Source organism: Micromonospora sp. WMMB235, assembly GCF_001855515.1.
Classification (GTDB): domain Bacteria; phylum Actinomycetota; class Actinomycetes; order Mycobacteriales; family Micromonosporaceae; genus Micromonospora; species Micromonospora aurantiaca.
Window position 1 is genome coordinate 2,776,496 of sequence record NZ_MDRX01000001.1, and the last position, 56,262, is coordinate 2,832,757.

General features: G+C 72.6%; 57 protein-coding genes (2 of these 57 only partly in view). 26 read left to right on the plus strand and 31 right to left on the minus strand.

All coding sequences use genetic code 11. The features are described 5' to 3' along the window. Positions 1–27, plus strand: partial view of a DUF3093 domain-containing protein gene (locus BFV98_RS11425; protein WP_013284792.1) — the end only. It extends 465 nt beyond the left edge of the window; 27 of the gene's 492 nt are visible here — the last part of the coding sequence; its start codon lies beyond the left edge, outside the window; the stop codon is at positions 25–27. Positions 28–86: 59 nt separating this feature from the next. Here BFV98_RS11425 and BFV98_RS11430 read toward each other — a convergent pair whose 3' ends face one another. Together BFV98_RS11430 and BFV98_RS11435 are read right to left on the minus strand one after the other, a co-directional pair. After that, complete coding sequence (locus BFV98_RS11430; protein ID WP_047893848.1) at positions 87–896, minus strand: hypothetical protein; 810 nt, start codon at positions 894–896, stop codon at positions 87–89. Positions 897–1,031: 135 nt separating this feature from the next. After that, positions 1,032–1,328 (minus strand): DUF4193 domain-containing protein, encoded by a 297-nt coding sequence (locus BFV98_RS11435; protein WP_013284790.1) that lies wholly within the window; start codon positions 1,326–1,328, stop codon positions 1,032–1,034. Positions 1,329–1,767: 439 nt separating this feature from the next. Here BFV98_RS11435 and BFV98_RS11440 point away from each other — a divergent pair, with 439 nt between their 5' ends. After that, positions 1,768–2,283 carry a LytR C-terminal domain-containing protein gene (locus BFV98_RS11440; RefSeq protein WP_030274563.1) on the plus strand — a complete coding sequence of 172 codons (516 nt, stop codon included), beginning with the start codon at positions 1,768–1,770 and terminating at the stop codon, positions 2,281–2,283. Between the two features lie 69 nt (positions 2,284–2,352). On the opposite strand, the gene BFV98_RS11445 is transcribed toward BFV98_RS11440, so the two are convergent. Next, positions 2,353–3,174 carry an inositol monophosphatase family protein gene (locus BFV98_RS11445; RefSeq protein ID WP_071096249.1) on the minus strand — a complete coding sequence of 274 codons (822 nt, stop codon included), beginning with the start codon at positions 3,172–3,174 and terminating at the stop codon, positions 2,353–2,355. 286 nt (positions 3,175–3,460) lie between these two features. Between BFV98_RS11445 and BFV98_RS11450 the strand changes: the two genes are divergently transcribed. Both BFV98_RS11450 and BFV98_RS11455 read left to right on the plus strand, forming a co-directional pair. Beyond that, a complete protein-coding gene (locus BFV98_RS11450) occupies positions 3,461–5,062 on the plus strand; it encodes an RNA polymerase sigma factor (protein ID WP_041784477.1) in 1,602 nt (533 codons plus the stop codon). 244 nt (positions 5,063–5,306) lie between these two features. After that, entirely contained in the window at positions 5,307–5,540 is a 234-nt protein-coding gene (locus tag BFV98_RS11455; RefSeq protein WP_013284786.1) for a hypothetical protein, read from the plus strand. A 150-nt stretch (positions 5,541–5,690) separates the two neighbouring features. Here the strand turns inward: BFV98_RS11455 and BFV98_RS11460 are convergent, their stop codons facing one another. The 3 genes from BFV98_RS11460 to BFV98_RS11470 all read right to left on the minus strand — a co-directional run bounded on the left by BFV98_RS11460 (position 5,691) and on the right by BFV98_RS11470 (position 8,512). Continuing rightward, entirely contained in the window at positions 5,691–7,412 is a 1,722-nt protein-coding gene (locus tag BFV98_RS11460) for a DEAD/DEAH box helicase (protein WP_030274567.1), read from the minus strand. Positions 7,413–7,602: 190 nt separating this feature from the next. Beyond that, a complete protein-coding gene (locus BFV98_RS11465) occupies positions 7,603–8,253 on the minus strand; it encodes a trimeric intracellular cation channel family protein (protein WP_013284784.1) in 651 nt (216 codons plus the stop codon). A 40-nt stretch (positions 8,254–8,293) separates the two neighbouring features. Continuing rightward, positions 8,294–8,512 (minus strand): DUF3039 domain-containing protein, encoded by a 219-nt coding sequence (locus tag BFV98_RS11470; RefSeq protein WP_013284783.1) that lies wholly within the window; start codon positions 8,510–8,512, stop codon positions 8,294–8,296. Positions 8,513–8,600: 88 nt separating this feature from the next. On the opposite strand from BFV98_RS11470, the gene BFV98_RS11475 reads away from it, so the two are divergent. Next, entirely contained in the window at positions 8,601–9,527 is a 927-nt protein-coding gene (locus BFV98_RS11475; protein WP_071096251.1) for a pseudouridine-5'-phosphate glycosidase, read from the plus strand. Continuing rightward, positions 9,524–10,420, plus strand: coding sequence for a carbohydrate kinase family protein (locus tag BFV98_RS11480; protein WP_071096253.1), 897 nt, complete (start codon positions 9,524–9,526; stop codon positions 10,418–10,420). The genes BFV98_RS11475 and BFV98_RS11480 overlap by 4 nt, the downstream gene beginning before the upstream one ends. A gap of 39 nt (positions 10,421–10,459) precedes the next feature. Here the strand turns inward: BFV98_RS11480 and BFV98_RS11485 are convergent, their stop codons facing one another. Next, entirely contained in the window at positions 10,460–10,816 is a 357-nt protein-coding gene (locus BFV98_RS11485; protein WP_013284780.1) for a DUF3099 domain-containing protein, read from the minus strand. Between the two features lie 106 nt (positions 10,817–10,922). On the opposite strand from BFV98_RS11485, the gene BFV98_RS11490 reads away from it, so the two are divergent. Next, positions 10,923–11,234 (plus strand): hypothetical protein, encoded by a 312-nt coding sequence (locus BFV98_RS11490; protein WP_236619385.1) that lies wholly within the window; start codon positions 10,923–10,925, stop codon positions 11,232–11,234. Continuing rightward, positions 11,224–11,535, plus strand: a complete 312-nt coding sequence (locus BFV98_RS11495; protein ID WP_013284778.1) for a hypothetical protein — start codon at positions 11,224–11,226, stop codon at positions 11,533–11,535. Before BFV98_RS11490 ends, BFV98_RS11495 begins: the two co-directional genes overlap by 11 nt. A 4-nt stretch (positions 11,536–11,539) precedes the next feature. Here the strand turns inward: BFV98_RS11495 and BFV98_RS11500 are convergent, their stop codons facing one another. The 3 genes from BFV98_RS11500 to BFV98_RS11510 form a co-directional block, all read right to left on the minus strand. Then, complete coding sequence (locus tag BFV98_RS11500; RefSeq protein WP_013474503.1) at positions 11,540–12,772, minus strand: low temperature requirement protein A; 1,233 nt, start codon at positions 12,770–12,772, stop codon at positions 11,540–11,542. Positions 12,773–12,844: 72 nt separating this feature from the next. After that, positions 12,845–13,429 (minus strand): HhH-GPD-type base excision DNA repair protein, encoded by a 585-nt coding sequence (locus tag BFV98_RS11505; RefSeq protein WP_071096255.1) that lies wholly within the window; start codon positions 13,427–13,429, stop codon positions 12,845–12,847. Positions 13,430–13,546: 117 nt separating this feature from the next. Then, on the minus strand, positions 13,547–14,767 hold the full coding sequence (locus BFV98_RS11510; RefSeq protein WP_013284775.1) for a S8 family peptidase: 1,221 nt from the start codon (positions 14,765–14,767) through the stop codon (positions 13,547–13,549). A 179-nt stretch (positions 14,768–14,946) separates the two neighbouring features. Here BFV98_RS11510 and BFV98_RS11515 point away from each other — a divergent pair, with 179 nt between their 5' ends. Both BFV98_RS11515 and dtd read left to right on the plus strand, forming a co-directional pair. After that, a complete protein-coding gene (locus BFV98_RS11515; RefSeq protein ID WP_071096257.1) occupies positions 14,947–16,431 on the plus strand; it encodes a methyltransferase in 1,485 nt (494 codons plus the stop codon). Beyond that, positions 16,431–16,853, plus strand: coding sequence for a D-aminoacyl-tRNA deacylase (gene dtd / locus BFV98_RS11520; protein ID WP_013474500.1), 423 nt, complete (start codon positions 16,431–16,433; stop codon positions 16,851–16,853). Before BFV98_RS11515 ends, dtd begins: the two co-directional genes overlap by 1 nt. 3 nt (positions 16,854–16,856) lie before the next feature. Here the strand turns inward: dtd and BFV98_RS11525 are convergent, their stop codons facing one another. Further along, the gene (locus tag BFV98_RS11525; protein WP_013284772.1) at positions 16,857–17,645 is read right to left on the minus strand and encodes a sporulation protein; all 789 of its coding nucleotides are present in this window, start codon (positions 17,643–17,645) and stop codon (positions 16,857–16,859) included. Positions 17,646–17,865: 220 nt separating this feature from the next. Here BFV98_RS11525 and sigB point away from each other — a divergent pair, with 220 nt between their 5' ends. From sigB to BFV98_RS11545, 4 genes are all read left to right on the plus strand, one after another. Beyond that, entirely contained in the window at positions 17,866–18,852 is a 987-nt protein-coding gene (gene sigB, locus BFV98_RS11530; RefSeq protein ID WP_013284771.1) for an RNA polymerase sigma factor SigB, read from the plus strand. Between the two features lie 103 nt (positions 18,853–18,955). Next, positions 18,956–19,297: a helix-turn-helix transcriptional regulator gene (locus BFV98_RS11535; RefSeq protein ID WP_198039690.1), complete on the plus strand. Its 342-nt coding sequence runs from the start codon at positions 18,956–18,958 to the stop codon at positions 19,295–19,297. Continuing rightward, positions 19,294–19,785, plus strand: coding sequence for an SRPBCC family protein (locus BFV98_RS11540; protein WP_013284769.1), 492 nt, complete (start codon positions 19,294–19,296; stop codon positions 19,783–19,785). The genes BFV98_RS11535 and BFV98_RS11540 overlap by 4 nt, the downstream gene beginning before the upstream one ends. Next, positions 19,782–20,189: a VOC family protein gene (locus BFV98_RS11545; protein WP_013284768.1), complete on the plus strand. Its 408-nt coding sequence runs from the start codon at positions 19,782–19,784 to the stop codon at positions 20,187–20,189. Before BFV98_RS11540 ends, BFV98_RS11545 begins: the two co-directional genes overlap by 4 nt. 55 nt (positions 20,190–20,244) lie before the next feature. On the opposite strand, the gene BFV98_RS11550 is transcribed toward BFV98_RS11545, so the two are convergent. Genes BFV98_RS11550 through BFV98_RS11560 form a run of 3 tightly spaced genes read right to left on the minus strand, consistent with a single transcriptional unit; the run spans position 20,245 to position 24,912 of the window. Then, the gene (locus BFV98_RS11550) at positions 20,245–22,800 is read right to left on the minus strand and encodes a bifunctional GNAT family N-acetyltransferase/acetate--CoA ligase family protein (protein WP_071096258.1); all 2,556 of its coding nucleotides are present in this window, start codon (positions 22,798–22,800) and stop codon (positions 20,245–20,247) included. Between the two features lie 25 nt (positions 22,801–22,825). Further along, complete coding sequence (locus BFV98_RS11555; protein ID WP_013284766.1) at positions 22,826–24,007, minus strand: acetoin utilization protein AcuC; 1,182 nt, start codon at positions 24,005–24,007, stop codon at positions 22,826–22,828. Between the two features lie 47 nt (positions 24,008–24,054). After that, entirely contained in the window at positions 24,055–24,912 is an 858-nt protein-coding gene (locus tag BFV98_RS11560) for a sulfurtransferase (RefSeq protein WP_071096260.1), read from the minus strand. A 97-nt stretch (positions 24,913–25,009) separates the two neighbouring features. Between BFV98_RS11560 and BFV98_RS11565 the strand changes: the two genes are divergently transcribed. Next, on the plus strand, positions 25,010–25,696 hold the full coding sequence (locus tag BFV98_RS11565; RefSeq protein ID WP_083395259.1) for a metal-dependent transcriptional regulator: 687 nt from the start codon (positions 25,010–25,012) through the stop codon (positions 25,694–25,696). Between the two features lie 26 nt (positions 25,697–25,722). Here the strand turns inward: BFV98_RS11565 and BFV98_RS11570 are convergent, their stop codons facing one another. The 6 genes from BFV98_RS11570 to BFV98_RS11600 form a co-directional block, all read right to left on the minus strand. Beyond that, the gene (locus BFV98_RS11570) at positions 25,723–26,271 is read right to left on the minus strand and encodes a hypothetical protein (RefSeq protein WP_013284763.1); all 549 of its coding nucleotides are present in this window, start codon (positions 26,269–26,271) and stop codon (positions 25,723–25,725) included. 87 nt (positions 26,272–26,358) lie between these two features. Continuing rightward, complete coding sequence (locus tag BFV98_RS11575) at positions 26,359–26,592, minus strand: DUF5522 domain-containing protein (RefSeq protein ID WP_071096262.1); 234 nt, start codon at positions 26,590–26,592, stop codon at positions 26,359–26,361. A gap of 29 nt (positions 26,593–26,621) precedes the next feature. Next, on the minus strand, positions 26,622–28,064 hold the full coding sequence (locus BFV98_RS11580) for an alpha/beta hydrolase (RefSeq protein WP_071096264.1): 1,443 nt from the start codon (positions 28,062–28,064) through the stop codon (positions 26,622–26,624). A gap of 192 nt (positions 28,065–28,256) precedes the next feature. Beyond that, positions 28,257–29,192 carry a DUF2332 domain-containing protein gene (locus BFV98_RS11585; RefSeq protein WP_071096266.1) on the minus strand — a complete coding sequence of 312 codons (936 nt, stop codon included), beginning with the start codon at positions 29,190–29,192 and terminating at the stop codon, positions 28,257–28,259. 439 nt (positions 29,193–29,631) lie between these two features. After that, positions 29,632–29,811, minus strand: a complete 180-nt coding sequence (locus BFV98_RS11595; RefSeq protein ID WP_013284757.1) for a hypothetical protein — start codon at positions 29,809–29,811, stop codon at positions 29,632–29,634. After that, positions 29,808–29,996: a hypothetical protein gene (locus tag BFV98_RS11600; RefSeq protein ID WP_071096268.1), complete on the minus strand. Its 189-nt coding sequence runs from the start codon at positions 29,994–29,996 to the stop codon at positions 29,808–29,810. The genes BFV98_RS11595 and BFV98_RS11600 overlap by 4 nt, the downstream gene beginning before the upstream one ends. 128 nt (positions 29,997–30,124) lie before the next feature. On the opposite strand from BFV98_RS11600, the gene BFV98_RS11605 reads away from it, so the two are divergent. Continuing rightward, complete coding sequence (locus BFV98_RS11605) at positions 30,125–30,967, plus strand: helix-turn-helix transcriptional regulator (protein ID WP_071098840.1); 843 nt, start codon at positions 30,125–30,127, stop codon at positions 30,965–30,967. A gap of 9 nt (positions 30,968–30,976) precedes the next feature. Continuing rightward, positions 30,977–31,144, plus strand: a complete 168-nt coding sequence (locus BFV98_RS31470) for a DUF397 domain-containing protein (protein WP_083395261.1) — start codon at positions 30,977–30,979, stop codon at positions 31,142–31,144. Between the two features lie 131 nt (positions 31,145–31,275). Here the strand turns inward: BFV98_RS31470 and BFV98_RS11610 are convergent, their stop codons facing one another. Both BFV98_RS11610 and nrdR read right to left on the minus strand, forming a co-directional pair. Beyond that, positions 31,276–34,170 carry a vitamin B12-dependent ribonucleotide reductase gene (locus BFV98_RS11610; RefSeq protein ID WP_013474489.1) on the minus strand — a complete coding sequence of 965 codons (2,895 nt, stop codon included), beginning with the start codon at positions 34,168–34,170 and terminating at the stop codon, positions 31,276–31,278. 38 nt (positions 34,171–34,208) lie between these two features. Then, entirely contained in the window at positions 34,209–34,709 is a 501-nt protein-coding gene (nrdR, locus tag BFV98_RS11615; RefSeq protein WP_013284751.1) for a transcriptional regulator NrdR, read from the minus strand. Between the two features lie 489 nt (positions 34,710–35,198). Here nrdR and lexA point away from each other — a divergent pair, with 489 nt between their 5' ends. Next, the gene (gene lexA, locus BFV98_RS11620) at positions 35,199–35,981 is read left to right on the plus strand and encodes a transcriptional repressor LexA (protein ID WP_013284750.1); all 783 of its coding nucleotides are present in this window, start codon (positions 35,199–35,201) and stop codon (positions 35,979–35,981) included. Between the two features lie 54 nt (positions 35,982–36,035). Here lexA and BFV98_RS11625 read toward each other — a convergent pair whose 3' ends face one another. Both BFV98_RS11625 and hflX read right to left on the minus strand, forming a co-directional pair. Beyond that, a complete protein-coding gene (locus BFV98_RS11625) occupies positions 36,036–37,790 on the minus strand; it encodes a hypothetical protein (RefSeq protein WP_030274591.1) in 1,755 nt (584 codons plus the stop codon). A 50-nt stretch (positions 37,791–37,840) separates the two neighbouring features. Beyond that, entirely contained in the window at positions 37,841–39,304 is a 1,464-nt protein-coding gene (gene hflX, locus BFV98_RS11630) for a GTPase HflX (protein WP_071096270.1), read from the minus strand. A 195-nt stretch (positions 39,305–39,499) separates the two neighbouring features. On the opposite strand from hflX, the gene BFV98_RS11635 reads away from it, so the two are divergent. Continuing rightward, a complete protein-coding gene (locus BFV98_RS11635; RefSeq protein ID WP_013284747.1) occupies positions 39,500–40,972 on the plus strand; it encodes an NAD-dependent malic enzyme in 1,473 nt (490 codons plus the stop codon). A gap of 570 nt (positions 40,973–41,542) precedes the next feature. On the opposite strand, the gene dapF is transcribed toward BFV98_RS11635, so the two are convergent. Genes dapF through BFV98_RS31890 form a run of 3 tightly spaced genes read right to left on the minus strand, consistent with a single transcriptional unit; the run spans position 41,543 to position 44,017 of the window. Beyond that, positions 41,543–42,388 carry a diaminopimelate epimerase gene (dapF, locus tag BFV98_RS11640; RefSeq protein ID WP_013284746.1) on the minus strand — a complete coding sequence of 282 codons (846 nt, stop codon included), beginning with the start codon at positions 42,386–42,388 and terminating at the stop codon, positions 41,543–41,545. A gap of 7 nt (positions 42,389–42,395) precedes the next feature. Continuing rightward, on the minus strand, positions 42,396–43,415 hold the full coding sequence (miaA, locus tag BFV98_RS11645) for a tRNA (adenosine(37)-N6)-dimethylallyltransferase MiaA (protein ID WP_083395262.1): 1,020 nt from the start codon (positions 43,413–43,415) through the stop codon (positions 42,396–42,398). Beyond that, positions 43,298–44,017, minus strand: coding sequence for a hypothetical protein (locus BFV98_RS31890; protein WP_071096274.1), 720 nt, complete (start codon positions 44,015–44,017; stop codon positions 43,298–43,300). Before BFV98_RS31890 ends, miaA begins: the two co-directional genes overlap by 118 nt. A gap of 204 nt (positions 44,018–44,221) precedes the next feature. Between BFV98_RS31890 and BFV98_RS11655 the strand changes: the two genes are divergently transcribed. Beyond that, complete coding sequence (locus BFV98_RS11655) at positions 44,222–45,430, plus strand: DUF349 domain-containing protein (RefSeq protein WP_013474481.1); 1,209 nt, start codon at positions 44,222–44,224, stop codon at positions 45,428–45,430. A 331-nt stretch (positions 45,431–45,761) separates the two neighbouring features. Continuing rightward, a complete protein-coding gene (locus BFV98_RS11660; RefSeq protein WP_071096276.1) occupies positions 45,762–47,384 on the plus strand; it encodes a cellulase family glycosylhydrolase in 1,623 nt (540 codons plus the stop codon). Between the two features lie 90 nt (positions 47,385–47,474). On the opposite strand, the gene miaB is transcribed toward BFV98_RS11660, so the two are convergent. Next, the gene (miaB, locus tag BFV98_RS11665) at positions 47,475–48,974 is read right to left on the minus strand and encodes a tRNA (N6-isopentenyl adenosine(37)-C2)-methylthiotransferase MiaB (RefSeq protein ID WP_013284741.1); all 1,500 of its coding nucleotides are present in this window, start codon (positions 48,972–48,974) and stop codon (positions 47,475–47,477) included. A 52-nt stretch (positions 48,975–49,026) separates the two neighbouring features. Between miaB and BFV98_RS11670 the strand changes: the two genes are divergently transcribed. Beyond that, complete coding sequence (locus BFV98_RS11670) at positions 49,027–49,254, plus strand: DUF2277 family protein (RefSeq protein WP_013284740.1); 228 nt, start codon at positions 49,027–49,029, stop codon at positions 49,252–49,254. Between the two features lie 78 nt (positions 49,255–49,332). On the opposite strand, the gene BFV98_RS11675 is transcribed toward BFV98_RS11670, so the two are convergent. Continuing rightward, on the minus strand, positions 49,333–49,812 hold the full coding sequence (locus BFV98_RS11675; RefSeq protein ID WP_013284739.1) for a hypothetical protein: 480 nt from the start codon (positions 49,810–49,812) through the stop codon (positions 49,333–49,335). 214 nt (positions 49,813–50,026) lie between these two features. Next, the gene (gene selD, locus BFV98_RS11680; RefSeq protein WP_071096278.1) at positions 50,027–51,016 is read right to left on the minus strand and encodes a selenide, water dikinase SelD; all 990 of its coding nucleotides are present in this window, start codon (positions 51,014–51,016) and stop codon (positions 50,027–50,029) included. 199 nt (positions 51,017–51,215) lie between these two features. Here selD and BFV98_RS11685 point away from each other — a divergent pair, with 199 nt between their 5' ends. From BFV98_RS11685 to BFV98_RS11700, 4 genes are all read left to right on the plus strand, one after another. Then, positions 51,216–51,971 (plus strand): amino acid ABC transporter ATP-binding protein, encoded by a 756-nt coding sequence (locus BFV98_RS11685; RefSeq protein ID WP_030269781.1) that lies wholly within the window; start codon positions 51,216–51,218, stop codon positions 51,969–51,971. Between the two features lie 50 nt (positions 51,972–52,021). Next, positions 52,022–52,957, plus strand: a complete 936-nt coding sequence (locus BFV98_RS11690; protein ID WP_013284736.1) for a glutamate ABC transporter substrate-binding protein — start codon at positions 52,022–52,024, stop codon at positions 52,955–52,957. A gap of 78 nt (positions 52,958–53,035) precedes the next feature. Then, positions 53,036–53,692, plus strand: coding sequence for an amino acid ABC transporter permease (locus BFV98_RS11695; protein WP_013284735.1), 657 nt, complete (start codon positions 53,036–53,038; stop codon positions 53,690–53,692). After that, positions 53,689–54,564, plus strand: a complete 876-nt coding sequence (locus BFV98_RS11700; protein ID WP_071098841.1) for an amino acid ABC transporter permease — start codon at positions 53,689–53,691, stop codon at positions 54,562–54,564. The genes BFV98_RS11695 and BFV98_RS11700 overlap by 4 nt, the downstream gene beginning before the upstream one ends. A 74-nt stretch (positions 54,565–54,638) precedes the next feature. Here BFV98_RS11700 and rny read toward each other — a convergent pair whose 3' ends face one another. Continuing rightward, positions 54,639–56,262, minus strand: partial view of a ribonuclease Y gene (gene rny / locus BFV98_RS11705; RefSeq protein WP_013284733.1) — the 3' portion only. 143 nt of this gene lie beyond the right edge of the window; the window shows 1,624 of its 1,767 coding nt (coding positions 144–1,767); its start codon lies off the right edge, out of view; it ends in the stop codon at positions 54,639–54,641.

Sequence of the window (56,262 nt, forward strand, 5' to 3'; positions counted from 1 at the left end):
CTGCTGGCCGCCCGCGACGCGGCCTGACGGTCCACCGCGACCCGGCTCGGCCCGCCGCGGCCCGGCCCGGCTCGGCCCGGGACCGGTCAGGACGGCGCCTCCGGCAGGGCACGCGCGGTACGCCGCAGGTCCTTGCGCAGTTGCTCGCCGAGCGCGCGGGTGGCCCGGCGGTTGAGGTAGCCGGCCACGGCGGCGCCGGTCAGGAACGGCCCGAGCGTGGTGAGGTTGCGCCCGAAGCGGCGCATCAGGCTGTCCCGCAGTTCCCGGCGGGCGGCGGTGCCGAGCACCGCGCTCACCCCGACGCCCGGCATCATCGGGTTGACCCCCCGCTGGGTGGCCCAGGACTGCACGAGCGCCACGGCACGGCCGGTGCCGCCGGGCGGCAGCGGCACCCGGTGGACCTCGTGCAGCTCCCCGATCAGTTTCAGCTCGATCGCCACCACGGCCACCGTCTCGGCGGCCAGCAGGACGGGAGCGGAGAGCAGGGTGGGCGTGACCGCCCATTCGACGGCGGCGACCCCGCCGCCCGCGGCGCCGACTCCGGCGGTGGCGCGGGACGCGTTGCGGACCAGCCGGTCGGCGAGCGCCTCGTCGTCCAGGCCGGGAAAGTGCCGCCGCAGCGTGGCGAGGTCGCGGATCGGCACGTGCGGGGCGACCTCGGCGACCGTGTCGGTCATCCAGCGCACCGCCGCGCGGGGCTTGAACAGGTCGGTGATCCCGCGGGCGCGGGCCTGCCCGACCAGCCGGGTCAGCAGTTGCCGCCGGCGGGCGGGCGCGATGTCGTCGGCGGTCAGGGCGGCGACGGTGGCGCCCAGCTCCGCGGTGTCCGGGCTGTCCGGGCCCGGTACGTCCGGGCCGGGCTTGTCCGGGCCGGCTTCTTCGCTGCGCTCGCTCACCCGTCCGCCCTCCTGCTCCGCGCGGCGTGGCAGCCGCCCGTACGAGTCAAGCAGCTCCCGGCCGAGCGCGCACGGCGGCGGCTCGAACAGCGGCGGCCCCGTCGAGGAGGCCGCCGCTGGTGTCCCCGGTCGGGATCAGACGCACTCGCGGCAGATCAGGTCGCCGTTGCGCTCGACCGCCAGCTGGCTGCGGTGGTGGACCAGGAAGCAGCGGGCGCACCGGAACTCGTCCTGCTGCATCGGGAGGACCTTGACCGTGAGCTCCTCGTCGGCCAGATCGGCGCCGGGCAGCTCGAAGCTCTCGGCCACCTCGGCCTCGTCGACGTCCACGGCACCCGACTGTGAGTCGACCCGCCGGGCCTTGAGCTCTTCCAGGCTGTCCTCGCCGAGGTCGACCTCGTCGCGACGCGGGGCGTCGTAGTCGGTGGCCATCGGTTTCACTCTCCAATATCGATATTGTCGCTGCCGGTTGTAACGCCGGACGACGCCGTTTCGGTTCCCCTGACCGGCCACCATCTCTGTCGGGCACCCGACCCGAAGAGCGGTGGGCCGGGCTCGCCGGTGCGAAATGCCCCCGGTGAGCGCGGAACCTTACCCCCCCTGTGGGCGAGGCATGTATACCGCCCTCGCGGGAGAGATGTACGCCTCTGCGCCCGAAGTTGTTCCCAATGTGACTCAGGCGACACGAAGATAGGGGTAGTCCTACCGGTTCACCGCGTGGCGCGCCGGTATGTCGGACTGTTTCCACGCCTGAGCCGGACAAGCGTTAACCTCAGCGGCGTACTGGACGGCCGACAGGTCGCGGCCCGACCGCGTCGCCCGCCACCACCCAATCACTGTCCGGGGAGCGCCCAGGATGAGTTTTGCGCGAGTGCGGGCACTCGTTGTCGTCGGACTGCTGGCGGTCGTCGCCCTGGTCTTCGTGGTCGTCGCCGTGCTGAAGGACAGTCAGGGCACAGCCGGTACGGCGGCCGCCTGCCCCGATGGCTGGCCGCTGGTCGACCTGCGCCTGCGGGAACAGAAGGACGTCAAGATCAACGTCTACAACGCGACCGACGAGGCCGGCCGGGCCGGCAGCGTCGCGGACGACTTCCGCAACCGCAAGTTCCAGGTCAAGAAGGTCGGCAACGAGACCAAGGCGTTCGACGGCGTGGCCGAGCTGCGGTTCGGGCCCAAGGCCGTGGGCTCGGCGCACCTGCTGCGCGCGTACTTCCTCAACGAGGCCAACCAGAAGTTCGACCCCAAGCGCAAGGACGACGTCGTCGACGTGGTGCTGGGCAACCAGTTCCAGCAGCTCGCCACCACCACCGAGGTCAACCAGTCGCTCGGCGACCTGGGCGCGCCGCAGGCGCCGACCGGCACCTGCCCGATGCCGATCGAGAAGTAGGCGACGGGCGCACCGACGGCACAGGGCGGTCTCCCCCGGGGAGGCCGCCCTGTCGCGTGTCCGGCGCCGTCACGGCCCGCCCGAGGCGTCCAGGTCGGCCAGCCGGTCGTGCAGCGGCCCGTGCAGCACCGGCGGCGCGGCGAGCACCAGGTCCGGGCCGGCCGGGAGGCCGGACAGGCCGGTCACCAGCAGCCCGGCCTCCCGGGCGACCAGCCCGCCCGCGGCCAGGTCCCAGTCGGCCAGACCCTTCTCGTAGTACGCGTCCACCCGCCCCTCGGCGGCCAGGCAGAGGTCGAGCGCGGCGGCGCCCATCCGGCGGATGTCCCGGATGTGCGGGATCAGCTCGGTCACCACCCGCGCCTGGTGGGCCCGGCGGTCGGCGTCGTAGCCGAACCCGGTGGCGACGAGCGCCTGCCCGAGGTCGGTGGCGGCGGAGCCGTGCAGCCGCTGCCCGTCGCGCCAGGCGCCGCCGCCGAGCGTCGCGGTCCACTCCTCGCCGGTGACGATGTTGCGGACCACACCGGCGACCACCTCACCGGCCACCTCGGCGGCCAGCGAGACGGCGCAGTACGGCAGCCCGTACAGGTAGTTCACGGTTCCGTCGATCGGGTCAAGGATCCAGCGCACGCCGTCGGGGCCGGCCGGGCCGGTCTCGCCCGCGCCGTACTCCTCGCCCAGCACGGCGTCGCCGGGCCGGCGCTGCCGCAGCGCGGCGACCACCTGCCGCTCCACCGCCCGGTCGGCGGCGGTGACCACGTCGGTCACCGTGCTCTTGGTCGCGGCCACCGAGACGCCCTCGACCCGCATCCGGTACGCGGTGGTGGCGGCCTCCCGGGCCACATCGACAGCGATCGTGAGCAACTCCCGCGCCGTGGGCGTCGAGATGATCATGTCTCTCCCCTTCCGGCACGATCGGGACCGGCCGTCTCGTGCGCGGGTATCATCCTTACAAAGTCCACATCTGCGCCGAATCTGCGGTCCCGGACCGCAGGTCCGCCGTGCGGCGCGGGATGATCGCGGCAGACGGCGTTACAATTCACCCTGCCCACGCGCCACGGACCGCCAGCGACCGGACGGCCCGGGACACGGGGGTCCTCAACGACTCGCCCGGCGCGGCCGTCCCATGCTGCGCCGGACGACCCGGCCGTGCTCGCTCTTTCGCCTCCGGAAGGTCTTCGTGACAGATCCCCGCCAGACCGGCGCCGACGTTCGCTCGCTCACCGACACCCTGATCGCCCACGCGCAGAGCGCCGGCGGCCAGCTCACGTCGGCCCAGCTCGCGCGCACCGTCGAGTCCGCTGAGGTGACCCCGGCCCAGGCCAAGAAGATCCTCCGCGCACTCTCCGAGGCGGGCGTGACGGTGGTGGTGGACGGCTCGGCGAGCACCCGCCGCCGCGTCGCCGCCGCCCGGTCCGCCACCCCGGCCTCCCGCGCGACCACGGCCAAGACCACCAAGAAGGCCGCCGCGCCCGCCCCCAAGCAGGCGCCCGCCGCCGAGGAGTCACCCGCCCCGGCCCCCCGGAAGGCGACCGCGCGCAAGGCCACCACCGCCGACGTGGCCAAGGCCGCGGCCCCGGCGAAGGCCACCAAGACGACCCGCGCCACCAAGGCCACCGTGGCGGCGAAGACCGCAGCGGCCAAGCCGGCCAAGGCCGGCGGCAAGGGCGAGGGCCCCGACGGCGAGATCGATCCGGAGGAGCTGGCCGCCGAGATCGAGGACGTGGTGGTCGAGGAGCCGGCCGAGCTGACCCAGGCCGCCGAGGCCGACGCGGCCAGCTCCGCCACCGACAACGACTTCGAGTGGGACGACGAGGAGTCCGAGGCGCTGAAGCAGGCGCGCCGGGACGCCGAGCTGACCGCCTCCGCCGACTCCGTGCGGGCGTACCTGAAGCAGATCGGCAAGGTGCCGCTGCTCAACGCCGAGCAGGAGGTCGAGCTGGCCAAGCGGATCGAGGCCGGCCTCTACGCCGCCGAGCGGCTGCGCGCCGCCGACGAGGGCGAGGAGAAGCTGGTCCGCGACCTCCAGCGCGACCTGATGTGGATCTCGCGGGACGGCGAGCGCGCCAAGAACCACCTGCTGGAGGCCAACCTGCGGCTCGTGGTCTCGCTGGCCAAGCGCTACACCGGCCGTGGCATGGCCTTCCTCGACCTCATCCAGGAGGGCAACCTCGGCCTGATCCGCGCGGTCGAGAAGTTCGACTACACCAAGGGCTACAAGTTCTCCACCTACGCCACCTGGTGGATCCGCCAGGCCATCACCCGCGCCATGGCCGACCAGGCCCGCACCATCCGCATCCCGGTGCACATGGTCGAGGTGATCAACAAGCTCGGCCGCATCCAGCGCGAGCTGCTCCAGGACCTGGGCCGTGAGCCCACCCCGGAGGAGCTGGCCAAGGAGATGGACATCACACCGGAGAAGGTGCTGGAGATCCAGCAGTACGCCCGGGAGCCCATCTCGCTCGACCAGACCATCGGCGACGAGGGTGACAGCCAGCTCGGCGACTTCATCGAGGACTCCGAAGCGGTCGTCGCGGTCGACGCGGTGTCGTTCTCGCTGCTGCAGGACCAGCTCCAGCAGGTCCTGCAGACGTTGTCCGAGCGTGAGGCGGGCGTGGTGCGCCTGCGTTTCGGCCTCACCGACGGCCAGCCGCGCACTCTGGACGAGATCGGCCAGGTGTACGGCGTGACCCGGGAACGCATCCGGCAGATCGAATCCAAGACCATGTCCAAGTTGCGGCACCCCTCGCGTTCCCAGGTGCTCCGCGACTACCTGGACTGACCGCGTACGTCAACAAATCGTGCCGGTTTGATCACCAGCCGTAGAACACTCTTTGGTGATCGTTCGGTTGCCTGTTTGTGATCGTTGACGTGGCACCCTTGGTGCACGGCACACTGTCCTCCACGCCAGGTGTGACCTCGGTCCCCCGCGGGCACACAGGGAAGGCAGGGCCCGAGATGGGTGTTGCACGATAGGTGAGCAACCGAAGAGAGTGTTCATCGGTGACGACCAGAGGAGGAAGGCGATGACCCCGACCCTCACGCCGCCGCCCGAGACGGTGAGCCCCCCGGCCGCCGATGAACGGTGCGACCGCTGCAATGCTGCCGGCAAGCTCCGCATCACTCTGGCGGGTGGGAGTGAGCTGGTGTTCTGTGGGCACCACGCGAACAAGTACGCGGAGGATCTCGTGAAGATCACCGTGCGGTACGCGTCGGACCCGGAGTTCAGCTGGCGAGGCGCCGATCTGATGGCGAACTGAGGTCCGACAAGAAGTCCACAACCCGACATGACCGGCCGGAGGCACCCGCAAGGGGAGCCTCCGGCCGGTTTTTCGTGCCGGTGCCACAGTGCGCGACGGTGTTAAGAAGGGGCCCCTGCTCTACCGGAGGCGTTAACAGGGGGCCCTTCCTTACAGGGTCTGCACGGTGGCGATGCGCTCCTCGAGCTGCTCGATCGTCGCCTGCGCGCTGGGCGGGCCGCCGCAGATCCGGCGCAGCTCGGCATGGATCTTGCCGTGCGGCTGGCCGGTGTGGTGGTGCCGGGCGGCCACCAGAGCGTTCAGCTGCCGCCGTAGCGCCACCCGGCGCTGGGCGGCACTCATCGGTGGGGGCGCCGCCGCCGGGGCCGCAGCGGCCGGCTCAGCGGTCCGCTGGGCGGCCCGGCGCTTCTGCGCGGCGAGCTGCTCGGCCTGCCGCTTGGTCAGCAGCAGCGAGACCTGGTCGGCGGTGAGCAGACCGGGCAGACCGAGGTATTCCTCCTCCTCGGGCGTGCCGGCCTGGGCGGCGGTGCCGAACGAGGCACCGTCGAAGATCACCTGGTCCAGCTCGGCGGTCGCGGAGAGCGCCGCGAAGCGCTTCTCCAGCTCCCCGCTGGCGCCGTCGTCGCGCTGGGCGCGCTCCAGCAGGTCGTCGTCGAAGCCCTCGCGGTCCTTCGGTTTGCCGAGCACGTGGTCCCGCTCGGCCTCCATCTCGCTGGCGAGCCCGAGCAGGTGCGGCACGCTGGGCAGGAACACCGACGCGGTCTCGCCGGAGCGGCGGGCCCGGACGAACCGGCCGATCGCCTGCGCGAAGTACAGCGGGGTGCTGGCACTCGTCGCATACACGCCGACGGCCAGGCGGGGGATGTCGACGCCCTCGGACACCATCCGCACCGCGACCAGCCACCGCTGCTGGGAGGCGGCGAACGTCGCGATCCGCGCGGACGCGCCCTGGTCGTCGGAGAGCACCACGGCGGCCTTCTCACCGGTCACCTGCTCCAGCAGCTTCGCGTACGAGCGGGCCACCTGCTGGTCGCTGGCGATGACCAGGCCGCCCGCGTCGGGCATGCCGTTGGCGCGCAGCACGGTCAGGCGGGCGTCGGCGGCGCGCAGCACCTGCGGCATCCAGTCGCCGGCCGGGTCCAGCGCGGTACGCCACGCCTGGGCGATCAGGTCCTGCGTCATCGGCTCACCGAGGCGGGCGGCCAGCTCCTCGCCGGCGTTGGTGCGCCAGCGGGTCTCCCCCGAGTACGCCAGGAACAGCACCGGCCGGACCACGCCCTCGCGCAGCGCGTCGGAGTAGCCGTAGACCGAGTCGGCGCGGGAGCGCAGCAGCCCGTCGCCGCCGCGCTCGTAGCTGACGAACGGGATCGGGTTGTCGTCGGAGCGGAACGGCGTACCGGTGAGCATCAGCCGGCGTACCGCGGGCTCGAACGCCGCCTTCACGCCGTCGCCCCAGGTACGCGAGTCGCCCGCGTGGTGGATCTCGTCGAGGATGACGAGCGTGCGCCGGGTCATGGTGCGCCGCCGGTGCACCTGCGGCGCCATGCCCACCTGGGCGTAGGTGACCACGGCGCCGTGGAAGTCGGCGGCGGAGTGCAGGTCGGCGTTGCGGAACGCGGCGTCGAGCTGGATGCCGACCCGGGCGGCGGCCTGCGCCCACTGGGTCTTCAGGTGCTCGGTCGGCGCGACCACGGTGACCGCCTCGACGGTGCCGTCGGCGAGCAGCTCGGCGGCGATCCGCAGCGCGAACGTGGTCTTACCGGCGCCGGGCGTGGCGACCGCTGTGAAGTCCTCGGTCCGGCGGCGCAGGTACTCCACCAGCGCCTTGCGTTGCCAGGCGCGCAGGGGCGGGAACGTGTCGAGCGCCGGCATCCGCGGTGGCACGCGTAGCTCCTCTCCGCCGCGGACGGCGGCGGGCCCGACCGGGGCCACGGGAGCCGCCGCCCATGAAAACGCCCTCGCGCATCCGTGCCGCGAAGGCCGGTTCAGCATAACCAGCGCGGGCCGTACGCCCCACTCGACGCCACGCCTGTCACATCCGCCCACCCCGGCGCGGATCGGGTCAGGGCAGTGGTCCCCGGGTGCCGGTGCGCGGCGGCCGCAGCGTCGCCACCGGGGCGGACCAGCGGCGGCGCAGCGCGATCAGGCGCAGCCCGAACACGAGCAGCGCGGCGCCGGTCAGCGGCACGGCGGTGGCCTGTCCGCACGCCGACAGCAGCGCCACCGCGATCGAGCCGGCGAGCGCCGCGAGCGCGTAGATCTCCCGGCGCAGCACCACCGGGATCTCGCCGGTGAGCAGGTCCCGGCCGAGCCCGCCGCCGATCGCGGTGAGCATGCCGATCATGCAGGCGCCGACCGCCGGCACGGCGGCGTCGAGGGCCTTGAGCGTGCCGGTGACGGTGAACAGGCCGAGACCCGCCGCGTCCAGCACCAGCACTGTGGTGCGCAGCCGGGCGAGCTGGGGGTGCAGCCAGAACACGGCCGCGGCGACGACTGCGGCGGTGGCGGCGTAGCGCCAGTCGGCGAACGCCAGCGGGGGCACCTCGTCGATGGCCAGGTCGCGGAAGATACCGCCGCCGAGCGCGGCGACCACGCCGACGAAGACCACCCCGAACAGGTCGAGCCGTTTCGCCACCGCCGCGGAGGCACCGGAGGCGGCGAAGACCGCCACGCCGGTGAGGTCGGCGAGGAGCAGGGCGGTGGAGGTGGTCACCGCCGCAGGTTACGTCGAGGGGCGGCGGAGCCGCCCGCTGTCACTCGGCGTACGAGTCGTAGATCTCCTTGCACTTCGGGCACACCGGCGAGCCCGGCTTGGCCGCCTTCGTGACCGGGAACGTCTCGCCGCAGAGCGCGACCACGTAGGTGCCCATGACGGCACTCTCGGCGATCTTCTCCTTGCGGACGTAGTGGAACATCTCCGGACCAGTGTCCGCGTCCTTCAGCTCGGGACGCTCGAGAACCTCTGTGCTCACGACTCCACCTCCGGCGTTCCAGTTTTGCAGGTCGGTCCGCCCCGGTCCACCTGGGCCCCGGCCGGAAGCGGCCCGTACGGTAACCGACGTGACCAACTTTCACATCAGTCTCGGTAGTGAGGTGGCCGACGCCCTGCGGGACGGCCGCCCGGTCGTGGCGTTGGAGAGCACGATCGTCTCGCACGGGCTGCCCCGCCCGGACAACCTGCGGGTGGCGCGCGAGATCGAGCAGGCGGTACGGGACGCGGGGGCGGTGCCGGCCACCATCGGCATGGTCGCCGGCGAGCTGCGGGTCGGGCTGGACGACGCCCAGCTCACCCGGCTCGCCACCGTCGACGGCGTGAGCAAGCTCTCGGTCCGCGACCTGGCCCCGGCGGCGGCGACAGGTGCGGACGGCGCGACCACCGTCGCGGCCACCAGCGCGGTCGCGGCGGCGGCCGGGATCGGCGTGTTCGCCACCGGCGGGCTCGGCGGCGTGCACCGGGAGGCGGCGCAGACGTTCGACGAGTCGGCCGACCTGGTCACGCTGGCCCGGACGCCGATCGCCGTGGTCTGCGCCGGGGTGAAGTCGATCCTCGACGTGGGTGCCACGCTGGAGCGCCTGGAGACGCTCGGGGTGGGCGTGGTCGGCTACCGCACCCGCCGCTTCCCCGGCTTCTACCTCACCGACGCGGGCTTCGACCTGGACTGGTCTGTCGATTCGCCGGAGCAGGTGGCGGACGTGCTGGCCGCCCGCGCGGCGCACGGCGTGCACCACGGCGGCCTGGTGGTGGCCAACCCGCTGCCCGCCGACGAGCAGCTCGACCCGGCACTGCACGACCGCACGCTCGCCGAGGGCCTGGCCGCGCTGGCCCGCGAGGGGATCACCGGCAAGGCGGTCACCCCGTTCCTGCTGTCGCACTTCCACTCCGCCACCGAGGGCGCCAGCCTGGCGGTGAACGTCCGGATCATCCTGCGCAACGCCGACCTCGCGGCCCGGATCGCGGTCGCCGCAGCGGCCCGCCGCACCCCGTGAGCGGGACGCCGCGCATCGTCGTCGTCGGCGACGTGATCACCGACGTGCTCGCGGTGCTGTCCGGGCCGCTCGCGACCGGCTCGGACACCGCGGCCGGCATCCGGTTCAGCGGCGGCGGGCAGGCGGCGAACACAGCGGCCTGGCTCGCCGGGCAGGGCGCCGCGGTGACGCTGGTCGCCGCCGTCGGCGACGACGAGACCGGCCGGGAGCGGGTGGCCGAGCTGAGCCGCATCGGTGTCGACTGCGCGGTGGAGCGGCACGAGGGCTACCCGACCGGCACCGTCATCGTGCTCACCCACGACGGGGAGCGCACGATGGTCAGCCAGCGCGGCGCGAACCTGCGGCTGACCGCCGGGCACGTGGACGCGGCACTGGCCGCCGCGCCCGACGCCGGGCATCTGCACCTGTCCGCGTACACCCTCTTGGACGTCGGGTCGCGCGGCGCCGGCCTGCGCGCGCTGGCCACCGCTCGCGAGCGCGGGCTGACAGTCAGCGTCGACGCGGCGTCCGCGGCGCCGCTGCGGCGCGTCGGCGGGGCGTTCCTGACCTGGGTACGCGACGTCGACCTGCTGCTGGTCAACACGGACGAGGCGACGGTGCTGGCCGGCGGGCTGGACCCGGCGGCGCAGGCGCGGGCGCTCACCGCGGTGGCGCACCGGGTGGTGGTCAAGCGCGGCGCGGCGGGTGCGGTGTGGGTGGAGCGCGGCGGTGTGGTGGAGTTCGCCCCCGCGCCCGGCGTGGACGTGGTGGACGTGACCGGTGCCGGGGACGCGTTCGCGGCCGGGCTGCTCACCGCGTGGCTGGCCGGGGCCGACCCGCGTGCGGCGCTGGGCCGCGCCGGTGACCTGGGCGCGCTCGCCGTGACGACAGTGGGCGCCCGCCCGGCTCCCTGACGCCTGCGGCCGGTCCGGGCGGTGCTCCGCCCGGGCCGGTCAGGGCTCGGCGTCGATGATCTTGTGCGGGTTCTCCTCGGCGGTCAGAGCCGTGGGCGCGGGCTCCTCGCGGCGCCGGTTCTGGAACCGGTTCGCCAGGCGGTGCTCCTCCTTCGGCGGCCGGTCGTTCGCCAGCAGCACCGCCAGCCAGGGCACGAGCACCATGCCGAGCGCGCACAGCGGCAGCCAGAGCCAGAGCAGCGGGGCCTTCGCGCCGACCAGGATCGCGCCGGCCACCAGACACGCGACCCGGATGGCCATCATCAGCACGTACCGCTTCTGCCGGCTGTTGAGCTGGTCGTCCTGGCTGCGCGGGGCGTCGGTGATCAGTATCGGCTGGTACGCCTGACGCTTCACCACGGACCTCCTACGAGGGGATAGGGCCCATCCTGTCACTCCGGACGGATGATCGGCGAAATTCGTGACAGCCGGGTGCGTGTTACGTGCGTGGTACGCTTCGCCCGTGGCCAACCGGTTCAGCTTCACCGACGAGGCGCTGGCGAACCTGCGGGTCTACGACGTCACACCCGGGGAAGTCTGGGAGGCCCTGCACAGCAAGCGCCGGGTCATCCGCCACCTCGGGGACGACGTGATGGTGGTCTACGCCACCGACCACCGGGGCCGGCGGCTCGCCGTGCTGCTGGCCGAGGCCGACGGCACCGACAACGACTGGGACATCCTCACCGCCCGCGAACTGAGCGACGTCGAGGCCAAGCGCTACGACGAGGCGGTGCGGAGATCACGCCGACGAGGAGGCGGTCACGATGCACCGTGACGAGGCGACCAAGCGGTTCCACGCCGGAGGCGACGCGTTCGCCGACCTGATCGACGACACGTCACCGGCGCAGCTGCCCACCCCCGACACCGACGTGCCGATGGTCAGCCGGTCGGTCCGGCTCCCGCTGGAGACGTACGAGCGGGTCCGCGCCGCCGCCGACGCGCGCGGCATCGGGGTGACCACACTGATGCGGCAGTGGATCGAGGCCGGCCTGGCCGACCTGGACGACTCGGCCACCGTCTCGCTGGCCGACGTACGCCGCGCGCTGGCGTCGCTGTCCCGCCCGACCGCCGCCTGACGGCTCACGCCTCCGGGCCGCCCTCGCCGAGCGCCTCCCGCCCGATCGGCGAGGCGGAGGACTCCGGCGGCCGGTGCCAGGCCCGGCGGGCGTCGGCGAACGCGACGAGCGCCAGCACGAGGGCCACCGCGCCGAGCGCGAACATCGCCGGCACGGTCGCCAGCGCGGGCAGGAGCAGCACCAGGGCCAGCAGCCCGGCCAGCCGGGGGCGGGACACCCGGCCGAAGATCTCGTACTCGAACCGGGAGCGAGCGGCCAGGAACAGCGCCGGGCCGCCCACCACGAAGACCAGCCAGTTCGGCCGGGCCGTGTCGTACGGGTGGGCGATCACCAGCTCGTAACCGACCGCGGCGCTGAGCACCCCGAGCACCATGAACAGGTGGGTCTGCGCCGCCGACTCGGCCAGCCGCCCCGGCGTGCCGGCCATCCGCAGCGCCTCCGCCAGCAGGTGACCGGCCCGGTAGAAGTAGATGCGCCAGAGCAACGCCGTGATCACGAACGAGATCGTGAACGCCACCGCCGCGTCGCCGGAGAACTCCTTCCCGCTGTACGTCACGCCGATCACCAGGATCGACTCGCCGAGCGCGATGAGGAAGATCTGCTGGTAGCGCTCTGCCAGGTGCTCCCCGGCGACGAGCCACTGCCGGATGCGCGACGCCCCGATCCACGGCAGCGGCCAGCCCAGGAACGTGCCGAGATGGTCCACCGCCAGCGCGACGACCCACAGCGCCAGGCGCGGACCGGGCATCAACGCGCCGGCGATCCACAGCGGGGCGCTGACCCCCGCCCAGACGGCGAGCCGCAGCGGGACCAGACGCCGCGGGTGGGCACGCAACGCCACCGCGATCAGCAGCGGCCGCCCGACCATCACCACCACGTACGCGAGCGCGAACGGCAACGCCCGCTCCTCCAGGGCGCGGGGCAGCGTCACGCCCAGCACCAGGCTGCCGAACATGGTGCCGACCACCACGACCTGGATGACGGCGCGCTCCGGCTCGTACCGGCTGGTGACCCAGGTGGTGATCGTCCAGACCTGCCAGAGCACCAGGAACAGCAGCAGGGTCCTGCCCACGTCGGCGGCCACCGCACCGGCGGAGCCGTCGACGCCGTTGATCAGCCGCTGGGAGACCCGGGTCAGCGCGAACACGAAGACCAGGTCGAAGAAGAGCTCCAGGAAGGTGGCCCGCCCGGGGCTGGACGCGGTACGCAGCAGCGCCCCGCCCCGCTGCTCGGTCATCGTCCGCCCCTGTCCCCCGTCCTGGCGACCAACGACAGGGACGGCGGGCCGGTTGCGGCGGCGTACGGCGGATCAGCCCTTCGCGGCCTTCGCCTCCGCCTTCATCCGCTGCTTGAACTCGCGTACCCGGCGCAGCGACTCGGGATCGGTCACGTCCGCCACCGAACGGTGGGCGTCCGCGTCGCCGTAGTCGCCGGCTGCCTCGCGCCAGCCGTCCGGGGTGGTCCCGAACCGCTTGCCGAGCAGCGCGACGAAGATCTGCGCCTTCTGCCGGCCGAACCCGGGCAGCTCACCCACCCGGCGCAGCAGCTCCCGGCCGTCGGTCACGTCGGACCAGAGCCGGGCCGGGTCGCCGTCGTAGCGCTCGACGAGCGCCCGGCACACCTCCTGCACCCGGGCCGCCATCGCCTTGGGGAAGCGGTGCAGCGCGGGCGGCCGGGCGAAGATCTCCACGAGGGCGTCCGGGTCGTACCCGGCCAGTTCCGCGGCGTCGGGCTCGTGGCCGAGGCGCTGCGCCAGCACGTACGGGGAGGAGAACGCCTTCTCCATCGGCACCTGCTGGTCCAGCACCATGCCGAGGAGCAGGGCCAGCGGGCTGCGTGCCAGCAGCTCGTTCGCCTGCGGGTCGATGGGCAGTGACAGCGTCATGGGGACCATAGTGCCGCGCCGGCCGCCGGTCGGGGGCGGCGACTCCCCGACGACGTGACGCGGCCCGGCGGACCCTGTGAGGTCCACCGGGCCGCGGCCCACGGAGTGGTCAGGTCACCCGTGTCGTCAGTTGACGACGAAGAGCAGCCGGTTCGGCGAACCCGAGCCCGGGCTGGTCACCTTGCCGGTGGTGGCGTTGCTGGTCAGGTAGCTGGCCACCTGAGCCGGGGTGTAGGAGGTGTTCGCGGACAGGACGAGCGCCGCCGCGCCGGCCACGTGCGGGGACGCCATCGAGGTGCCGCTGATCGTGTTGGTGGCGGTGTCGCTGGTACGCCACGCCGAGGTGATCGACGAACCCGGGGCGAAGATGTCCACGCAGGAGCCGTAGTTGGAGAAGGACGACCGCGCGTCGGTGCTGGTGGTCGAGCCGACGGTGATCGCCGAGGCGACGCGGGCCGGCGAGGAGTTGCACGCGTTGGCGCTGGAGTTGCCGGCCGCGAGCGCGTACGTGATGCCGGAGTTGATCGAGTTGGCCACCGCGTTGTCCAGCGTGGTGCTGGCGCCGCCGCCGAGGCTCATGTTGGCCACGGCCGGCTTCACCGCGTTCGAGGTGACCCAGTTGACGCCGCTGATCACGCCGGCGGTGGTGCCGCTGCCGGAGCAGTTGAGCACCTTGACGGCCACCAGGCGCACGCTCTTGGCCACGCCGTACCTGGTGCCGCCGACCGTGCCGGCGACGTGGGTGCCGTGGCCGTTGCAGTCGGTGTTGTTGGTGTCCACCGTGTTGGTGCCCCAGGTGGCCCGGCCGCCGAAGTCGCTGTGCGTGGTGCGGATGCCCGTGTCGATGATGTAGGCGCGCACGTTGCTGGCGGTGTTCGGGTAGGTGAAGGTGCTGTTCAGCGGCAGGTTGCGCTGGTCGATCCGGTCCAGGCCCCAGGTGGCGCCGGTCTGGGTGCCCTGGGTGGTCATCACGCGGTCCTGCTCGACGTACGCGACGGCCGGGTCGGCGGCCAGGCGACGCGCCTGGGCGGGGGTCATCTTCGCGCTGTAGCCGGTGAGAGCGGAGCTCCACACCGTGCCGACGTTGCCGCCGTAGCGCTTGGCCAGGCCGGCGGCCCGGTCCGGGACGGCGGTACGGGCGGCGAGGGTGTTCGCGGTGCCGACCGCGTCGCCCTTGAGCACGACCACGTAGCTGCCGCTGACGGCGTCCGCGGCGCCGGCGTACCGGATCTCCCCGGTGGGCGCGGCGAGAGCGGGCGTGGAGGCGGCGGCGGCGAAGGCCGCGGCGGCGGCCGTGACGGCGAGCGCACGCAGCGCGCGCCGCCGGGGAAGGGACACGTCGGGCATCGTCTGGCTCCCTACCGGGCGGCCCGGTTTGTGGCCGGATCGCCCCATCGACGGATGTTGGCAGGAATGCTAACCAGAGATCGATATACATGAAAGAGATAGTTGCCGATAGATACGGTCCACGTTATGGATCGGCGGGTGCGCGCCACGCCGGACCGCGCCCGAGGCAGGATGAGCACGTGGACCGTCACGACATGCTGCTCTCCCCCGCCGGGGTCGACGCGCTGCGCACCGCGCTCACGCTCGCCCGCTTCACCGCCAACGGGATCGCCGACCGCCTGGGCCCGCAGGGCACCGGCGCGGTGGCCCGCAACGACTACCGGGCCGCGCTGCGCGCCACCGAGGACCGGGACCGGCTGGCCACGCTGATCCGCGTCTTCATCTGCGACCAGACCGAGCCGGAGGCGGCGGTGGCCGCCGCGCTGGCCCCGCTCGCCCTGGACGAGGCGCTGGCCGGAGGCATCGTGGAGCGGCACGGCGACGGCCTGCGCGCCGGGGTCGACCTGGAGCCGTACGGGGACGACTGGTGGGTGCTCGCCGACGTGCCGGCCAGCGCGCGGCCCGGGCGCCCGCTGCACTCCGAACACGTGCTGGGCATCGGCGGCGCCACCCAGACGCTGATCTCGGCGGCCGTCCGCCCGACCGTGGACACCGCGCTCGACCTCGGCACCGGCTCCGGCGTCCAGGCGCTGCACCTGGGCACCCACGCCCGCCGGGTCACCGCCACCGACGTCTCCGAGCGGGCGCTGCGGTTCGCCGCGACCACCGCCGCGCTCAACGGTCAGGACTGGGAGCTGCTGCGCGGGGACATGGTCGCGCCGGTGGCCGGGCGCCGCTTCGACCTGGTGGTCAGCAACCCGCCGTTCGTGGTCGGCCCGGGCACCACCACGCACGTCTACCGGGACTCCGGTCGGGTCGGCGACGCGATCGGCGCGGAGCTGGCAGCGGCCACGCCGGACCTGCTCACCGAGGGCGGCACCATGCAGTACCTGGCGAACTGGGTGCACGTCACCGGCGAGGACTGGGCCGAGCGGGTCACCGGGTGGTTCGCCGGCACCGGCCTGGACGCCTGGGTGATCCAGCGCGAGGTGGCCGACCCGATGGCGTACGTGAACCTGTGGCTCACCGACGTCGGCGAGAGCGCCGACCCGCAGCGGATGGCGGCCTGGCTGGACTGGTTCGACGCGCACAAGGTGGAGGCGATCGGCTTCGGCATCGTCTCGCTGCGCCGCTCCGGCCACGACCAGCCGGTCGTCCGGGTGGAGGACCTGCGCCAGCGGGTCGAGCCGCCGCTGGGCGACCGGATCGGCGAGTGGTTCGCCCGGCAGGACTGGCTGCGCACCCGGGACACCGAGGGCCTGCTCGCCGCCCGCTACCGCGCCGCCGACGGACTCCAGCTGCGGCAGGAGGCCACCATGGGCGACGACGGCTGGGCTGTGGACCGGCAGGTCCTGGCCATGCCGCGCGGGCTGCGCTGGTCCGAGGAGATCGACCCGCTGGTGCTCGCCCTGGTCGGCGGCGCCGACGGCCGGCTGCCGCTGCGCGACCAGCTCGCCCTGCTGGCCGCAGCGCACGACGTGGCCCCGGACGAGCTGGCCGAGGCGGCCGGACCGATCGTGGCACACCTGGTCGAGCGCGGCATCGTCGAGCCGGTGACCGACTGATGCGGGCGGTGGTGCAGACCGTCGGCCGGGCCCGGGTGACTGTCGACGACGAGGTGACCGGTGAGATCGCCGACGGGCTGCTGGTGCTGCTCGGCGTCACCCACACCGACACCCCGCAGGTGGCCGCCACCATGGCCCGCAAGCTGCACGAGCTGCGCATCCTCGACGACGAGCGCAGCGCCGCCGACGTCGGGGCGCCGCTGCTCGTGGTCAGCCAGTTCACGCTCTACGGCGACGCCCGCAAGGGCCGGCGACCGAGCTGGACCGCCGCCGCGCCCGCCGAGGTGGCCGAACCCCTGGTGGACGCCGTGGTCGAACAGTTGCGCGCCCGGGGTGCGAAGGTGGAGACCGGCCGCTTCCGCGCCCACATGCTGGTGGAGAGCGTCAACGTCGGTCCCCGGACCCTCGTGCTCGACCTCTGAGGCCTAGAAGAACAGCCCGCGGCGGGACAGCGACTGACGCAGCCAGCCGTCGAGCTGGGCGGCCCAGTCCGTCCGGTCCGCCGTCGCGTGGTCCACCGTGAACCGGCCGAACGCGTCCCGGCCCTCGGTGAACAGGCCGCCCCGCTTGTCCAGCTCCAGCACCACGTGGACCTGGCGCGGATCGGTCACGAAGGTGACCTCGAGCTGGTTCATCGCGCCCGCGTACTGCGGCGCCGGGTAGAACTCGATCTCCTGGTAGAAGGGCAGCTGCTGGTGCAGACCGTAGATGTGTCCACGCTCGACGTCGGCCCGCGCGAACCGGAAGCCCAGCCGCAGCAGCGCCTCCAGCAGCCGCTCGTGGGCCGGCAGCGGGTGCACCGCCACCGGGTCCAGGTCGCCCTTGTCCATCGCCCGAGCCACCTCCAGCTCGGTACGCAGACCCATCGTCATGCCGTGCAGGTGCTGGCCGTACAGGTCGGTCAGCGGCGTCTCCCAGGGCACCTGGAAGCGGAACGGCACGTCGTGCCGCTGCCCCGGCTCCAGCCGGAACGCGCCGGTCACCTGGGCCCGGCCGAACTCCTGGTTCACGTCGTACTCGCTGTCGGAGCTCTCCACCTCGACCCGCGTGACCAGGCCGAGTGCGATGTAGCTCACGTCCACCGGGTGGTCGCCGCCGACCACCTGGATCCGGCCCGCCAGCTCGCCGCCGGGGCGGCAGTTCGGGTTGGCCAGCACCGTCTCCACCGACGGTCCACCCACACCCATCGCCTGCATGAGCCGCTTGAAGACCACCACGTTCTCCGATCGTCAGTGCCGTGCCGGCCCCGACGGCCGGTCGGTGGCACGGTAACCGCGCCGGGCAAGGGAACGCCGGATTCCGGCCGGGATTCCTGTCGGGTCTCCGATCGCCTCACTCCCGTCTCACGCCCCGACCGCCAAGCTGTTTGTCATCGGCCACCACCGCGTGGGCGGCACGGGACCGGTAGGCACGTCGGACACGGGGAGAACAGAGATGACCCAGCAGATGATCGAGCACCAGGACATGGACGTCACCCTCACGGACCTCGACGCCACCGACGAGCGCGGCGTCTCCACCGATCTGGTCCGGGCGTACCTGAACGGCATCGGCCGCACCAAGCTGCTCACCGCGGCGCAGGAGGTCGAGCTGAGCAAGCGGATCGAGGCCGGCCTCTTCGCCGAGGAGAAGCTGGCCACCTGCACCCCCGTCTCCGCCGAGCTGCACGCGGACCTGGCGCTGATCGCGGCCGAGGGCCGCGCCGCCAAGGACCACCTGCTGGAGGCCAACCTGCGGCTGGTGGTGAGCATCGCCAAGCGCTACACCGGTCGCGGCATGGCCTTCCTCGACCTCATCCAGGAGGGCAACCTCGGCCTCATCCGCGCGGTCGAGAAGTTCGACTACACCAAGGGCTACAAGTTCTCCACCTACGCCACCTGGTGGATCCGCCAGGCCATCACCCGCGCCATGGCCGACCAGGCCCGCACCATCCGCATCCCGGTGCACATGGTCGAGCAGGTCAACCGGATGGTCCGGGTGCGCCGCGAGCTGTCGGTGACGCTGGGCCGCGAGCCCACCGTCAGCGAGGTCGCCACGGCGCTGGAGATCCCGGAGTTCCAGGTGATCGAGCTGATCTCCTACGACCGGGAGCCGGTCAGCCTGGACCAGGCCGTCGGCGAGGACGGCGAGAGCGCGCTCGGCGACTTCGTCGCCGCCGTCGACCCGCGTACCGAGCCGGGCGACGCCGCCACCAACGGCGAGCTGCGCAACGAGGTCCGCATCGTGCTGGCCACGCTGTCCCAGCGGGAGCAGGCGGTGATCCGGCTGCGCTTCGGCCTGGACGACGGCCGGCAGCGCACGCTGGACGAGGTCGGCCGCGAGTTCGGCCTGTCCCGGGAGCGGATCCGGCAGATCGAGAAGGTCACGCTGCTCAAGCTGCGCGACCCGGAGCGGGCGAACCGGCTGGAGGCGTACGCCTGCTGACCCACCCCAGCCCCGACAGGCCCCGGCGGTTCGCCGGGGCCTGTCGCGCTTGACCCGGGCGCTCCCACCGTATACAACCGACTGGTTGCACAACCAGGAGGTTATGAAAGTGCCCGCGGATCTGCTCGACGCCACCTTCGCCGCGCTCGCCGACCCCACCCGGCGTGCCATCCTCGCCCGGCTGGCCGCCGGGGAGGCGACTGTCACCGAGCTGGCCGAGCCGTTCGCGATGAGCCAGCCGGCCGTCTCCAAGCACCTCAAGGTGCTCGAACGCGCCGGCCTGGTCACCCGGGGCCGGGACGCCCAGCGCCGTCCCTGCCGGCTCGACGCCCGGCCGCTGCGGGAGGCGGTCGCGTGGTTGGCGGACTACCGGGACTACTGGGCCGAGAGCTATGCGCGACTGGACGAGGTGCTCGCCGAACTGACCGCCGGGGAGCAGCGGTGACCGGCCTGACCGTGTCCCTGCCCGGCGACCGGGAGATCCGGCTCAGCCGCGACTTCGCCGCTCCGCGCCACCTCGTGTTCGCCGCCTTCACCCGCCCGGAGCTGCTGGTCCGCTGGTGGGGCGCCCGGGGCTGGCACCTCGTCGAGTGCGAGGTGGACCTGCGGGTGGGCGGGCGGTGGCGGTTCGTCTCCCGAGGCCCGGACGGCGATCTGATGGGCCAGGGCGGCACGTACCGGGAGGTCGACCCGCCGGCGCGGCTGGTCTGCACCGAACTCTTCGACGACCAGTCCTATCCGGGCGAGACGCTGGTCCGCCACGACTTCACCGGCTCGGCGGACCGGACCACAGTCGTCACCCACCTGCGGTACGCCACCGCGCAGGGGCGCGACACCGTCCTGCGCTACCCGATGACCCGCGGCCTGGGCGAGGCGTTCGACCGGCTCGCGGCAGTGCTGCACACCGATTCGACGACAGGAGCGACGACATGAACTGGACACTTGAAGTGGTGGTGGTGCCGGTCTCCGACGTGGACCGGGCCAAGGAGTTCTACGCGCAGCGGCTCGGCTTCGTCCTCGACCACGACACGGATCTGGGCGGCGCGGGGCGGATCGTCCAACTCACTCCCCCGGGCTCCGGGTGCTCGATCGTCCTCGGCCGGGGCGTCGTACCGGAGATGCCGCCGGGCTCGCTCAAGGGCGTGCAACTCGTCGTACCGGACCTGGAACGGGCGCGCGCCGAGCTGGTCGAGCGGGGCGTCGAGGTGAGCGAGATCCAGGTGATGGGCCAGAACCCGCGCCCGGTGCCGCATCCGCTGGACAACGTCGGCTTCGTGTTCTTCCGCGACCCGGACGGCAACGAGTGGTCGGTGCAGCAGATCTCCGAGCGTGGGTGAGCGGTGTTAAAAGGGGGCCCCTTCTCTACCGGAGGCGTTAAGAAGGGGCCCTTCCTTACAAGCGGCGCGGGCCGGTGTCGGGGCGGGCGGCCTCCGCGCCGGTGCGCACGGTGGCGTGCAGCACCGAGATGCCGTCCGGCCGGGCCAGCACCGGGTTGAGCGTGAGCGACCGCACCCGCGGCTGCTCGTCGGCCAGGCGGCCGACCCGCACCAGCAGGTCGACAAGGGCCGCCCGGTCCACCGGCGCGGCGCCCCGGTGCCCGCGCAGCAGCGGCGCCGCGCGGGGCTCGTCGACCAGTTCGGCGGCGTCCCGGTCGGTGAGCGGGACCGCCCGCCAGGCCCGGTCGCCGAGCAGCTCGGTCGCCACGCCACCGAGCCCGAACCCGACCACCGGCCCGAACGCCGGATCCTCCACCAGCTCCACCACGCACGCCACACCCGGCGCGACCATCGGCTGGACCAGCACCTCCGCGCCGAACACCGGGGCCATCTCGGCGTACGCGCGGCGCAGCGCGGCGGCGTCGGTCAGGTCGAGGCGTACCGCGCCCAGGTCGAGGCGGTGCCGCAGCCCGGGGGCGGCGGCCTTGAGCGCCACCGGCCGGCCGAGCCGTTCGGCAGCCGCCAGCACCTCCTCGGCGCTGCCGGCCGGCACCGACTCCACCACGTCGATCCCGTACGCGCGCAGCAACGCCGCCGAGTCGGCCCCGTCCGGGCGCAGCGCGGCGTGCCCGGCCGCCCGGTCCACGTCGGCCAGTTCCGGCAGCACACCGGCGGGCCGGCGCAGCCAGTCCGCGTACGCGGTCACCCGGCCCAGCGCGCGTACCGCCTCCTCCACGCTCGGGTACGCCGGCACCCCGGCCGGCACCAGCCCGGCCAGGAACGTCGCCACCACCGGCTTGCCGGTGACCCGCGCGTCGGGCAGCGCCGCCGCGAAGTCGGCCACCGGGTCGGCGAGCTGGCCCGGCAGCGGCGGCGCGAACACCGCCACCACGGCGTCCACCCGCTCGTCGGCCACCGCGTCGCCGAGCGCGGCGGCGTACGCGGCGGCGCCCGCGCTCGGCCCGACGTCCTGCGGGTAGCCGTCGGCGACTGTCAGTCCCTGGGCCGCGCAGGCGGTCGCGGCCAGCCCGGTCAGCGCCGACGAGTTGCCCACCACTGCCACCCGCCGCCCGGCCGGCAGCGGCTGGTGGGCCAGCAGCACGCCCACGTCGAGCAGTTCGGACACGGTGTCCACCCGGATCACCCCGGACTGGGCGAACAGCGCGCTCACCGCAGCCGCGTCCAGCGCGGGCGCGTCCCCCACGCCCGGCGGCCGGGCCAGCGAGGCGAGCGCCACCACCGGCTTGCGGCGGCCGATGCGCCGGGCCAGCCGGGCGAACTTGCGCGGGTTGCCGAACGTCTCCAGGTAGAGCGTGATGACGTCGGTGGCCGGATCGTCCTGCCAGTACTGGAGCAGGTCGTTGCCGGACACGTCGGCCCGGTTGCCGGCCGAGACGAAGCTGGACAGCCCGAGCCCGCGCCGGGACGCCTCGGCCAGCAGCGCCACCCCGAACGCGCCGGACTGGCTGAACACGCCGACCCGGCCCGCCGCGGGCAGCACCGGGGCGAGCGTGGCGTTGAGGCGTACCGCCGGGTCGGTGTTGGCGACGCCGAGGCAGTTCGGGCCGACCACCCGCATGCCGGCCAGGTGCGCGGCGCGGACCAGCGCGCGCTGCGCCGCCGCGCCGGCCGGGCCGGACTCGGCGAACCCGGCGGAGATCACCACCAGGCCGTGCGCGCCGGCGCGGGCCGCGTCGTGCACCACGTCGGTCACCGCGTCCGGCGGGACAGCCACCACGGCGAGGTCGACGTCCTGGCCGGCGTCGGCCGCCGACGGGTACGCGGGCAGCCCCGCCACCGTCGACGCGCTCGGGTGCACCGGCACGATCGCCCCGGCGAAGCCACCATCGCGCAGGTGCCCGAGCAGCGCCGCGCCGACGCCCTGGCCGGTGGTGCTGGCGCCGTAGACGGCGATGCCGCGCGGCGCGAGCAGCCGGGCGATCGACCGGGCCTCGGTGCGGTGCTCCCGGCCGCGCTGCACCTCCAGGGTCGCCTCGGTGGGCGCGATCGGGAAGCTCAGGTGCACCACGCCGTCGGCGTACTGGCGCTGGACCTGGTAGCCGAAGTCGGCGAAGACCCGCAGCATCGCCCCGTTGGCCGGGAGCACCTCGGCGACGAAGTGCACGATGCCGTTGCGCCCGGCCGCGTCGGCCAGGTGCTCCAGCAGCACCGACCCGATGCCCCGGCCCTGGTAGGCGTCCTCGACCACGAACGCCACCTCGGCCTCGGGCGAGGCGGGGCCGAGCCGCTCGTAGCGGCCGACGGCGACGATCCGCTCGCCGGCGAGCACCACGAACGCCTCCCGGTCGCGGTGGTCGACGTTGACGAAGCGCTTCAGGTCGCGTTCCGGGATACGCGGGTACGGCGAGAAGTACCGCAGGTATCGGGTGCGCTCCGAGAAGCGGCCGTGCATGGCCACGATCTCGGGCGCGTCCTCCGGGCGGATCTGTCGCAGCTGGACGGTCGTGCCGTCACTGAGCAGCACGTCCAGCGGTTGCTCGACGGTGGTCACCGGTCGGTCCTCCCCTGCCGCCGGCTCAGTCGCGCGGGTCGTGCGGATCGAGCCCGAGCAGCGGGAAGACGGCCTTGCGGGTGGCCGCGACGGCCCGGTCCACCGCGTTCGGCTCGCCGCTGGGCTGCCACGGCTGGTACGACGGGTCCACGTCGTCGGTCATCCGCAGCGGCACCTCGTGCCCGGGTCGCCGCCGCGCGGCCAGGTCCCGCCAGCCCGGCGGGGTGAGCGTGGCCGGGTCGACCGGCTCGCCGGTGGCGATCGCCAGCAGGTGCGTCCACGCCCGGGGCACCACCTCGACCAGCGCGTACCCGCCGCCGCCGGTGGCGACCCAGCGGCCGTCGCACAGCTCGTCGGCGAGCGCCCGCAGCGCGCGGTAGGTGGCCCGCTGCCCGTCCACCGACAGGTGCAGGTCGGCCAGCGGATCCTTGCGGTGCCCGTCGGCGCCGCACTGAGTGACGAGCACCTGCGGCCGGAACGCGCGCAGCACCGACGGCACGATCGCGTGGAACGCCCGCTGCCAGCCCGCGTCGCCCACCCCCGGGGGCAGCGGCACGTTCACCGCGGTGCCCTCCGCGCCCGGGCCGCCGGTCTCGTCCGGGAACCCGGTGCCGGGGAACAGCGCGAGCGGCGTCTCGTGCAGGCTGATCGTGAGCACCCGCGGGTCGCGGTAGAAGATCTCCTGCACGCCGTCGCCGTGGTGCACGTCCACGTCCACGTACGCGATCCGCTCCGCGCCGAGGTCGAGCAGCCGCGCGATGGCCACGGCCGGGTCGTTGTAGACGCAGAACCCGGCGGCCCGGGCGGGCATCGCGTGGTGCAGCCCGCCGGCCACGCTCACCGCGCGCCGGGCGTCGCCGCGCCACACCGCCTCGGCGGCGGCCGTCGTGGCGCCGGCGATCAGCGCGCTCGCCTCGTGCATCCCGTCGAAGACCGGATTGTCCGACGTGCCCAGACCGAAGCCGGCGAACAGCGGGTCGCGCGGCGCGGACCGGACCGCGTCCAGGTAGGCCGGATCGTGTACGCGCGTGAGCAGCGCGTCGTCGGCCGGCTCGGGCTTGACCAGCCGTACGCCGGGCCGGTCCAGCACACCCAGTTCACGGGCGAGCGCCATCGTCAGCTCGACCCGGACCGGGTCGAGGGGATGGTCGCCCATGTCGTAGGCGAGGAGAGCCTCGTCCCACACCACCACCGTGTCGTCGGCCATGCGGCCATCGTCGCACGTGGTCCGGGACGCGCCCACCAGTCGTACGCTCACCGGCCGGACGTGCCACCGGTCGCGACCGGACGGTCCGGGTCGGCCACCCACTCGCTCCACGAGCCGACGTACAACGCGGCGTCCGGGCGACCGGCCAGGTGCAGCGCGAGCACGGCCTGCGCGGCGGTCACCCCGGAGCCGCAGTACGCACCGACCGGCGCGTCCGCGTCCACCCCGGCGGCGGCGAACCGCTCCCGGAGCGCCTCGGCGGCGGGGAACCGGCCCTGCGTGACGTACTCCGGTGCGGGCAGGTTCACAGCGCCCGGCACGTGCCCGGCGACCGGGTCGACCGGCTCGTGCTCGCCCCGGTAACGCGGCGCGGCCCGTACGTCGATCAGCACGCCGGGCCCGGCGGCGGCGAGCCGGGCGGCAGCGGCGGCGTCGAGCACCGGCAACGCGCCGGGCGCCACCGTCACGTCGCCCGGGACCGGGGCGGGCACGCTCGTGTCGACCGGCAGGCCGGCTGCCGTCCAGGTCGGGAAGCCGCCGTGCAGCACCCGCACCTGCCGGTGCCCGGCCCAGCGCAGCGTCCACCAGGCGCGGGCGGCGGACATGCCGTCGCCGCCGTCGTACACCACCACGGGACGACCGGCGCGGACGCCCGCGGCCCGCAGCGCGGCCTGCAACGCCGCCGGGTCCGGAAGCGGGTGTCGCCCCGCGGCGCCGGGCGGCCCGCACAGCTCGGTGTCCAGGTCCACGAAGACGGCGCCGGGCAGGTGACCGGCGGTGTGATCGTCGCGCCCGGGCGGGCCGGTCAGCCGCCAGCGGACGTCGAGCAGGGTCGGCGGGTCGGCATGATCGAGTTCGGCGGCGAGCCGGTCGGGCTCGACCAGCAGGTCTGTGGTGGCGGCCATGCGGCCCAGTCAACACCATTCGGCCCGCCACCTCCGGCTTCGCCTGCGTCGACGGTCGGTGGGAGCGGGTACCATCGGAGCCCAGGAGGCCGCAGACGTGAAGCACGACCTTGTTGACACCACCGAGATGTACCTGCGCACCATCCTCGAACTCGAGGAGGAGGGGGTGCCGCCGCTTCGTGCCCGCATCGCCGAGCGGCTGAAGCAGAGTGGTCCGACCGTCAGCCAGACCGTCGCCCGCATGGAGCGCGACGGCCTGCTCACAGTCGAGGGCGACCGGCACCTGACTCTCACGCCGCAGGGGCGCAACACCGCCGTGTCGGTGATGCGCAAGCACCGGCTGGCCGAGTTGCTGCTGGTGAACGTGATCGGGATGCCCTACGAGGAGGCCCACGAAGAGGCCTGCCGGTGGGAGCACGTGATGAGCGACGCGGTGGAGAAGCGGGTCTTCGACCTGCTCAACCGCCCGACCCGCTCGCCGTACGGCAACCCGATCCCGGGCCTGGCGGAGCTGGGTGACCCGGGCCAGACGCATGCCGACGCCGTCGAGGGCGAGCGCAACCTGGCCTTCCCCGGCCTGTCCGGCCCGGTCGTGGTGCGGCGGATCTGCGAGAGCGTGCAGACCGACTCGGACGTGCTCCGGCAGTTGCACGCCGCCGGCGTCGACCCGGGCGCGACAGTGACTGTGGCGCAGGAACGCGACGCCGTCTCCATCGACCGCTCCGGTGACCGGGTCCGGCTGCCCCGCGAGGTGGCGTCCCGGGTGTTCGTCGCGGCCCGCTGATCGCGTCGAGCAGCTCTGGCCTGCGGTCAGAGCTGCCTGGTGTCGATCACCTTGGCCAGCGTGACCAGCTTGCCGGCCGTCTTGTCCGCCTCCGCCTTCGCGGTGCCGGCCGGGGCGGTCCAGCGCAGGGTGGCCAGCCGTCCCTCGGTGGCCAGCCAGCCGACCTCGGCGGCCGGGCCGGACTTCGCGGTCTTGGGCAGCGTCCGCCGGTAGGCGGCCTTGCCCAGCTTGCTGATCTTTGCCGCGCCGCCCGGCTGCACGTCCAGGGCGAACGTGGCCGCGTCGATCGACGTCTCGGTCACCGACAGCGTCAGCTCCGGCAGCACCGCCCCGGCCGCCCGGACCACGCACGTGTGGGTGTCGCCCCGCTCGGTGGCCGCCGCCACGTCGAACGTGCCGCCGGTGTGCTCGGCGATCACCGCGAAGTCGAGCAGCCGGCACGCCCCGCCCGAGGACGCCGCCGCGACCGGCACCGGCGGAGGCGGGGCCGGCGGCCCGGACTGGGTCGGCGCCTCGTCGGCGCAGCCGGCGGCGAGCAGGACGGCCGGAACGGCCAGCCAGGTACGTGCACGCACGGGAGACCTCCGCGGTCGGCGGCGGGTCCGACCCGCCGGAGTTCCGTCGGACACCGTACGGCGTGCCCCAGCGGGGACGGAAGCCCCCTAATCGGCCACGTACGGACAGTGCCGGCAGCCTCGCCCGCAGCACGTGCCGCGCCGGGCCAGGAACCCGGCGCTGAGCACGAACAGCCCGGTCTCCGGGTCCAGGTAGCCGGCCTCCCCGGCGGCGAGCGCGGCCGCGTGCGCGGCGAGGATGCGTTCCCGCCCGGGGTGATCCGGCGACAACCGGGACGGGTGGGGTTCGGTCAGGGGCCGTCCCGCCAGCTCGTCACGCACCGCTGAAGTCTACGGACGCCCTGCCCGCCCTAGTTGCCGCCCGGGCCGCCGTCGGTCCGCAGGCGATCCAGGTACGGCACGAACGCCTCGGGCCGCTCGAACATCGAACGGTGCCCGGCGCGCGGGATCACCAGATGGTCCTTGCGCGGTGCTTGAAGCTGCGCGTACCACTCGTCGAACAGGCGAAGCCGGCCCGGCACCTCCTGCGCGCCGTCCACGAAGTACGCCGGCACGGCGAGCTGCCGCACGTCACGCCGGAAGTCGACCTCCTGCAACCGGGGGTACAGCACGTCCCAGCCGTCCAGGAACCCGAACAGGTGCACCTTCTCCAGCAGGCTGTATTCGGACACGCCCAGGTTGCCGACAGTCCCGGTCTCGTCCTCGCTCGCGCCTTCCCGGTCGACCGGGAAGGCCCCGGCCTCATTGGTCAGCAACGGCTCGTACGCCCAGACGTCGCGGTAGGGCGGCGGGCCCTGCGCGGTCATCCGGTCCGCGAGCGCCGTCCGGCCGGTGCGGCGGGCCCAGGCCACGGTGTCGGCGTACTGGCTGCGATCGGCCTCGCGCAGGCTCACCACCTGCCCGACGCCCACGTAGGCGGCGAACAGCTCCGGGTGCTGTCGCACGGCGAGCAGGCCGGCGATGGTGCCGCCGGAGTGCGCGACCAGGTGGATCCGATCCCGGCCGAGCCGTTCTCGCAGGTGCCGGGCCACCGCGACCAGGTCGTCCACCTCGTCGTCCAGGCGCCAGTCCGACGGGGCGCGGAACCCCGACCAGGACCGCGGCCCGCCGGCACGGTCCCACACGGCCACCACGAAGCGCTGCTCCAGTTCGGGCAGGTGGCGGCGAACCCCGCCGATCTCCGAGCCGCCCGGTGGCCCGGGCACCACGAGCAGTACCGGGGCGCTGCGGTCCGTACCCCTGATCAGCAGGCCCAGCTCGCGCCCGGAGGAGTCGACGGTGTCGAAGCGGGCGATGCCGCCGGGGATCGGGGCGGTGCGGCCCGGCACGGCCGCGCCGACGGTGACCAGCGCGAGCAGCGCGGCCAGCAGACCGACGCCGATCCGGCCCAGCCTGCGCGGCACCGGCCGGCGCGGCGGCACCGCGTCGAGGCGGCGAGCCAGTCCGGCGCCGTAGGCGGCACCGACCAGCAGCGGCAACAAGCTCAGCAGACCGTGTACGCCCCGGCCGGCGAGCAGCGCCACGACGCCGAAGCCGGACAGGTGCGGACGGTCGACCGTCGGCCCGCGCAGCCGCAGCCGGACCAGCTCGACGGCCACCGCGAAGATCACCGGCGCGACGAGCATGAACCAGCGGGACCGGCTCAACCAACCGGCGGCCAGCCCGACGGCGAGGCTCACCGCGACGGAGACGAGTGCGGCGCCGACCGTGCCGGGCCCGCGCGGGGTCCACCAGCCGGCGACAGCGCCCCAGATCAACGGCAGCATCGACGCGAGGAGCACCCGGGCGCGCATGACGTCTCCCTCCGCCGAGATCGTCAACCCTAGCCAGGGCGACCACTCTTCGCTGCCCCACCCTCACGTGCGGTACAGGCCGGGTGCCGGCTGAGTGCTGCCGGAGGGTCGATCATGAAGTTGGCGGCCGTCGCGTCGGCGTGTCGCACCGCCAACTTCATGATCGCCGAAGACAAGGGCGGGGCGGGTGCGTCAGCGGAACCAGGTGAGGGACTGGCCGTGGCCTGTCGTCCAGGCGAGCGGGCGGCCGTCGAGGGCAAGGACGTTGTGGAAGCCTTCGGCGGGCGGCTCCGGCAAGTCGGCGTGGGGCAGGACTGACGGGTCCTCGTTGGCGATCCAGTGGCCGGGCAGCGTCCGGACCAGCGCGGTGAACGCGTCCCGGCGGGGCGGCGGCACCTGGTAGAGCACCGAACTGTGGAACACCACGAGCGTCGCCCCGGCCGGAGCCTGCGCTGCCAGCGTCGGCAGGTCGTCGACCAGGTCACCGCGTACCAGCAGGGGCGGATCGGCCGCCGCGACGGCAGCCGCGGCGCGCAGCCGTTCCCGGCGGTGCCGGTGTTCCGGCCAGATCAGCGCGTCCAGCCAGGCCACGTCGGCCGGGTCGGTGACGTCGAGCGGGTTCACGTCCAGCCCGGCCCGCCACACCACCTCCGGGCGCCGCCGCGGCGGATCGGTGCCGGTCAGGTCACAGTCGAGCACCGGCTCGCCCTCGCCGACCTGCCGGTCGCCGTAGCGGTAGGCGTACCGGTCCGGGTAGAGGCACAGCCCGGCGGACGCGCCGACCTCCAGCAACGCCAGCGGCTGCGGCAACGCGGCGAGCACCGGCAGCAGCACCGCGCAGCGCCCCGCCTCGTTCGTCTGCGTCGCCCGCAACCGCATCTGCGCCGCGACGTCCGGCCAGTGCGCGATCACGTACGCGCGGAACGCCGCCGGGTCGTCCACCGGCCCGCCGCGCAGCCGCACCACCCCGAACAGCAGGTTCGGCTGACGCTTGGCCGGCGGCAGCGTGTCGAGCAGGGCGAGCAGCTCGGGGTCACCGGCGACCGCCTGCGACAACCGCTCGTACGCCGGGGACACGCCGCGTGTCTCACGCTCGGCGAAGACCCGATAGATGTCGGTCGTGCTCATCCCCTGAGCATTCCAGCTCGCGTACACGATGGTCTGTGACAGTGGGCACTACGGCCGTTTCGGCCGACGGGGACGAAGTCCCCGGGATATCTCCTCCAGGTGCCGCTGTTGGTGCTCGCGCACCATGGCCTCCCAGACCTCCTGGTCGAAGTCAGGATCGAGCGGCACCCACCGGTGCGAGCCGTCGCAGTAATGAAACCGTTCGTCGCCCGGCCGAATGACACTCATCGCACCCACCCGAGGAAGCGCTGATGCAACACCCCGGCCGGCACCCAGGTCAGATCCTCCGCCGCCCACACCAGATAAGACCCCATGTACAAGCCCAACGACACCGGCGCTCCGGCGAACTCGGCCCGCAGCTCACGACGCCGCGTCGGGCAGGGCCACGGAGCGCCACACCCACCGCAGCTCCACACCGGAAGAACCGGCCCGTGGGTGGTCACCGGAGGCCGTCCAGGAAGCGCCGGGTGGCGGTCCGCGCCTGCCGGCGGGCCGCCCATTCGACCTGCTGACAGGGGTACGGAGACAGGCGCGCCCACCATGCCCGGCACCCCGTGCAGAAGCCGTCGAGGCCGGGTACGTGCACCGACAGGATCTGCCGGACCTGCGACTCCGTCACGTCTGCTCCTCTCCCGGCCAGTGGCCGCGACGGATCGGGATGCGATGGCGTGCGCGGCACGGCAGTTCCGCACCGCAGCGGCAGATCCGCCGCCACCGCCGCCAGGACCACACCGGACGGTGCCGCCGGGCGAGTGTCAGCGCGACCGCCACCACGTACTCCTCGTACGAGACACGACCACGCATGCCGCCTCCACGTCGCTCATGCGCCGACAATTTTGCGCGCGCATTTTTACTCAGTCAACGATGGGCGCGCATGTCGCGCGGGCGTGTCGCATGTCCACGGCACGTCGGTCGGCGGCACAATCACCGCCATGGAGAGTCCGACCTTCGTTCGCTTCCAGCTCGGGGCGCAGTTGCGCAAAGTGCGGGAGCAGGCCGATGTCACCGCCGAGGAAGCAGCCGCGGCCATTGAGGTGACCGCGAGCACCCTGCGGCGGATCGAGGCCGGCCGGGTCGGCATCAAAGGCCCAGCGCTCAACGCGCTGCTTGATCGCTACGGCGTCACCGATGCCGAACTGCGCGACACGCTGCTGTCGATGGCGCGCACTGGGAAGCAGCGCGGTTGGTGGGCGAAGTACGGGGATCTACCCTCGTCGTATCGGCAGTACATCGGCTTGGAGTCCGCAGCCGACGAGGTACAGAACTTCGAGACGCTGGTGGTGCCGGGTCTGCTCCAGACACCGGCGTACACGCGGGCGATGATGGCGGAGGACGCCTTCGAACCGTCACCCGAGGCGGTCGAGAGGCGAGTCGCCGTCCGGACGCACCGCCAAGAGTTGATCTCGTCGGGAAAGCTCCGCCTGGTGGCTGTACTGGACGAAGCAGTCCTGCACCGCCAAATCGGCGGTGCAGACGTCATGGCCGACCAGCTCACCGCCCTACTCCACGCCAGCAGCCGATGGAACGTCACGATCCAGGTGATCCCGTTCCGGGAAGGTGCCTACGCTTCCATGCTGTCGAGCTTCCATATCCTCAACTTCGCTGATGGCCCCAGCGTGGTCTACATCGAGGGCCTGACAGGTGATCTCTATGCGGAGGGCGAGGATGTGCGCCGCTGTACGGTGGTGTTCAACAGCCTGCGCGCCGCGGCCCTGTCACCCACCGACTCGGCGGCCATGATCGAAGCGATCCGAGGCGCGCTGCCCATGGAGTAGGAGGCGGACGTGGACTCGCAGTGGCGCAAGAGCAGCCGGAGCGGCAGCAACGGAGCCTGCGTCGAAGCGAGACACGCCGACCAGGTGGTAGAAGTCCGCGACAGCAAAGATGCAGGCGGTCAGGTTCTACGCTTTGAGCGTCAGCCGTGGCAAGCGTTCCTCCGTACCCTGCGCTGAGCCCGACTCATCCGGAGCGCGCGGTGGCCGCGTTGAGGACGAGTAGAAGCCGCCAACCCCGATGTGGGGAGTCACGACGCGCGCGAGCGCGGCAGGGAAGTCCCTGCCGCGCTCGCGTGTTCGGCCGGTCGTCAGCTGCAGCCGCTGGTGGAGCCGCAGCCCTCGCAGACGTAGCAGCTACCGGCGGGCCGCATCTTCGTGCCGCAGGTGAAGCAGAGCGGCGCGTCGGCGGCCTTGCCGATCACGGCCTCCAGCAGTTCGGTGCTGGAACCCACCGACGGCGCGGGCTTCACCGCCGCGGCGTCGGCCATCTCCTGCGCCGGCTGCGCGATCGGGCCGGTCTTCGGCTCGGGCGCCTCGACCGGGGCGGAGGCGGCCATCGCGGTGAGGTCCGCACCGCTCGCCTCCGCCTCCGCCTCGGCCCGGAGTTGGGCGGCGCGCTCCTTGGCGGTGAAGATGCCCAGCTCGGCGCGGCGGTCGTACGGCAGGAAGTCCAGCGCCAGGCGACGGAAGATGTAGTCCATCACCGAGGCGGCCATCCGCACGTCCGGGTCGTCGGTCATGCCGGCCGGCTCGAAGCGCATGTTGGTGAACTTGCTGACGTACGTCTCCAGCGGGACGCCGTACTGGAGACCGATGGAGATGGCCACCGAGAAGGCGTCCATCACACCGGCCAGGGTCGAGCCCTGCTTCGACATCTTGAGGAAGACCTCGCCGAGGCCGTCGTCCGGGTAGGACGAGGCGGTGAGGTAGCCCTCCGCGCCGCCGACCGAGAAGGAGACCGTCTGCGACGGGCGCTTCTTCGGCAGCCGCTTGCGCACCGGGCGGTACTCGACGACCTTCTCCACGACCTTCTCGACCTCGGCGGCCGGGGCCTGCGTCTCGGCGGTGGCCTTGTTCGGCTTGGCGGCCGACAGCGGCTGGCCGACCTTGCAGTTGTCCCGGTAGATCGCCAGCGCCTTGAGGCCGAGCTTCCAGCCCTCGAAGTAGATCTTCTCGACGTCCTCGACGGTGGCCTGCTCCGGCATGTTGACCGTCTTGGAGATGGCGCCGGAGATGAACGGCTGGACGGCCGCCATCATCCGCACGTGACCCATCGGCGCGATCGAGCGCTCGCCCATCGCGCAGTCGAAGACCGGGTAGTGCTCCGGCTTGAGGCCCGGGGCGTCCACCACGTGGCCGTGGTCGGCGATGTGCTCGACGATCGCCTCGACCTGCTCCTCGGGGTAGCCGAGGCTGCGCAGGGCACGCGGCACGGTCTGGTTGACGATCTGCATCGAGCCGCCGCCGACCAGCTTCTTGAACTTCACCAGTGCCAGGTCCGGCTCGACACCGGTGGTGTCGCAGTCCATCATCAGGCCGATGGTGCCGGTCGGGGCGAGCACGCTGGCCTGCGAGTTGCGCCAGCCGAACTTGTCACCGAGCTTGTTGCCCAGCGTCCACTGCTTGGTCGCCTCGCGCTGCACGGCGGTCGCCACGGTGCCGGTCGGCTTGATCGCGTCGTTTGCGGCGGCGTGCTTGCGCATGACCCGCTTGTGCGGCTCTGCGTTGCGGGCGTAGCCGTCGTACGGGCCGACGATGCCGGCCAGCTCGGCGGAACGGCGGTAGGCGGTGCCGGTCATCAGCGAGGTGATCGCGGCGGACACCTCCCGGCCCTGCTCCGAGTCGTACGGCAGGCCGGAGGCCATCAGCAGCGCGCCCAGGTTGGCGTACCCGATGCCGAGCTGCCGGTAGGCGCGGGTGGTCTCACCGATCTTCTCGGTCGGGAAGTCGGCGAAGCAGATCGAGATGTCCATCGCGGTGATGACGAACTCGACCGACTTGACGAACTTCTCCACCTCGAAGCCGCCGTCGGCGCGGAGGAACTTCATCAGGTTCAGCGAGGCCAGGTTGCACGAGGAGTTGTCCAGGTGCAGGTACTCCGAGCACGGGTTCGACGCGGTGATCCGCCCGGTCTCCGGACAGGTGTGCCAGTCGTTGATGGTGTCGTCGTACTGCAGGCCCGGGTCGGCGCACTCCCAGGCCGCCTGGGAGATGGTGTGGAACAGCTTCTTGGCGTCGATCGTCTCGATGGTCTGCCCGTCGAGCCGGCCGCGCAGGTCGAAGCCGCCGCCGTTCTCCACCGCGGTCATGAACTCGTCGGAGACGCGGACCGAGTTGTTGGCGTTCTGGTACTGCACGCTGACGATGTCGGCGCCGCCCAGGTCCATGTCGAACCCGGCGTCCCGCAGCGCGCGGATCTTGTCCTCCTCGCGCGCCTTGGTCGCCACGAACTCCTCGATGTCCGGGTGGTCCACGTCGAGGATGACCATCTTCGCCGCGCGCCGGGTGGCGCCACCGGACTTGATGGTGCCGGCGGAGGCGTCCGCGCCGCGCATGAAGCTGACCGGACCGGAGGCGGTGCCGCCGGAGGAGAGCAGCTCCTTCGAGGAACGGATCCGGGAGAGGTTGACCCCGGCGCCGGAGCCGCCCTGGAAGATCCGCCCCTCCTCCTTGTACCAGTCGAGGATCGAGTCCATCGAGTCGTCGACGGAGAGGATGAAGCAGGCGCTGACCTGCTGCGGCGACGGCGTGCCGACGTTGAACCACACCGGCGAGTTGAAGCTGAACACCTGGTGCAGCAGCATCCAGGTCAGCTCGTGCGCGAACACCTCGGCGTCGGCCGGGGTGGCGAAGTAGCCGTACTCCTCACCGGCGGTGCGGTAGGTCTCGACCACCCGGTCGATCAGCTGCCGCAGCGACCACTCCCGCTCCGGGGTCCCCACCGCGCCCCGGAAGTACTTGGTGGTCACGATGTTCGCCGCGTTCACCGACCAGGACTCGGGGAACTCCACCCCGCGCTGCTCGAAGTTGATCGAGCCGTCCCGCCAGTTCGTCATGACGACGTCGCGGCGCTCCCAGGCGACCTCGTCGTAGGGATGCACCCCCTCGGTCGTCCAGACGCGCTCGATCTTCAGCCCCGCCCCGGCCTTGTTCCGTGACTTGCTGGTCGTCACGCCCTCGCCCCCCTCGTCGGCAACGGTCACCCACCGCGCCTCGTGTACCTGTCAGAAACCCGTGAATGTCAGCTGATCGCGCCGGCGGCGTCCGCCGCACCGGCACCGGCGCCCTCCCGGGCGCGCGCGGCGGCCCGCAGCGTCTCGATCTCGCGCTCGAAGTCGGCGAGCGAGTCGAAGGACCGGTAGACGCTGGCGAACCGCATGTAGGCCACCTCGTCGAGGTCACGCAACGGGCCGAGGATGGCCAGGCCCACCTCGTGGCTGGGGATCTCGGCCGCCCCCTTGGCCCGCACGGTCTCCTCGACCTTCTGTGCCAGCAGCGCGATCGAGTCGTCGTCGACCGGGCGCCCCTGGCACGCCTTGCGCACCCCACCGATGATCTTCGTACGGCTGAACGGCTCGGTCACCCCGCTGCGCTTGACCACCGCGAGCACCGCCTCCTCGACGGTGGTGAACCGCTTGCCGCACTCCGGGCACGACCGTCGCCGCCGGATGAGCTGGCCGTCGTCGGCCTCCCGCGAGTCGACCACCCGGGAGTCGGCGTGCCGGCAGTACGGACACCGCATTCGCCCGACCTCCTCCGTCGATCGCGGGCACACCTACCGGCTCCCGGGCACGCGTCGACACGGCGGGGCCATCGTCCGATGACCGTCGCCGAGTGCGCGGTGCGGGAGTGCGTTCGGTAGTCGAACCCAACCTGTAGGCAACTTACGCCCGTGTGACTACTACATCTAGGGGTCGACCGTATGCCGAACCCCAAGCGAGGTCAAGTTGGCGGGCGTGTCCGGCGCGTCATCAGGATCACGCCCGGCACGACGCCACCGAGGAGCCCAACGGACGGCCTCCCGTGCTAGTCACGGGCAGCCGGGATAGAACATCCGTTCGAGCGGCGTACTCTTCTATCAGAACACCAGTTCGGAAATCCAGGAATTCGGCGCGACACGCCGACAGCAGGTCGTACAGATGTTTGAAAATGGCCGATCTCACCTATACGGTCAGACCACACGCACCACGAGCCGACGAGGCACCCCAGCGCCGACCAGGGAGGGACGGACGTGACCGAGGACCGGGCCAGCCGGCAGAAGAACCCGCAGCCGAACGACGGGGCGGGTCCTCCGGCGACCCGTCGCCCCCGCACCGCCCGCAGCCGCACCGCCCCCGCGGCGGTGCGTCCGGTCACCCCGGTGGTGAGCAGCTTCCCCGACCCGGCGACCGTCGACCTGACCGCCCGGCAGCGGCGGATCCTGGAGTTCATCCGCAACTGGGTCGAGCGCCACGGCTACCCGCCGAGCGTGCGCGAGATCGGCGAGGCGGTCGGGCTGGTGTCCCCGTCCAGCGTCGCCTACCAGCTCAAGGAGCTGGAGAAGAAGGGCTTCCTGCGCCGCGACCCGAACCGTCCGCGCGCCGTCGACGTCCGCGCGCCGGGCGAGGCGGACGACGAGGCGGCCCGCGCGCAGCGGCCCGCCCCGGCGTACGTGCCGATGCTGGGCCGCATCGCCGCCGGTGGGCCGATCCTCGCCGAGCAGGCGGTGGAGGACATCTTCCCCCTCCCCCGCGAGCTGGTCGGCGAGGGCGAGGTCTTCATGCTCCAGGTCAAGGGCGACTCGATGCTCGACGCGGCGATCTGCGACGGCGACTGGGTGGTCGTCCGGCAGCAGCCGAACGCCGAGGTCGGCGACATCGTGGCCGCCATGCTCGACGGTGAGGCGACGGTGAAGACCTACCGGCGGCGGGACGGGCACGTCTGGCTGATGCCGCAGAACCCGGCCTTCGACCCGATCCCCGGTGACGACGCCACCATCATGGGCCGCGTGGTGGCGGTCCTGCGCCGCATCTGACCGACAGCAGCGAAAAGGGGTGACCGTCGCCGGTCACCCCTTTTCCGTGTCGTCTCAGTAGCGATCGCCGCGGTACTCCCGGCCACCGCCGGACACCGGGCCGTACCGGCCCTGGTCGTCGTAACCGTCGCGACGCCCGCCACGCGGCTCCTGTCCGCGGCGCGGCGGCTCGGCCCGGCCGCCCTCTGCGCGCGGCCCGCCGCCGTTCGGCTGGCCGCGGTATCCGGCCCCGCCCGGGCCGCCGCCGTAGCCGCCACCCGGGCCGCCACGACCCGGACTGCCCTGGCCGCCGCCACCCGGGCCGCCACGACCGGGACCGCCCTGGCCTGCGCCCGGTCCGCCCTGGCCTCCGCCGCCGTAGACGCCGCCTCCGCGCCCTCCGCCGCCGGCCGGGGCTCCGCCGCCGCCGTAGACGCCGCCGCCCTGCGGACGGCCCGCGCCCGGAGGACGGCCACCGCCCTGGCCGCGACCGCCGTCCTGAGGGCCGCCACCGTACACGCCGCCGCCTTGCCGGCCACCGCCGTAGACACCGCCGGACGCCGGGCGGTCGCCGTTGGCCGCGCCGCCGTAGACGCCGCCCTGACCGCCGCCGTAGACACCGCCGCGCGGGGCGTCCGGCCGTTCGCCCGACGGGAAGCCGTTGTTCACCGGGAACTCGCCGCTGCGCTCGGGCTCGTCGACCGGCGCCCGGGGCGCCGGCTTGCGCCGCGCCCGCAGGATGCCGAAGACGCCCGCGCCGACCAGAAGCGCGCCGAGCACCCCGACGGCCGCGATCAGGTACGTGATCTCGTCGAGCGAGAGCCCTTCGAGCCAGGACTTCTCGGCGGACGCCTTGGTCTCGGCCTTGCCGCCGTTCGGCAGCGCCTCGGCGCCGGTGGTCGACGGGGTGTAGCTGAGGATGTCGATCGGATCCGACTCGTCGAGCGTGCCGCCGTCGGAGACGGTGACGAACGTCTTGCCGTCCGGCGTGTAGGAGATCGCCTCGCCGAACGGGTCGGCCAGCGGGGTGACTCGGGGCTTCCCGGTGGTGATCGCCTTGACGAGGTCGCCGCCGGCCACGTCGAACTCGAACGCGTCGGCGTACGTGCGCAGCACGACCTTGCTGCCGTCGGGCGAGCGGGCGGCGCCGGTGACCAGCGCCCGCCCGGGCGAGCCGAACTTGTTCTCGGTGTTCGTCTTCGGGAGCGTGACCTCGCCGACCTTCTTCATCGGGATCGGCTCGGTGTCACCGCTCGCCTTCAGCTTCACCGTCGGGGTGAAGATCTCCGACTTGCCGGAGAGATCCTTGGTGATCACCAGCGGCATGTTGTCGTCGCCGACGAGCAGGGCCTCCGCGTCGTGCGGCTCCTTGCCCGGGTAGCTGAGCCGGTGCAGCACCGGCTGCTTCGAGCCGCTCAGCGGCATCGTCCAGACCGCGACCCGCTCCCGGCGCGTCTTCTTCTCCACGTTGTCGCCGGTGTCGGCGATCCAGAGGGTCTTGCGGTCCGGGCTGAGCGCGAGGTCCTCGGTGTCGAGCGGCCCGTCACCGGAGTAACGGACCTCCTTGTCGACCTTGCACTTGGTGTCCAGGTAGAAGACCCGCTTGCGGCTGGGGTCGTCCGAGCCGTCGTTGATCACGACGTACCCGTTGCTGGTGGCCACCAGACCGGACAGCTCGCGGAGGCGATTGTCCTCGACAGTGCACTTCTTCTTGGGAGCCGCGGCCAGCACGGGGGCCGCGGCGGGAGCCGCCGGGGCCGGCCCGGCCGGCGCCACGACCGCGCCGACCAGGCCGAGCGCGAGCGTGACCGAGGAGACAACGTGCCGCATGACGCTCAGTGTCGCACGGCGCGGGTTTCCGGCGGGTGACGCCGGACGGCTCACCGCCCGGCGCCCACCCGCTCGTCGCTGGTCAGCCGGTCACCCGCCCGGTACGGCGCGAGTTCCGCGGCCAGACCCTCGCTGACCCGCACGTGCACCAGCGTGCCCTCGGGCAGGTGCGCGGTGCTGAGCACCTCACCCTGCCGGTGCACCCGGGAGACCAGGTCACCCCGGTCGTACGGGAGCACCGCGCGTACCTCGACCGCAGGCCGGGGCAGCCGCCGCTCGACGGCCTCGCGCATCTCGTCGATCCCGCGCCCGCTGTGGGCGGAGACGAAGACCGCGTCCGGCCAGAGCCGCTTGAGCCGCAGCATCGTCTCCTCGTCGGTGGCGTCGGTCTTGTTCACCACCAGGAGTTCCGGCAGCCGGTCCGCGCCCACCTCGGCGAGCACCTCGCGTACCGCCCGGACCTGCTCCTCCGGGTCCGGGTGGGTGCCGTCGACCACGTGCACGACCAGGTCGGCGTCGGCGACCTCCTCCAGCGTCGAGCGGAACGCCTCGACGATCTGGTGCGGCAGGTGCCGGACGAACCCGACCGTGTCGGACAGCGTGTAGAGCCGCCCGTCGGACGTGGTGGCCCGGCGGGTGGTCGGGTCGAGCGTGGCGAACAGCGCGTTCTCCACCAGCACGCCCGCACCGGTGAGGCGGTTGAGCAGGCTGGACTTGCCGGCGTTCGTGTAGCCGGCGATGGCCACCGCGGGAACCGCGTTACGGGTACGCCGGGCGCGCTTGGTCTGGCGTACCGTCGCCATGCTCTTGATCTCGCGGCGCAGCCGCGCGATGCGGTGGCGGATGCGCCGCCGGTCGGTCTCCAGCTTGGTCTCACCGGGACCGCGCAGACCCACGCCGCCGCCGGCGCCACCGCCGCGGCCGCTACCACCGGTCTGCCGGGACAGCGTCTCGCCCCAGCCGCGCAGGCGCGGCAGCAGGTATTCGAGCTGGGCCAGCTCGACCTGCGCCTTGCCCTCCTTGCTCTTGGCGTGCTGGGCGAAGATGTCGAGGATCAGGGCGGTGCGGTCGACCACCTTGACCTTGGTGCGCTGCTCCAGGTTGCGCAGCTGCGACGGCGACAGCTCACCGTCGCAGATGATCGTGTCGGCACCGGTGGACAGCACTACCGCGCCCAGGTCGTCGACCTTGCCCCGGCCGATGTACGTGGCCGGGTCGGGCCGGTGACGACGCTGGATCAGCCCTTCGAGCACCTGCGAACCGGCCGTCTCGGCCAGCGCCGCCAGCTCGGTGAGGCTGTTGTCGGCGTCGGACTGGGTGCCCTCGGTCCAGACCCCCACGAGGACGACCCGCTCCAGCCGGAGCTGACGGTATTCGACCTCGCTGATGTCTGTGAGTTCGGTGGAGAGGCCGGGGACCCGCCGCAGCGCCTGCCGCTCCGACAGCTCATACTCGCCGGTGGTGGCGTCGAACTCGTCGTCGGTGTAGGGATGGAAGGTCTCCTGCTCGCGCAAATGCGTCTCCTGTCCGTTTTGGGCAACGCCGAGAATTTTCGGCGCGTGACAGCAATCCTGACATGTGACAACGCCGGACGCACCTGTGTTATGCCCGTGACGCTACCGACGGGTAGCGGGGGCGGATGCCGGGCGACCTGGGCGGGCGAGTAGAAATGCCAGTCGAGCCGCTCAGCGCCGACGGAGGAGTTTCTCGTGGCCAACACCCGACTGCCGAGTGCCGGATTCTCCATCACCATCCGGATCGCGGTACCCGCCGACGCCTCCTCCATCGGCCGGCTCACCACCGCCGCCGGTGAGGCCGGGGCCATCGTCACCGCGCTGGACGTGGTCGACTCCGACCCCGCGCACGTGATCGTCGACCTCACCTGCGACACCGCCGACGCCGGCCACGCCGACCAGGTCGTCGACGCGCTCACCGCGCTCGACGGGGTGGACGTCCGCAAGGTCTCCGACCGCACCTTCCTGCTGCACCTCGGCGGCAAGATCGAGGTCACCCCGAAGGTCGCGCTGCGCACCCGCGACGAGCTGTCCCGCGCGTACACCCCGGGTGTGGCCCGGGTCTGCATGGCCATCGCGGAGAACCCGGCCGACGCCCGCCGGCTCACCATCAAGCGCAACACCGTCGCCGTGGTCAGCGACGGCACCGCGGTGCTCGGCCTGGGCAACCTCGGGCCGGCCGCGTCGCTGCCGGTGATGGAGGGCAAGGCGGCGCTGTTCAAGCGCTTCGGCGGGGTGGACGCCTGGCCGGTCGTGCTGGACACCCAGGACACCGACGAGATCGTGGCGATCGTCAAGGCGATCGCGCCCGCGTACGGGGGCATCAACCTGGAGGACATCGCCGCGCCGCGCTGCTTCGAGATCGAGGCCCGGCTGCGCGAGGCGCTGGACATCCCGGTCTTCCACGACGACCAGCACGGCACCGCGATCTGCGTGCTGGCCGCGCTGACGAACGCGTTGCGCGTCGTGGGCAAGCAGCTCGCGGACGTCCGGGTCGTGGTCTCCGGCGCCGGCGCGGCCGGCACCGCGATCATGAAGCTGCTGCTGCGCCAGGGCGTGGGCGACATCATCGCGTACGACCGCCAGGGCGCCCTGCACCGCGGACTGCCGGACCTCAACCCGGCCTGGCAGTGGCTGGCCGAGAACACCAACAAGGAGAACTACTCCGGCGACCTGGCCGGGGCGGTACGCGGCGCGGACGTGTTCATCGGCGTGAGCGCGCCGAACCTGCTCACCGGCGAGGACGTCGCCGCGATGGCGAAGGACTCGATCGTCTTCGCGCTCGCCAACCCCGACCCGGAGGTGGACCCGCGGGAGGCGCGCAAGTACGCCGCGGTGGTCGCCACCGGCCGCTCGGACCAGCCGAACCAGATCAACAACGTGCTCGCCTTCCCCGGCGTGTTCCGCGGCATGCTCGACGCGCACGCCGAGGAGTTCACCGAGGAGATGGCGCTCGCCGCTGCGCGGGCCATCGCGGACGTGGTCGGCGAAGACAAGATCAACCCGACGGTGATCGTGCCGAGCGTCTTCGACTCCCGGGTCGCCCCGGCCGTGGCCGCCGCGGTACGGGCCGCCGCGCAGAACCCGGCCGCGACGCCGGCCCCGGCAGCCGACCCGGGCCCGGCCGACCTCCCCGAGATCGCCGCCAACGCCAGCGCCACCCCCTGACGCGTTCCTTCCGCTCGCGGCACCCTCTCGCGGGGCAGCGCCCTCGCGGGTCGGCACCTCCTCGTCTTGCCAGGGGGACCTGTTCGCGGGGCAGCGCCTTCGTGCGGCGCCCGCCCGAGACACACCTCAAGCGCGCGTGTACCGGGCAAGCGCACGGGTTCTCAGCACCCGCATCGTCAGGTGTCCCCGGCGCGTCCACGCGAGATCTTGGAAGGAAATGGCCCTCATAGGGGCCCGAATCTTCCAAGATCCCCAACAGCCCCGAAGTGGCGGCATCATCACCCTTGATCAACACCAGTTCCCCGAAGTGGCGGCATCAGAGGCTCCGCGATATGACCACTTCGCCGAGCTGGTGTTGATCACGCTGGGCGGCCGTGCGCCGGCGGAAGCGGGGGCCACGGCTGCCAGGGCCGCCGACACCACTCACCATGCGCGTGTTGACCAAGGAGTTCGCGTCACCGAAGCACCGGGAATCCGCCACAAACTCCTTGATCACGGGGGCGGGAGGGCGGGCGGCACCGGGCGGGGCCGGGCCGGGCCGGGGCGGGGCGGGCCGGGGCAGGGCGCGGGCTACGGGTGCAGGGCGGCGGGGGTCAGGGTGCCTGTCGCCACCAGGACGGCGGGGCCGGAGAGCCAGCAGGAATCGGCTGTCACGGTGACCGTCAGACGCCCGCCTGGCACGTCCACAGTCATCGTGCCGGTGTCCAGGCCGGCGTCGCGCAACGCCACCGCCGCCACCGCGCACGCGCCGGTGCCGCAGGACAGCGTCTCGGCCGAGCCGCGCTCGTACACCCGCATCAGCACGTGCCCGTCGGTGCCGTCGACCGGCTCGCCCGGCGTGGTGAACTCGACGTTCACCCCGGACGGGAACGTCGAGGCGTCCACCTCGGGCGCGCGGGTCAGGTCGAGGGCCGTCAGCTCCAGCGCGGCGGGCAGCGCGCACACCAGGTGCGGGTTGCCGACGTCCACGGCGGTGCCGGGCAGCGTCAGCCCGCCGAGCGTGGCGGTGGCCGTGTCGTACAGCCGGGGGCGGCGCATCTCGACCGCCACGTCCTCGCCCTCGACGCGGGCCCGCACCAGGCCGGCGCGGGTCGCGATCGGCAGCGTCCCGCCCGACGGGGCTGTGAGCGAACGGTCCAGCAGGTAGCGGACGAACACGCGGGCCCCGTTGCCGCACATCTCGGCGAACGAGCCGTCGGAGTTCCAGTAGTCCATGAACCACTCGGCCTCACCGGCGAGCGCGACGCCCTCGGGGTGCTTGGCGGCGCGTACGACACGCAGCACGCCGTCGCCGCCGAGCCCGCGCCGCCTGTCGCAGAGCGCGGCGACCAGGCCGGGTGTCAGGTCGAGGGTGCCGTCCGGGTCGGGCAGGATGACGAAGTCGTTGCCGGTGCCGTGACCCTTGGTGAACTCCACGCCCCCATCATGGCCGATGCTCGGCGACCACCCGCAGGGCAGTGTCGAGAAACGCGGGCGACGCCGAGTCCAGCCAGTGCACGCGCGGGTCACGCCGGAACCAGGAGCGCTGCCTCCGGACGAACCGGCGGGTCGCGCGGATCGTCTCCTCGTGCGCCTGCGCCTCGGTCAGCTCCCCGGCCAGGAACCGCAGCACCTGCTGGTAGCCGAGCGCCCGGCTCGCCGTCCGCCCCTCGGGCAGCCCTTCGCCGACCAGCGCCCGCACCTCGTCGACCAGGCCGTCGGCCCACATCCGGTCCACCCGCAGCGCGATCCGCTCGTCCAGCGCAGCGGTGTCCAGGTCCACGCCGAGCTGCACCGACGGGTAGTACGGCGTGGGCGACGGCAGCGACGCGGTGAACGGCGCGCCGGTCAGCTCGATCACCTCCAGCGCCCGGACGATCCGCCGCCCGTTGGTGGGCAGGATGCTCGCCGCCGCGCCCGGGTCGGCCTCGGTCAGCCGCGCGTGCAGCGGCAGGGGGCCCACCGCGGCGAGTTCCGCCTCCAGCCGCTCCCGCAGCGCCGGGTCGGTGCCGGGGAACTCGAACTTCTCCAGCACCGCCCGCACGTACAGCCCGGAGCCGCCGACGAGCAGCGGCACCCGTCCCCGGGCCAGAATGTCGTCGACGGCCGCGCGGGCCAGCGCCTGGTATTCCGCGACGCTGGCCGGCTCGGTCACCGGCCAGATGTCCAGCAGGTGGTGCGGCACGCCCTCCCGCTCGGCCGGCGTCAGCTTCGCGGTGCCGATGTCCATGCCCCGGTAGAGCTGCATCGAGTCGGCGTTCACCACCTCGCCGTCGAGCGCGTGCGCCAGTGCGATGCTCAGCGCCGACTTCCCGGCCGCGGTCGGCCCGACCACCGCCACGACCGTCACGACCGCTCCCAGTTCGCCACGAAGTAGGCGACGCCGTAGGGGGCGCGGTGGTAGCTCAGCTCGCCGCGCCAGTCGCCGCCCGCCGCCCGGGCCGCGCCGGCCAGCACCTGCCACGGCGCCCGCCCGGCGACCCTCAGCTCCGCCGACAGCCCCGGGTCCAGGCCGAGCAACGCATCGGCGTCCGCGCCGGCCAGGGCCGCGGCGACCCCCTCGTCGTACGCCTCGGCGCGCGGATCGTCGTACCCCGGCGCCTTGACGCCCCGGCAGGCGGACCCGTCGCCGAGCACGAGCAGCGCGACCCGCGGATCGTCGTCGTCGATCAGGCTCGCGCCGAACTCCGCGCACTCGGCCGGTGTGGCGTCGTGCGCCACCGACCGGGCCAGGCGGGGCAGCTCGGTGCCGGAGCGGTTGAGCAGCCAGGCGCCGACGGTCAGGCTCAGCGGCAGGCGCTCCCCGCCGGAGCAGGAGATCTTCCACAGCCGCACCGGCCGGTCGAGCCCGAAGCCGCGCAGGGAGCCCCAGTCGGCGGAGTTGAACCGGACGGTCTCCGGCCCGCCGCCGACGAGCAGGATCGCCTCGGGGCCGGCGGCGAGCAGCCGGGCCACAGCGGCGTCGGCGGCGGCGCGCAGGTCGTCCAGCTCGGGCGCGGCGGCGCCGGCCAGCTCGGGCACGATCAACGGTGGGTGGGGGCACACGGCGGCGGCGACCAGGGACACGCCCCCAAACCTATCGGGATCCCCCGGTGCGTCCCCGCGCCGATCCGGTCATCGGGGGCGTACAACACCGTATGGTCACGGTCGGCGACAGGCGCTCGACACGGACGGGGGCGGACCTGTGACAATGCCGGGAGAAAGTTTGCTGCGCCGTGGCGGCGAACGAGGGGGCTGTCCCCTCGACGCCGGGAGAACGAGGATGGGCACATGAGCGACTGGACTGCCTTCGGACGGGTCGACGAGGACGGCACCGTCTACGTCAAGACCGCCGAGGGCGAGCGGGTGGTCGGATCCTGGCAGGCAGGGGCACCGGAGGAAGGGCTCGCCCACTTCGCCCGGCGCTACGCCGACCTGGTGACCGAGGTCGATCTGACCGAGGCGCGGCTCAACTCGGGCGCGGCTGATGCCGGCCACTCCCTGACCACGATCCGCCGCATCCGTGGGTCGCTGGCCGAGGCGCACGTCGTCGGTGACATCGACGCCCTTGCCGCCCGCCTGGACAAGCTGGCCACCGTCGCCGAGGAGAAGGCCGGCGAGGCCAAGGCCGCCCGCGAGGCCGCCCGGGGCGAGGCGCTGGCGCGCAAGACCGCCCTGGTCGAGGAGGCCGAGAAGCTGGCCGCCGAGTCGACCGGCTGGAAGACCGCCGGTGACCGGCTCAAGGAGATCCTCGACGAGTGGAAGACCATCCGCGGCGTCGACAAGAAAGCCGACGGTGAGCTGTGGAAGCGGTTCGCCGCCGCACGGGACGGCTTCACCCGCCGCCGGGGCGCCCACTTCGCCTCCCTCGACCAGCAGCGCAAGCAGGCGCAGACGGTCAAGGAGGAGCTGGTCGCCGAGGCGGAGAAGCTCAAGGACTCCAGCGACTGGGGCGTCACCGCCGGTCAGCTCAAGGACCTGATGGCCCAGTGGAAGGCCGCGCCGCGCGCCGCCAAGGAGGCCGAGCAGAAGCTCTGGGAACGGTTCCGCGCCGCGCAGGACGAGTTCTTCACCCGCCGCAGCGAGGTCTTCTCCGCCCGCGACAACGAGCAGCGCGCCAACCTGGAGCGTAAGCAGGCGCTGCTGGCCGAGGCCGAGGCGCTGGACGTCGACGGCGACCCCAAGGGCGCCCAGGCGAAGCTGCGGGAGATCCAGGCGCAGTGGCACGAGGCCGGCCGGGTGCCGCGCGAAGCCGCCGCCGGGCTGGAGCGCCGGCTGCGGGCCGTGGACGACAAGGTCCGCGACGTGATGGACTCGGCGTGGCGGCGTACCTCCAAGGAGGACAACCCGCTGCTGGCGCAGATGCGCGCCCAGGTCGCCGAGGCCGAGGACCGGCTGGCCCGGGCCCAGGCCGCCGGTGACGCCCGCCGGATCAAGGAGGCCGAGCAGGCGCTCGCCTCGAAGCGGCAGTTCCTCCAGCTCGCCGAGCAGGCCGGCTGACGCGAGCACCCCGGCCGGGCAGGCCGGCGGACAGACACATCGGGTGAGCCCCCGGCCGGGTCGGCCGGGGGCTCACCTGCGTCCGGGCCGGGTTGACGCATCGAGGCAGGCTGATCAGAATGAGCGGCGGAGCCAGGTTCCGGCACCGGCACGAGGGCACCGACGGCTGATCTGCGCCGTCGACGATCGCCGGTGCGACATCTCGCGGGTGGCCGTCCACACGACACGGCCCGGCGCGCGCTGCGCGCGTACTCGATGACGAGCGGGACGTGCCTCCTGGTCCTGCCGCCCGCGGCGCCTGCGCGGCGCGGGCATCCGAAGTGGAGCTTCCATGCACCGACGCACCGCCCTCGGCGGCGCCCTGACGGCGCTCGCCACCGCGGCAGCCGGCGTTCTCGTCGCCGCCGCCGTCTCCACCGCACCGGCCGCCGCGGCGGCCGGCGGCACCGGCACCGGTTACCTGCACACCAGCGGCAACAAGATCGTCGACAGTACGGGCGCGACGGTCCGGCTGACCGGCATCAACTGGTTCGGGATGGAGACCGACAACAAGACGTTCCACGGCCTGTGGTCGAGCAACCCGTGGCGCTCGCAGCTCGACACCATGGCCCGGCTGGGCTACAACACGCTGCGGATCCCGTACTCGAACGACGCGCTCAAGGCCGGCGCGACAGCCACCGGCATCAACGACTTCGTCAACCCGGACCTGATCGGGCTCTCCCCGCTGCAGATCCTCGACAAGGTCATCGACTACGCGGGCAGCAAGGGGATGCGGGTCATCCTGGACCGGCACCGGCCCACGTCGGCCGGGCAGTCGCCGCTCTGGTACACCTCGACGGTCTCCGAGGCGACCTGGATCAACGACTGGAAGATGCTGGCCCAGCGGTACGCCGGCAACACCACTGTGATCGGCGCGGACCTGCACAACGAGCCGCACGCCGAGGGCACCAACCCGGCCGCCACCGGCGCCTGCTGGGGCTGCGGCGACACCGCCCGGGACTGGCGGCTGGCCGCCGAGCGGGCCGGCAACGCGATCCTCGGCGTGCAGCCGAACTGGCTGATCTTCGTGGAGGGGGTGAGCTGCCCGAGCGGCGGCCTGTCGAACGTCTGGGACAACGACCCCAGCAACGACGAGGACTGCGGCTGGTGGGGCGGCAACCTGTCCAAGGCCGGGCAGTTCCCGGTCCGGCTGAGCGTGGCGAACCGGCTGGTCTACTCGCCGCACGAGTACGCCACCTCGGTGTACCGCCAGGCCTGGTTCGACGACCCGTCGTACCCGGCGAACATGCCGGCCATCTGGGACAAGTACTGGGGCTACCTCTACAAGCAGAACATCGCGCCGATCATGATGGGCGAGTTCGGCACCACGCTCCAGGACCCCAAGGACAAGATCTGGCTCCAGAACCTGATGGCGTACACCGGCACCGGCGTGAACGGCATGTCGTTCACGTACTGGTCGTGGAACCCGAACTCCGGTGACACGGGCGGCATCGCCAACGACGACTGGACCACGATCAACCAGCCTAAGCAGGACATCCTCACGCCGTACCTGATCCCGCCGACCGGCGGCGGCGGCACCACCAGCCCGTCCCCCACCGGCACGCCGAACACCTCACCGGCGCCGACCACCCCGCCGCCTCCGGTGACCGGTGGCTGCACCGCCACCTACAAGCAGATCAACTCCTGGTCGGGTGGCTTCCAGGGGGAGCTGACGGTCAAGAACACCGGCACCGCCGCGGTGAACCCATGGTCGGCCACCTGGACCTGGCCGTCCGGCGTGACGCTGGCGAGCGGCTGGAACGCCACTGTCACGCAGTCCGGCACCACTGTGACGGCTGCCGCGCCGGCCTGGGCGTCGTCGCTGGCGGCGGGCGCGTCGGTCACCGTCGGCTTCACCGCCAACGGCACCGCCGCGACGCCGGGCGGCGTGAAGCTCAACGGCACCGCCTGCTGACGAAGGAAGGGCCCCTTCTTAACGCCTCCGGTAGAGGAAGGGCCCCCTATTAACACCGAGTGTTAAAAGGGGGCCCTTCCTTACATGCGGTCAGGGGGCGGCGCAGCCGCCTACCGGGGCGGGTGGGGCGGCCGGGGCGCCGATCGTCGGCAGGCCGAGCAGCACCCCGGGGGTACGCGGAACCTGTCCCGCCTCGGCCGCGTCCCCGGCCCGGGTACGCCGGTGCGCCAGCGGCGCGCCGTCGGCGTTGAGGTGGTGCGGGGCGGCGTACGTGACAGTGGTGTGCACGATGTCGCCGGGACGGATCCGCCCGGCCAGGTCACCGGTGGCGAAGTGCACCAGCCGGCCGTCGCGGGCCCGGCCGGACATCCGGCCGGTGCGCTCGTCCTTGCGGCCCTCGCCGACGGCCACGAGCACCTCGACTGTCTCGCCGACGAGCTTCTTGTTCTCCGCCCAGGTGATCTCCTCGACGCAGGCGATCAGCCGCTCGTAGCGCTCCTGCACGACCTGCTTGGGCAGCTGCCCGTCCATCGTCGCGGCCGGGGTGCCGGGACGCTTGGAGTACTGGAACGTGAACGCCGAGGAGAACCGGGCCTCCCGGACCACGTCGAGCGTGCGGGCAAAGTCGGCCTCGGTCTCGCCGGGGAAGCCGACGATGATGTCGGTGGTGATCGCCGCGTCCGGCATCGCCGCCCGGACCTTCTCGATGATCCCCAGGTAGCGCTCCGACCGGTACGAGCGGCGCATCGCCCGCAGCACGTCGTCCGAGCCGGACTGCAACGGCATGTGCAGCGAGTGGCAGACGTTAGGCGTCTCGGCCATCGCGGCGATCACGTCGTCGGTGAAGTCCTTCGGGTGCGGGCTGGTGAACCGCACCCGCTCCAGCCCGTCGATGTCGCCGCAGGCGCGCAACAGCTTGCCGAACGCGTACCGGTCGCCGAACTCGACGCCGTAGGAGTTGACGTTCTGCCCGAGCAGCGTCACCTCCAGCACGCCGGAGTCGACCAGCGCGCGGACCTCGGAGAGGATGTCGCCGGGACGGCGGTCCTTCTCCTTGCCGCGCAGGGAGGGCACGATGCAGAACGTGCAGGTGTTGTTGCAGCCGACGGAGATCGAGACCCACCCGGCGTACGTCGACTCGCGCCGGGTCGGCAGCGTGGAGGGGAAGACCTCCAGCGACTCCAGGATCTCGACCTCGGCCGCGGCGTTGTGCCGCGCCCGGTCCAGCAGCGCCGGCAGCGAGCCGATGTTGTGCGTGCCGAAGACGACGTCCACCCAGGGCGCCTTGCGGACGATGTCGCCGCGGTCCTTCTGGGCCAGGCAGCCGCCGACGGCGATCTGCATCCCGGGGTGCTTCGCCTTCACGGGGCGCAGATGACCCAGGTTGCCGTAGAGCCGGTTGTCGGCGTTCTCCCGGACCGCGCAGGTGTTGAACACCACCACGTCGGGCTGCTCGTCGGCCTCCGCGGCGCGCACGTATCCGGCGTCCTCGAGGAGGCCGGAGATGCGCTCGGAGTCGTGCACGTTCATCTGGCAGCCGTACGTACGCACCTGATAGGTGCGCGGGCTGCCCGCGGCTGCGGTAGTCATGACCCGGACAGCGTATCCGGGTGTAGCCGATCGGATCGAACGAGGAGGAGCCGTGTGCCGGAGCATCAAGACCCTGCGTGAGCCGTACGTCCCGGTGGTGACCGAGGAGGACATCCGCGCCGCCGCGTTGCAGTACGTCCGGAAGATCTCCGGATTCCGTACCCCGGCCGCGCACAACGCGGCCGCGTTCGACGCCGCTGTGGACGCCGTGGCCGCCGCCACCGCGACGCTGCTCGACCAGCTCGTGGTGCGGGGGCAGCAGCCGGCGGCCCGGGGCTGAGCCCGGGGCCGCCACCGCTCGCCGCCGGAGGGGACACGGCGGCGAGCACCGCTCACGGGTGCCGGCCGGCGTCCGCGCTCAGGCGGCGGCGAGCGCCGGGGCGACCGTGTCGGGGGCCCAGCGGGAGCGGTGGCACTGCGACCAGCCCCGGCAGCGCGCGTCGGCGACAGTGCAGAGCCGGTGGTGGCTGAGCACCTCGCCGTCGTCGGTGTCGGCCACGTCGAAGTGCACCGGCCGGATGGTGCCGTCCGGCGCGACCAGCAGGTGCCGGCCGGCGTCGAGCGTGTCGTCGCGCATCAGGCAGTTGCGGCCCAGCAGCCGGGCCAGCGCCGCGATCGCGGGCAGCTCGGACAGGCTCTCGGGCACCCCGTAACAGTCGACCACGGTGCCGTACAGCCCGGGCGCCTCCCACACGTCGCAGACCACCGCGTACGCGGGGAGCCGCATCGGGTCGGCGACGGCCATGGGCATCACCACCCGGCCGAGCGCCTCGGCCAGTGCCGGGTAGACCTCCACCGGCTCGCCGCCGTCGATTCTCCAGTTCCACAGCTCGGTCATGCCGCCTCCTCGCTGCGCTCGTTCCACCGGCCTCCGGATCGGGCCTTAATGTCGATGGTGGGGTGCATTTGACCTCAGCCGGGCGCAAGTTACCGGTCTGTGACCATTCCGGGCAAAATTCCCTCGGGCGACGTTGCCCGGAGTAGCTGGAAGATGACAGTTTATCGGGTACGGTGCCGCGGCGACGGCCCAGCCGCGCCGTGGATCCGGCGGCTCAGCGCACCCGGATCAGGTGCTCCGACGCGGGCAGCAACTCGCCGATCACAGTGCCGCCCGGCACCTCACCGGCGACCAGCAGGCCACCGGAGGTCTGCGCGTCGGCCAGCAGCAGCTGCTCCCCCTCGTCCGCGCCGCCGAAGTCGGTCCACGGGGTGACCCATTCCAGGTTGCGCCGGGTGCCGCCGCTGACGTACCCGTCGCGCAGCGCCTCCCGCGCACCGGGCAGGTACGGCACCGCCGCCGCGTCGATCGCCACCGTCAGGCGGCTCGCGCGGGCCAGCTTCGAGGCGTGCCCGAGCAGGCCGAAGCCGGTCACGTCGGTGCCGCAGCGGATGCCCGCGGCGATCGCCGCGCGGGCGGCGTCCCGGTTGAGCCGGGCCATCGACTCGACCGCCTCGGGGAAGCGCTGCCCGGTCTGCTTGTGCCGGGTGTTGAGCACGCCCACACCGAGCGGCTTGGTCAGCGACAGCGGCAGCCCGGCCCGCCCGGCGTCGAGCGTGATCAGCTCCTCCGGCCGGACCACGCCGGTGACCGCCAGGCCGTACTTCGGGCCGTCGTCGTCCACGCTGTGCCCGCCGGCCAGGTGGCAGTTCGCCTCCCGGGCCACGTCCAGACCGCCGCGCAGCACCTCGCGGGCCATCTCCGGCGGCAGCACGCCGCGCGGCCAGCAGAGCAGGTTGAGCGCGACGAGCGGGGTGCCGCCCATCGCGTACACGTCGGAGAGCGCGTTGGCGGCGGCGATCCGCCCCCAGTCGTAGGCGTCGTCGACCACCGGGGTGAAGAAGTCGGCGGTGCTCACCAGGCCCGTACGCTCGTCCAGCCGGACCACCGCGGCGTCGTCGCCGTTCTCCAGGCCGACCAGCAGGTCGGCCGAGCCGCCGGTGGCGCCGAGACCGGCGACCATCGCCTCCAGCTCGCCGGGTGGGATCTTGCAGGCGCAACCGCCACCACGTGCGTAGTCGGTCAGCCGGATCGCGTCGGTCACCGCCTTATGATCTCCGGCCTGCCCCGGCGGCGCCACCCGGCCCCACCGGCGGGTGACGAAATTCGGACGGGCCGGTACGCCGGTGACCGGTGTTACCGCTCCGTGACCATCTGAGTTGCGATCTGCCACATCACCCCGCCTACAGTTGCCCAACCGGGGGTCGACCGACCCCCGAATTCCGCCATGGACGACAGGGACGGTGGACGACGTGACGACGGGCGACCCGCTGATCGTGCTCGACGGGGTGAACAAGTGGTTCGGGCCGCTGCACGTGCTCGACGACGTGTCCCTGTCCGTCGGCCGGGGCGAGGTGGTCGTGGTCATCGGCCCGTCCGGCTCCGGCAAGTCGACGCTCTGCCGCACCATCAACCGGCTGGAGCCGATCGACAACGGCACCATCACGTTCGACGGGCAGGCGCTGCCGGCCGAGGGCAAGCCCCTGGCCAAGCTGCGCAGCGAGGTCGGCATGGTGTTCCAGTCGTTCAACCTCTTCGCGCACAAGACCATCCTGGAGAACGTCACGCTGGGGCCGGTCAAGGTCCGCAAGGAGAAGCCGGCCGCGGCCCGTGAGCGCGGCCTGGCCCTGCTGGACCGCGTCGGCATCGCCAACCAGGCGGACAAGTACCCGGCGCAGCTCTCCGGCGGTCAGCAGCAGCGGGCGGCGATCGCCCGCGCGCTGGCCATGCAGCCCAAGGCGATGCTGTTCGACGAGCCGACGAGCGCGCTGGACCCGGAGATGGTCGGCGAGGTGCTGGACGTGATGACGTCGCTGGCGAGCGAGGGCATGACCATGGTCGTGGTGACCCACGAGATGGGCTTCGCCCGGCACGCGGCCAACCGGGTCATCTTCATGGCCGACGGCAAGCTGGTCGAGGACGCGCCGCCGGCCGAGTTCTTCGCGAACCCGCGCAGCGAGCGGGCCAAGGACTTCCTCTCCAAGATCCTCACCCACTGAGCGTCCGTAGTGGAGTCGTCCCGTCGACTCCGTCGAAGAAGGAGATGAGTATGCGTTACAAGCGCGTGGCGGCGGTGGCCATGATGGCCTCGCTCGCCCTGTCCGCGGCCGCCTGCGGCAAGGAGGGGAACCCCGCTCCCAGCGGCGGCGGCAACGCCAGCGGTGGTGCGCAGGGCGACAACTGCAGCAGCTCGGGCGTCACCTTCACCCCCAAGACGGACGCCAACGTCGCCGGCAGCCCGGCCTTCGAGAAGATCAAGTCGGCCGGCAAGGTCGTCATCGGCGTCAAGTTCGACCAGCCGAACCTCGGCTACAAGGACGCCCAGGGCAAGCGCTGCGGCTTCGACATCGAGATCGCCCAGTACGTCGCCAGCACGCTCGGCGTCGACCCGGCGAAGATCGAGTACAAGGAGATCGCGTCCGCCAACCGGGAGACCGCGATCAAGGGCGGCGAGATCGACTACTACGTCGGCACCTACTCGATCACCGACAAGCGCAAGAACGACGTCTCCTTCGCCGGGCCGTACTTCGTCGCCGGCCAGGACCTGCTGGTCCGCAAGGACGAGTCGTCGATCACCGGCAAGGACACGCTCAAGGGCAAGAAGGTCTGCTCGGCCACCGGCTCCACGCCGATCCAGAAGATCCGCGACGAGGGCCTGACCGAGGGCGAGAACATCGTCGAGTTCAAGACCTACTCCGAGTGCGTCTCGCAGCTGCTCGACAAGAAGGTCGACGCGGTCACCACCGACGACGCCATCCTCAAGGGCTACGCCGCGCAGAACCCGGACGAGCTCAAGGTCGTCGGCCAGCCGTTCAGCACCGAGAAGTACGGCATCGGCCTGCCCAAGGACGACAAGGCGCTGCGTGACTACGTGAACGACCAGATCGAGGCGGCGTTCACCGACGGCACCTGGAAGAAGATCTACGACGGCACGCTCGGCAAGTCCGGCTCGCCGGCCACCCCGCCGCAGCTCGAGCGGTACTGACGGTCCGCACCGACGTCGGACCGGGCGGGGAGGTCCTCCTCCCCGCCCGGTCCCGTCTGGAGAGAGTGAGAGCGAGGTATGGGCGAGTTCTTCCGCGTCCTGACGGACAACGCGAGCCTGTTCCGCGAGGGGTTCTACAACACCGTCAAGCTGTTCCTGATCGCCGGCGTCGGCAGTCTCGTCCTCGGCATGCTGCTCGGCGCGATGCGGGTGTCACCGGTCCCCGCGTTGCGGGCGTTCGGCGCCACCTACGTCAATCTGGTCCGCAACACTCCCCTGACGCTGGTGTTCGCGTTCCTCGTCTTCGCGGTGCCGAAGCTGGACGTCAACATCGACTACTTCAACAGCGCCTGCATCGCGCTGATCGCCTACACCTCGGCGTTCATCTGCGAGGTGGTCCGCTCCGGCGTGAACACGGTCGCCACCGGCCAGGCCGAGGCGGCCCGCGCGCTGGGCATGACGTTCGCCCAGGTGCTGACGCTGATCGTGCTGCCACAGGCGCTGCGGGCCATGGTCCCGCCCATGATGAGCGTGCTCATCGCCATGCTGAAGAACACCACGATCGCGGCCGGCTTCTCCGTGCTGGAAGCGGGCGCAATCCCGGCGTACATGTCGGAACGGGGTGAGCCGCAGTTCATCGTGCTCACCTGGATCGTGATCGGCTTCCTGATCCTGATCATCCCGCTGGTGGTGCTCCAGCGGATCCTCGAGCGCAAGTGGGCGGTGGCCCGGTGAGCAGCAGCAGCGTCCTCTACGACATCCCCGGCCCGAAGGCCCGCAGGCGCAACCGGATCCTCGGCATCGTCTCGATCGCGGCGATCGTCGCGCTGATCGCGTTCGTGGTCTACAAGTTCAACCAGACCGGCCAGTTCGAGGCCCGCAAGTGGGAGCAGTTCCAGTACGCGGCCGTGCAGCGGGAGCTGCTGAACGGCCTCTGGGCCACGCTGAAGGTCGCCGCCGTCGCCACCGTGCTGGCGCTGCTGTTCGGCGCGTTCTTCGCCAGCGCCCGGCTCAGCGACAAGGTGCTGTTCCGCGCTCCCGCCACGTTCGTGGTGGAGCTGTTCCGGGCCATCCCGCTGCTGATCCTGATCTTCTTCGGCTACTACGTGCCGCTCCAGTACGGCTGGCCGATCGACAAGTTCTGGGCGCTGGTCATCGGGTTGACGCTCTACAACGGCTCGGTGCTGGCGGAGATCTTCCGCGCCGGCATCAACGCCGTGCCGTACGGGCAGTCCGAGGGCGCGTACGCGATCGGCATGCGCAAGAACCAGGTGCTGCGGCTGATCCTGCTGCCGCAGGCGTTCCGGTCGATGCTCCCGGCGATCGTGAGCCAACTCGTCGTCCTGCTCAAGGACACCGCGCTCGGCTTCATCATCACGTACCCGGAGTTGCTCTTCGTGGGCAAGCAGATCGGCGGCCGGCTGGCGTTCGGCCTGCCGTACGTGCCGACGTACCTGATCGTCGCGGCCATCTACATCAGCATCTGCGGCCTGCTGTCGGTGCTGGCCTGGTGGCTGCAGAAGCGGCTGACCCGGCTGCCGCGCACCGCGGCCAAGCCGGTGGCGGCCACGCAGACCGACGGTGGCACCGGCGCCACGTCGCTGTGAGCTGACGTCGTCCGACGGACACGGAACGGGCGGGTGGGGTTCTCCCCCACCCGCCCGTTCTCGGTCTTGCCGGTCTAGCGGGCGATCTCGGTGACCCGGGACTCGCGCACCACTGTCACCCGGATCTGACCCGGGTAGGTCAGCTCCTCCTCGATCTGCTTGGCCACGTCCCGGGCCAGCACCGCCGCGCCGATGTCGTCCACGTCGTCCGGCTTGACCATCACCCGGATCTCCCGGCCCGCCTGCATGGCGAAGACCTTCTCCACGCCCAGCTTCCCGGCCGCGATCTCCTCGATCCGCTCCAGCCGCTTGACGTACGCCTCCAGGCTCTCCCGCCGCGCGCCCGGCCGCCCGCCCGAGCAGGCGTCCGACGCCTGGGTCAGCACCGCCTCGATGGTCTGCGGCGGCACCTCATTGTGGTGCGCCTCGATGGCGTGCACCACGTCCTCGCTCTCGCCGTACTTGCGGGCCACGTCCGCGCCGATGATCGCGTGGCTGCCCTCCACCTCGTGGGTGAGCGCCTTGCCGATGTCGTGCAGGAACGCGCACCGCTTGATCGTCGGCACGTCCAGCCGCAGCTCCGCGGCCATCACGCCGGCGATGTGCGCGGTCTCCACCAGGTGCTTGAGCACGTTCTGCCCGTACGACGTGCGGTAGCGCAACCGGCCCAGCAGCGTGACCAGCTCCGGGTGGATCTCGGTGATGCCGACCTCGACCAGCGCGTCCTCGGCGGCCCGGAGGCACAGCTCCTCCACCTCCTGCCGGGCCACGTCGTAGACCTCCTCGATCCGGTGCGGGTGGATCCGGCCGTCCAGGACCAGCTTCTCCAGCGTGACCCGGCCGACCTCCCGGCGTACCGGGTCGAAGCACGACAGCAGCACCGCCTCGGGCGTGTCGTCGATGATCAGGTTGACGCCGGTGACCGACTCGAAGGCGCGGATGTTGCGCCCCTCCCGGCCGATGATGCGCCCCTTCATCTCGTCGCCGGGCAGGTGCAGCACGCTGACCACGCTCTCCGCGGTCTGCTCGCTGGCGACCCGCTGGATGGCGTCCACCACGATGTTGCGGGCGCGCTGCTCGGCGCTGCCCCGGGCGTCCGCCTCGATCTCCCGGACCAGCAGCGCGGCCTCCCGCTTCGCCTGTCCCTCGATCGACTCGACCAGCTCGGCGCGGGCCGCGTCGGCGGTCAGGCCGGCCACCCGCTCCAGCTCCCGGCGGCGCTGCTCCTCCACCTCGGTCAGCGTCCGCTCGCGCTCGGCCAGGGCGGCCTCCCGGGCGGCGAGCGCCGCGGTGGCGGCGGTGAGCTGCCGCTCCCGCTCGGCCAGCCGCTCCACCTCCTCGGTGTGCAGCCGCTCCCGCTCGTCCATCCGGGCGGCCCGGCGTTCCACCTCGGCCGCCTGCTCCCGGGTGGTGGCGGCCAGCACCGCCACCTCCCGCTCGCCGCTGCGCCGGGCGGTGGCGCGTAACTGCTCGGCGTCCGCCTCGGCCTGCTTGTGCGCCCGCTCCAGCACCGTGTCCGCCTCGGCGCGGGCGTCGTCGAGCACCCGCCGCGCCTCGGCCCGGGCCGCCTTCGCCTCCGCCTTGGCGGCAGCCGCCTCGGCACGCGCCGCCGCTGCTGCGGACTTCGCCACGTCGATGGTGCTGTTCACCTCGTCGGCGGCCGTCCGCAACGCCGCGAGGGACTGTTCCTGCCGGTCC

Coding starts and splice junctions, on each gene's coding strand:
- dtd (WP_013474500.1), top strand. CDS start 16,431: ATGCGGGCGGTGGTGCAGACCGTCGGCCGGGCCCGGGTGACTGTCGAC.
- BFV98_RS11445 (WP_071096249.1), bottom strand. CDS start 3,174: ATGATCATCTCGACGCCCACGGCGCGGGAGTTGCTCACGATCGCTGTC.
- BFV98_RS11555 (WP_013284766.1), bottom strand. CDS start 24,007: ATGGCCGACGACACGGTGGTGGTGTGGGACGAGGCTCTCCTCGCCTAC.
- BFV98_RS11455 (WP_013284786.1), top strand. CDS start 5,307: ATGACCCCGACCCTCACGCCGCCGCCCGAGACGGTGAGCCCCCCGGCC.
- BFV98_RS11435 (WP_013284790.1), bottom strand. CDS start 1,328: ATGGCCACCGACTACGACGCCCCGCGTCGCGACGAGGTCGACCTCGGC.
- BFV98_RS11545 (WP_013284768.1), top strand. CDS start 19,782: ATGAACTGGACACTTGAAGTGGTGGTGGTGCCGGTCTCCGACGTGGAC.
- BFV98_RS11585 (WP_071096266.1), bottom strand. CDS start 29,192: ATGAGCACGACCGACATCTATCGGGTCTTCGCCGAGCGTGAGACACGC.
- miaB (WP_013284741.1), bottom strand. CDS start 48,974: ATGACTACCGCAGCCGCGGGCAGCCCGCGCACCTATCAGGTGCGTACG.
- BFV98_RS11460 (WP_030274567.1), bottom strand. CDS start 7,412: ATGCCGGCGCTCGACACGTTCCCGCCCCTGCGCGCCTGGCAACGCAAG.
- BFV98_RS11695 (WP_013284735.1), top strand. CDS start 53,036: ATGGGCGAGTTCTTCCGCGTCCTGACGGACAACGCGAGCCTGTTCCGC.
- BFV98_RS11535 (WP_198039690.1), top strand. CDS start 18,956: ATGAAAGTGCCCGCGGATCTGCTCGACGCCACCTTCGCCGCGCTCGCC.
- BFV98_RS11495 (WP_013284778.1), top strand. CDS start 11,224: ATGCACCGTGACGAGGCGACCAAGCGGTTCCACGCCGGAGGCGACGCG.
- BFV98_RS11690 (WP_013284736.1), top strand. CDS start 52,022: ATGCGTTACAAGCGCGTGGCGGCGGTGGCCATGATGGCCTCGCTCGCC.
- BFV98_RS11605 (WP_071098840.1), top strand. CDS start 30,125: ATGGAGAGTCCGACCTTCGTTCGCTTCCAGCTCGGGGCGCAGTTGCGC.
- BFV98_RS11675 (WP_013284739.1), bottom strand. CDS start 49,812: ATGACCGAGCTGTGGAACTGGAGAATCGACGGCGGCGAGCCGGTGGAG.
- BFV98_RS11560 (WP_071096260.1), bottom strand. CDS start 24,912: ATGGCCGCCACCACAGACCTGCTGGTCGAGCCCGACCGGCTCGCCGCC.
- nrdR (WP_013284751.1), bottom strand. CDS start 34,709: ATGCGGTGTCCGTACTGCCGGCACGCCGACTCCCGGGTGGTCGACTCG.
- BFV98_RS11625 (WP_030274591.1), bottom strand. CDS start 37,790: ATGCGGCACGTTGTCTCCTCGGTCACGCTCGCGCTCGGCCTGGTCGGC.
- BFV98_RS11655 (WP_013474481.1), top strand. CDS start 44,222: ATGAGCGACTGGACTGCCTTCGGACGGGTCGACGAGGACGGCACCGTC.
- BFV98_RS11510 (WP_013284775.1), bottom strand. CDS start 14,767: ATGCCCGACGTGTCCCTTCCCCGGCGGCGCGCGCTGCGTGCGCTCGCC.
- BFV98_RS11660 (WP_071096276.1), top strand. CDS start 45,762: ATGCACCGACGCACCGCCCTCGGCGGCGCCCTGACGGCGCTCGCCACC.
- BFV98_RS11580 (WP_071096264.1), bottom strand. CDS start 28,064: ATGCGCGCCCGGGTGCTCCTCGCGTCGATGCTGCCGTTGATCTGGGGC.
- BFV98_RS11505 (WP_071096255.1), bottom strand. CDS start 13,429: ATGGTCCCCATGACGCTGTCACTGCCCATCGACCCGCAGGCGAACGAG.
- BFV98_RS11500 (WP_013474503.1), bottom strand. CDS start 12,772: ATGACCGAGCAGCGGGGCGGGGCGCTGCTGCGTACCGCGTCCAGCCCC.
- BFV98_RS11600 (WP_071096268.1), bottom strand. CDS start 29,996: ATGCGTGGTCGTGTCTCGTACGAGGAGTACGTGGTGGCGGTCGCGCTG.
- sigB (WP_013284771.1), top strand. CDS start 17,866: ATGACCCAGCAGATGATCGAGCACCAGGACATGGACGTCACCCTCACG.